Source organism: Pedococcus sp. P1_H8, assembly GCF_056405175.1.
In genome coordinates this window covers 112290-168727 of sequence record NZ_JBFUCP010000009.1, presented here as the reverse complement: position 1 = coordinate 168727, position 56438 = coordinate 112290, and the positions used below count along the sequence as shown (strand labels likewise).

Annotated in this window: 56 protein-coding genes and 2 pseudogenes (1 of these 58 only partly in view); 8 read left to right on the top strand and 50 right to left on the bottom strand. The window is 70.9% G+C overall.

Annotated elements, in window-relative coordinates:
• Positions 1 to 85: the beginning of a UMP kinase gene (gene pyrH, locus AC1DYG_RS14890; protein WP_477640638.1), read on the bottom strand. It extends 683 nt beyond the left edge of the window; the window shows 85 of its 768 coding nt (coding positions 1–85); its start codon is at positions 83 to 85; its stop codon lies beyond the left edge, outside the window.
• A 186-nt stretch (positions 86 to 271) separates the two neighbouring features.
• Here pyrH and AC1DYG_RS14885 point away from each other — a divergent pair, with 186 nt between their 5' ends.
• Positions 272 to 2233 (top strand): M13 family metallopeptidase, encoded by a 1962-nt coding sequence (locus AC1DYG_RS14885; RefSeq protein WP_477640637.1) that lies wholly within the window; start codon positions 272 to 274, stop codon positions 2231 to 2233.
• 38 nt (positions 2234 to 2271) lie between these two features.
• On the opposite strand, the gene AC1DYG_RS14880 is transcribed toward AC1DYG_RS14885, so the two are convergent.
• Positions 2272 to 2460 carry a heme biosynthesis protein HemY gene (locus AC1DYG_RS14880; RefSeq protein WP_477640636.1) on the bottom strand — a complete coding sequence of 63 codons (189 nt, stop codon included), beginning with the start codon at positions 2458 to 2460 and terminating at the stop codon, positions 2272 to 2274.
• Between the two features lie 102 nt (positions 2461 to 2562).
• On the opposite strand from AC1DYG_RS14880, the gene AC1DYG_RS14875 reads away from it, so the two are divergent.
• Positions 2563 to 3045 carry an iron chaperone gene (locus AC1DYG_RS14875; RefSeq protein WP_477640635.1) on the top strand — a complete coding sequence of 161 codons (483 nt, stop codon included), beginning with the start codon at positions 2563 to 2565 and terminating at the stop codon, positions 3043 to 3045.
• Here the strand turns inward: AC1DYG_RS14875 and tsf are convergent.
• Both tsf and rpsB read right to left on the bottom strand, forming a co-directional pair.
• On the bottom strand, positions 3011 to 3841 hold the full coding sequence (tsf, locus tag AC1DYG_RS14870) for a translation elongation factor Ts (protein ID WP_477640634.1): 831 nt from the start codon (positions 3839 to 3841) through the stop codon (positions 3011 to 3013). The two genes, AC1DYG_RS14875 and tsf, sit on opposite strands and share 35 nt — an antisense overlap.
• Positions 3842 to 3907: 66 nt before the next feature.
• Positions 3908 to 4921 (bottom strand): 30S ribosomal protein S2, encoded by a 1014-nt coding sequence (rpsB, locus tag AC1DYG_RS14865; protein WP_477640633.1) that lies wholly within the window; start codon positions 4919 to 4921, stop codon positions 3908 to 3910.
• Positions 4922 to 5190: 269 nt separating this feature from the next.
• Here rpsB and AC1DYG_RS14860 point away from each other — a divergent pair, with 269 nt between their 5' ends.
• From AC1DYG_RS14860 to AC1DYG_RS14850, 3 genes are all read left to right on the top strand, one after another.
• On the top strand, positions 5191 to 6474 hold the full coding sequence (locus tag AC1DYG_RS14860; RefSeq protein WP_477640632.1) for an MFS transporter: 1284 nt from the start codon (positions 5191 to 5193) through the stop codon (positions 6472 to 6474).
• A gap of 39 nt (positions 6475 to 6513) precedes the next feature.
• Entirely contained in the window at positions 6514 to 7671 is a 1158-nt protein-coding gene (locus tag AC1DYG_RS14855; RefSeq protein WP_477640631.1) for a pyridoxal phosphate-dependent aminotransferase, read from the top strand.
• A 113-nt stretch (positions 7672 to 7784) separates the two neighbouring features.
• A complete protein-coding gene (locus AC1DYG_RS14850; protein ID WP_477640630.1) occupies positions 7785 to 8462 on the top strand; it encodes a M23 family metallopeptidase in 678 nt (225 codons plus the stop codon).
• Here AC1DYG_RS14850 and AC1DYG_RS14845 read toward each other — a convergent pair.
• The 10 genes from AC1DYG_RS14845 to rplS form a co-directional block, all read right to left on the bottom strand.
• On the bottom strand, positions 8444 to 9271 hold the full coding sequence (locus AC1DYG_RS14845; protein ID WP_477640629.1) for a DUF3152 domain-containing protein: 828 nt from the start codon (positions 9269 to 9271) through the stop codon (positions 8444 to 8446). The genes AC1DYG_RS14850 and AC1DYG_RS14845 overlap by 19 nt on opposite strands.
• 136 nt (positions 9272 to 9407) lie before the next feature.
• Positions 9408 to 10322, bottom strand: a complete 915-nt coding sequence (locus tag AC1DYG_RS14840; protein ID WP_477640628.1) for a tyrosine recombinase XerC — start codon at positions 10320 to 10322, stop codon at positions 9408 to 9410.
• 51 nt (positions 10323 to 10373) lie between these two features.
• Positions 10374 to 11477, bottom strand: a complete 1104-nt coding sequence (gene dprA, locus AC1DYG_RS14835; RefSeq protein ID WP_477640627.1) for a DNA-processing protein DprA — start codon at positions 11475 to 11477, stop codon at positions 10374 to 10376.
• Complete coding sequence (locus tag AC1DYG_RS14830; RefSeq protein WP_477640626.1) at positions 11474 to 13012, bottom strand: YifB family Mg chelatase-like AAA ATPase; 1539 nt, start codon at positions 13010 to 13012, stop codon at positions 11474 to 11476. The genes dprA and AC1DYG_RS14830 overlap by 4 nt, the downstream gene beginning before the upstream one ends.
• Positions 13009 to 13380, bottom strand: a complete 372-nt coding sequence (locus AC1DYG_RS14825) for a YraN family protein (protein ID WP_477640625.1) — start codon at positions 13378 to 13380, stop codon at positions 13009 to 13011. The genes AC1DYG_RS14830 and AC1DYG_RS14825 overlap by 4 nt, the downstream gene beginning before the upstream one ends.
• 168 nt (positions 13381 to 13548) lie before the next feature.
• Positions 13549 to 13866 (bottom strand): DUF2469 domain-containing protein, encoded by a 318-nt coding sequence (locus tag AC1DYG_RS14820; RefSeq protein WP_140741572.1) that lies wholly within the window; start codon positions 13864 to 13866, stop codon positions 13549 to 13551.
• Positions 13863 to 14639 carry a ribonuclease HII gene (locus AC1DYG_RS14815; protein WP_477640624.1) on the bottom strand — a complete coding sequence of 259 codons (777 nt, stop codon included), beginning with the start codon at positions 14637 to 14639 and terminating at the stop codon, positions 13863 to 13865. The genes AC1DYG_RS14820 and AC1DYG_RS14815 overlap by 4 nt, the downstream gene beginning before the upstream one ends.
• Positions 14640 to 14642: 3 nt before the next feature.
• Complete coding sequence (gene lepB, locus AC1DYG_RS14810; protein ID WP_477640623.1) at positions 14643 to 15617, bottom strand: signal peptidase I; 975 nt, start codon at positions 15615 to 15617, stop codon at positions 14643 to 14645.
• Positions 15618 to 15739: 122 nt separating this feature from the next.
• The gene (lepB, locus tag AC1DYG_RS14805; protein WP_477640622.1) at positions 15740 to 16483 is read right to left on the bottom strand and encodes a signal peptidase I; all 744 of its coding nucleotides are present in this window, start codon (positions 16481 to 16483) and stop codon (positions 15740 to 15742) included.
• A gap of 71 nt (positions 16484 to 16554) precedes the next feature.
• Positions 16555 to 16914 carry a 50S ribosomal protein L19 gene (rplS, locus tag AC1DYG_RS14800; RefSeq protein WP_477640621.1) on the bottom strand — a complete coding sequence of 120 codons (360 nt, stop codon included), beginning with the start codon at positions 16912 to 16914 and terminating at the stop codon, positions 16555 to 16557.
• A 300-nt stretch (positions 16915 to 17214) separates the two neighbouring features.
• On the opposite strand from rplS, the gene AC1DYG_RS14795 reads away from it, so the two are divergent.
• Positions 17215 to 17973, top strand: a complete 759-nt coding sequence (locus tag AC1DYG_RS14795; RefSeq protein ID WP_477640620.1) for an ABC transporter permease — start codon at positions 17215 to 17217, stop codon at positions 17971 to 17973.
• Positions 17974 to 18018: 45 nt separating this feature from the next.
• On the top strand, positions 18019 to 18819 hold the full coding sequence (locus tag AC1DYG_RS14790; protein WP_477640619.1) for a ceramidase domain-containing protein: 801 nt from the start codon (positions 18019 to 18021) through the stop codon (positions 18817 to 18819).
• Here AC1DYG_RS14790 and trmD read toward each other — a convergent pair.
• From trmD to AC1DYG_RS14610, 36 genes and pseudogenes are all read right to left on the bottom strand, one after another.
• Positions 18803 to 20023, bottom strand: a complete 1221-nt coding sequence (trmD, locus tag AC1DYG_RS14785) for a tRNA (guanosine(37)-N1)-methyltransferase TrmD (protein ID WP_477640618.1) — start codon at positions 20021 to 20023, stop codon at positions 18803 to 18805. The two genes, AC1DYG_RS14790 and trmD, sit on opposite strands and share 17 nt — an antisense overlap.
• 15 nt (positions 20024 to 20038) lie before the next feature.
• The gene (rimM, locus tag AC1DYG_RS14780; RefSeq protein ID WP_477640617.1) at positions 20039 to 20581 is read right to left on the bottom strand and encodes a ribosome maturation factor RimM; all 543 of its coding nucleotides are present in this window, start codon (positions 20579 to 20581) and stop codon (positions 20039 to 20041) included.
• Positions 20582 to 20737: 156 nt separating this feature from the next.
• Entirely contained in the window at positions 20738 to 20980 is a 243-nt protein-coding gene (locus AC1DYG_RS14775; RefSeq protein ID WP_140741550.1) for an RNA-binding protein, read from the bottom strand.
• 122 nt (positions 20981 to 21102) lie between these two features.
• Positions 21103 to 21621 (bottom strand): annotated as a pseudogene (rpsP, locus tag AC1DYG_RS14770) (30S ribosomal protein S16); the annotation flags it as partial.
• A 354-nt stretch (positions 21622 to 21975) separates the two neighbouring features.
• Positions 21976 to 23547 (bottom strand): SDR family NAD(P)-dependent oxidoreductase, encoded by a 1572-nt coding sequence (locus AC1DYG_RS14765; protein ID WP_477640616.1) that lies wholly within the window; start codon positions 23545 to 23547, stop codon positions 21976 to 21978.
• Positions 23547 to 24011 (bottom strand): RrF2 family transcriptional regulator, encoded by a 465-nt coding sequence (locus AC1DYG_RS14760; RefSeq protein WP_477640615.1) that lies wholly within the window; start codon positions 24009 to 24011, stop codon positions 23547 to 23549. The genes AC1DYG_RS14765 and AC1DYG_RS14760 overlap by 1 nt, the downstream gene beginning before the upstream one ends.
• Positions 24012 to 24108: 97 nt before the next feature.
• Positions 24109 to 24435: a TOBE-like domain-containing protein gene (locus AC1DYG_RS14755; RefSeq protein ID WP_477640682.1), complete on the bottom strand. Its 327-nt coding sequence runs from the start codon at positions 24433 to 24435 to the stop codon at positions 24109 to 24111.
• 30 nt (positions 24436 to 24465) lie between these two features.
• Positions 24466 to 25119: pseudogene (locus AC1DYG_RS14750) on the bottom strand (sulfate/molybdate ABC transporter ATP-binding protein); the annotation flags it as partial.
• Positions 25116 to 25922, bottom strand: a complete 807-nt coding sequence (gene cysW, locus AC1DYG_RS14745) for a sulfate ABC transporter permease subunit CysW (protein ID WP_477640614.1) — start codon at positions 25920 to 25922, stop codon at positions 25116 to 25118. The pseudogene AC1DYG_RS14750 and the gene cysW, both read right to left, overlap by 4 nt.
• Positions 25919 to 26812 (bottom strand): sulfate ABC transporter permease subunit CysT, encoded by an 894-nt coding sequence (gene cysT / locus AC1DYG_RS14740; protein ID WP_477640613.1) that lies wholly within the window; start codon positions 26810 to 26812, stop codon positions 25919 to 25921. Before cysT ends, cysW begins: the two co-directional genes overlap by 4 nt.
• A 3-nt stretch (positions 26813 to 26815) precedes the next feature.
• On the bottom strand, positions 26816 to 27913 hold the full coding sequence (locus AC1DYG_RS14735) for a sulfate ABC transporter substrate-binding protein (RefSeq protein WP_477640612.1): 1098 nt from the start codon (positions 27911 to 27913) through the stop codon (positions 26816 to 26818).
• Positions 27914 to 28135: 222 nt separating this feature from the next.
• Positions 28136 to 29224: an amidohydrolase family protein gene (locus AC1DYG_RS14730; RefSeq protein WP_477640611.1), complete on the bottom strand. Its 1089-nt coding sequence runs from the start codon at positions 29222 to 29224 to the stop codon at positions 28136 to 28138.
• 41 nt (positions 29225 to 29265) lie between these two features.
• Positions 29266 to 30096, bottom strand: a complete 831-nt coding sequence (locus tag AC1DYG_RS14725; RefSeq protein WP_477640610.1) for an alpha/beta fold hydrolase — start codon at positions 30094 to 30096, stop codon at positions 29266 to 29268.
• Positions 30093 to 31703 (bottom strand): signal recognition particle protein, encoded by a 1611-nt coding sequence (ffh, locus tag AC1DYG_RS14720; RefSeq protein WP_477640609.1) that lies wholly within the window; start codon positions 31701 to 31703, stop codon positions 30093 to 30095. The genes AC1DYG_RS14725 and ffh overlap by 4 nt, the downstream gene beginning before the upstream one ends.
• A 78-nt stretch (positions 31704 to 31781) precedes the next feature.
• Positions 31782 to 34157 (bottom strand): [protein-PII] uridylyltransferase, encoded by a 2376-nt coding sequence (locus AC1DYG_RS14715; RefSeq protein WP_477640608.1) that lies wholly within the window; start codon positions 34155 to 34157, stop codon positions 31782 to 31784.
• 261 nt (positions 34158 to 34418) lie between these two features.
• Positions 34419 to 34757 carry a P-II family nitrogen regulator gene (locus tag AC1DYG_RS14710; RefSeq protein ID WP_344131170.1) on the bottom strand — a complete coding sequence of 113 codons (339 nt, stop codon included), beginning with the start codon at positions 34755 to 34757 and terminating at the stop codon, positions 34419 to 34421.
• Positions 34754 to 36172: an ammonium transporter gene (locus tag AC1DYG_RS14705; RefSeq protein WP_477640607.1), complete on the bottom strand. Its 1419-nt coding sequence runs from the start codon at positions 36170 to 36172 to the stop codon at positions 34754 to 34756. Before AC1DYG_RS14705 ends, AC1DYG_RS14710 begins: the two co-directional genes overlap by 4 nt.
• 107 nt (positions 36173 to 36279) lie before the next feature.
• A complete protein-coding gene (locus AC1DYG_RS14700) occupies positions 36280 to 37230 on the bottom strand; it encodes a hypothetical protein (RefSeq protein ID WP_477640606.1) in 951 nt (316 codons plus the stop codon).
• Positions 37231 to 37270: 40 nt separating this feature from the next.
• Positions 37271 to 37927 (bottom strand): maleylpyruvate isomerase N-terminal domain-containing protein, encoded by a 657-nt coding sequence (locus AC1DYG_RS14695; RefSeq protein ID WP_477640605.1) that lies wholly within the window; start codon positions 37925 to 37927, stop codon positions 37271 to 37273.
• A 104-nt stretch (positions 37928 to 38031) separates the two neighbouring features.
• Positions 38032 to 38991: a hypothetical protein gene (locus AC1DYG_RS14690; RefSeq protein WP_477640604.1), complete on the bottom strand. Its 960-nt coding sequence runs from the start codon at positions 38989 to 38991 to the stop codon at positions 38032 to 38034.
• Complete coding sequence (locus AC1DYG_RS14685; RefSeq protein WP_477640603.1) at positions 38988 to 39449, bottom strand: hypothetical protein; 462 nt, start codon at positions 39447 to 39449, stop codon at positions 38988 to 38990. Before AC1DYG_RS14685 ends, AC1DYG_RS14690 begins: the two co-directional genes overlap by 4 nt.
• Before the next feature lie 58 nt (positions 39450 to 39507).
• Positions 39508 to 40311: a phosphotransferase gene (locus AC1DYG_RS14680; RefSeq protein WP_477640602.1), complete on the bottom strand. Its 804-nt coding sequence runs from the start codon at positions 40309 to 40311 to the stop codon at positions 39508 to 39510.
• Positions 40304 to 41527 (bottom strand): signal recognition particle-docking protein FtsY, encoded by a 1224-nt coding sequence (ftsY, locus tag AC1DYG_RS14675; RefSeq protein ID WP_477640601.1) that lies wholly within the window; start codon positions 41525 to 41527, stop codon positions 40304 to 40306. The genes AC1DYG_RS14680 and ftsY overlap by 8 nt, the downstream gene beginning before the upstream one ends.
• A 66-nt stretch (positions 41528 to 41593) precedes the next feature.
• Positions 41594 to 44290, bottom strand: coding sequence for a WD40/YVTN/BNR-like repeat-containing protein (locus AC1DYG_RS14670; RefSeq protein WP_477640600.1), 2697 nt, complete (start codon positions 44288 to 44290; stop codon positions 41594 to 41596).
• Positions 44291 to 44464: 174 nt separating this feature from the next.
• On the bottom strand, positions 44465 to 44734 hold the full coding sequence (locus AC1DYG_RS14665) for a hypothetical protein (RefSeq protein ID WP_477640599.1): 270 nt from the start codon (positions 44732 to 44734) through the stop codon (positions 44465 to 44467).
• Between the two features lie 107 nt (positions 44735 to 44841).
• On the bottom strand, positions 44842 to 48414 hold the full coding sequence (smc, locus tag AC1DYG_RS14660; RefSeq protein WP_477640681.1) for a chromosome segregation protein SMC: 3573 nt from the start codon (positions 48412 to 48414) through the stop codon (positions 44842 to 44844).
• A 299-nt stretch (positions 48415 to 48713) separates the two neighbouring features.
• Complete coding sequence (locus AC1DYG_RS14655; protein WP_477640680.1) at positions 48714 to 49010, bottom strand: chorismate mutase; 297 nt, start codon at positions 49008 to 49010, stop codon at positions 48714 to 48716.
• 41 nt (positions 49011 to 49051) lie between these two features.
• Positions 49052 to 49243: a hypothetical protein gene (locus AC1DYG_RS14650; RefSeq protein ID WP_179420502.1), complete on the bottom strand. Its 192-nt coding sequence runs from the start codon at positions 49241 to 49243 to the stop codon at positions 49052 to 49054.
• A 197-nt stretch (positions 49244 to 49440) separates the two neighbouring features.
• On the bottom strand, positions 49441 to 49737 hold the full coding sequence (locus AC1DYG_RS14645) for an acylphosphatase (RefSeq protein ID WP_477640598.1): 297 nt from the start codon (positions 49735 to 49737) through the stop codon (positions 49441 to 49443).
• Between the two features lie 69 nt (positions 49738 to 49806).
• A complete protein-coding gene (gene mutM, locus AC1DYG_RS14640; RefSeq protein WP_477640597.1) occupies positions 49807 to 50676 on the bottom strand; it encodes a bifunctional DNA-formamidopyrimidine glycosylase/DNA-(apurinic or apyrimidinic site) lyase in 870 nt (289 codons plus the stop codon).
• 74 nt (positions 50677 to 50750) lie between these two features.
• Entirely contained in the window at positions 50751 to 51557 is an 807-nt protein-coding gene (gene rnc, locus AC1DYG_RS14635) for a ribonuclease III (RefSeq protein WP_477640679.1), read from the bottom strand.
• A 53-nt stretch (positions 51558 to 51610) separates the two neighbouring features.
• Positions 51611 to 51805: a 50S ribosomal protein L32 gene (gene rpmF, locus AC1DYG_RS14630; RefSeq protein ID WP_056922518.1), complete on the bottom strand. Its 195-nt coding sequence runs from the start codon at positions 51803 to 51805 to the stop codon at positions 51611 to 51613.
• 1 nt (position 51806) lies between these two features.
• Entirely contained in the window at positions 51807 to 52424 is a 618-nt protein-coding gene (locus AC1DYG_RS14625; protein ID WP_477616926.1) for a YceD family protein, read from the bottom strand.
• A gap of 195 nt (positions 52425 to 52619) precedes the next feature.
• Entirely contained in the window at positions 52620 to 54680 is a 2061-nt protein-coding gene (locus tag AC1DYG_RS14620) for an acyltransferase family protein (protein WP_477640678.1), read from the bottom strand.
• A gap of 52 nt (positions 54681 to 54732) precedes the next feature.
• The gene (coaD, locus tag AC1DYG_RS14615; RefSeq protein ID WP_477640596.1) at positions 54733 to 55230 is read right to left on the bottom strand and encodes a pantetheine-phosphate adenylyltransferase; all 498 of its coding nucleotides are present in this window, start codon (positions 55228 to 55230) and stop codon (positions 54733 to 54735) included.
• Positions 55231 to 55255: 25 nt separating this feature from the next.
• Positions 55256 to 55834, bottom strand: coding sequence for a hemerythrin domain-containing protein (locus tag AC1DYG_RS14610; protein ID WP_477640595.1), 579 nt, complete (start codon positions 55832 to 55834; stop codon positions 55256 to 55258).
• 184 nt (positions 55835 to 56018) lie between these two features.
• On the opposite strand from AC1DYG_RS14610, the gene AC1DYG_RS14605 reads away from it, so the two are divergent.
• Positions 56019 to 56312: a hypothetical protein gene (locus AC1DYG_RS14605; RefSeq protein ID WP_477640594.1), complete on the top strand. Its 294-nt coding sequence runs from the start codon at positions 56019 to 56021 to the stop codon at positions 56310 to 56312.
• Positions 56313 to 56438: the final 126 nt, after the last annotated feature.

Genomic DNA, 56438 nt, shown 5'->3' with positions numbered 1-56438 from the left:
GCTTGAGCAGGACCCGGCGATGCGGGGTCGGCGAGCCAGGGGCGGACGATCCGGCTGGGGCGGTCTGCTCGGGGGCAGCAGTCACGAGGGATCCTCCTGGAGATGTGCGGGCGGTCACCGAATACTTCCACACTCCCGGGGGCGGCATGGTGTCGGTTGCACCAGCGTCCGCCCTGCGTGGCAGGGTGTCACCATCCACGCAGTCGGCACTTCGCAGACCACGGTCGGCAGCCCACGGCGGGTCCATCGACGCACCAAGGGAGACAAGCGCATGAGGTCAGGCATCCTTCCGGGGCACCGCGACGAGACGGTTCGCCCGCAGGACGACCTGTTCGGGCACGCGAACGGCAGCTGGGTCGCCACGACGGAGATCCCCAGCGACCGGGGCCGCTACGGGACCTTCGACCTGCTCCGTGAGCAGTCCGACGAGCGGGTGCGCACGATCATCGAGCGGGCCGCGGCCGACCACAGTGCCGCTCCCGGCTCGCCCACCCGCAAGGTCGGCGACCTCTACCGGTCGTTCATGGACGAGGCGCGTGCCGAGACGCTCGGGCTGACCCCGATCGAGAAGGACCTCGCCGACATCGCGGCGATCAGCGGGACCGACGACCTGTTCCTCGCGCTCGGGCGGCTGCAGCGCCAGGGTGGACCGGGCCTGTTCGACTTCGGCGTCGCCCCTGACGCCAAGAACCCCGAGGAGTACGTCCTCTACCTCGGTCAGGGCGGCCTGGGCCTCCCCGACGAGTCCTACTACCGCGAGGAGCGGCACGCAGCCATCCTCGCGGCATACCTGCCGCACGTGGCCCGGATGCTCGGCTTCGCCGGCATCGGCGACGGGTCGACCGACGACGACTCGCCGGCTGCCCGCGTGGTGGCCCTGGAGGCGCGGCTGGCCGGCCACCACTGGGACAACGTCGCCACCCGCGACGCGGTCAAGAGCTACAACCCCTACGCCTACGACGCCCTCGAGGGCCTCGCCCCGAACGTGCTGTGGGGTGACTTCGTCGGCGGGCTCGAGGCCCGCGACGCGTTCGAGCACGTGGTCGTGGGTCAACCGTCCTACCTCGAGGGCCTGTCCGTCGCGCTCGACGAGGTCGCCATCGACGACTTCAAGCACTGGCTCGCCTTCCACGTCGTCGCGTCGGCGGCACCACTGCTGGGCAAGGAGCTGGTCAACGCCGAGTTCGACTTCACCGGTCGGGTCATCTCGGGCCTTCCGGAGAACCGCGAGCGCTGGAAGCGCGGGGTCTCGCTCGTCGAGGGTTCGATCGGCGAGGCCGTGGGCCAGCTGTATGCCGCGGAGTTCTTTCCGCCGGAGGCCAAGGAGCGGATGCTCGAGCTCGTCGGCAACCTCGTCGAGGCGTTCCGCCGGTCCTTCGAGGGGCTCGACTGGATGGGCCCGCAGACCCGTGAGCAGGCGCTGGCCAAGCTCGCGTCGTTCACGCCCAAGGTCGGCTACCCCGACCGCTGGCGGGACTACTCCTCGCTGACCATCGATGACGACCTCGTGGGCAACGTGCGCCGCGCCAACGAGTTCGAGCTCCAGCGCCAGCTCGACAAGCTCGGCGGTCCGATCGACCGCGACGAGTGGCTGATGCTGCCGCAGACGGTGAACGCCTACTACCACCCGTTGATGAACGAGATCGTCTTCCCGGCCGGCATCCTGCAGCCGCCGTTCTTCGACCTGGAGGCCGACGACGCCGTCAACTACGGCGGGATCGGTGCCGTCATCGGCCACGAGATCGGCCACGGCTTCGACGACCAGGGGTCGCGGTACGACGCCACCGGCGCCCTGCGCGACTGGTGGACCGAGGAGGACCGGTCCCGCTTCGACGAGCGCACCCAGGCCCTCATCGCCCAGTTCAGCACCCTCTCCCCGCTTGCCGCCCCCGATGAGCTGGTCAACGGCGCGCTCACGGTGGGCGAGAACATCGGCGACCTCGGCGGGCTGGCCATCGGCTACTCCGCCTACCGGATCGCCACCCAGGGCCAGGACGCCCCCGAGCTCGACGGCTACACCGGTCCCCAGCGGTTCTTCCTCGGCTGGGCGCAGGTCTGGTCCGGCAAGGCGCGCACCGAGGAGGCAAGGCGGCTGCTCGCCATCGACCCGCACTCCCCCACCGAGGTGCGGGCGAACGCCGTCCGCAACTGCGACGAGTTCCACGAGGCGTTCGGGGTGACCGAGGGCGACGGCATGTGGCTGGCCCCGGAGGAGCGCGTTCACATCTTCTGAGCGACCTGGTGAGCAGTCCGGGTCAGGGTTTGCTCGGGTCAGAAACCCGCGTTCCGCAGCATGAACTCGGTGTCCGTGTCGCGTCCACCGCGCGGATCGGGACCGGGGTCGACATCATGAGTCGTCGTCATGTCCTCGGGCGCGACCCGCTCGGGCAGGTGACTGAAGTCCGGCTGCACCCGAGCACGCTCGGGCGCGGGTGGCGTGTGCTTCGTTCGTCTCCCCATGGGGTGAGTATGCGCCAGAAGTGATCAGTTTTCGAGAAGCGCCCGGGGTGCCCGCGCTCCGAGAATGGTCTCGACAGCCCACCACGACCCGGGAGGACCCCGATGCCAACCACGACGAAGACCACCGCGAAGACGACAGCGAAGAAGGCGACGACGACGGCTGCGACGAGGACCGCCGGCAGCAAGAGCGGGTTCACCGCCGACGAGCGCGCCGCCATGAAGGAACGCGCCAAGGAGGCCAAGGGCGCCGGTGGCGAGCAGGACCTGCTCGAGAAGATCGCCGAGATGCCCCCGGAGGACCGCGAGCTGGCCGAGCGCCTCCACGCGATCATCACCAAGGCGGCTCCGCACCTCGAGGCCTCGACCTGGTACGGCATGCCCGCCTACAAGCGCGACGGCAAGGCGGTCGCGTTCTTCAAGCCCGCCAGCAAGTTCAAGGCGCGGTACGCCACGTTCGAGTTCAACGACAGCGCGAAGCTGGACGACGGCGACATGTGGCGCCCCTCACCAACCGGTGAGGGGCCTCGTCGTGGACGTGCGTGGAGCGTGGTCAGCCGCCGACGCGGTAGCGGACGAAGGAGGTGACCTTCGTGCCGGCCTCGGCGAGGACCTTCTCGACGGTCTTCTTGGCGTCCTTGGCGAACGGCTGCTCGACCAGGACGTTCTCCTTGAAGAAGCCGTTCACGCGACCCTCGACGATCTTGGGCAGGGCAGCCTCGGGCTTGCCCTCCTCCTTGGCCGTGGCCTCGGCAACGCGACGCTCCTGCTCGACGGTGGCCGGGTCGACCTCGTCACGGGTCAGCACGGTCGGGCTGAACGCCGCGATGTGCATGGCCACGTCACGAGCGAGCTGCTCGTCGCCACCCTCGGCGCCGACCAGCACACCGATCTGGGCGGGCAGGTCGGGGCTGGTCTTGTGCAGGTAGGACACGACGACCGGGGCCTCGACGCGGGACACGCGCTTGACCTCGATCTTCTCGCCGATGGTCGCGTTCGCGTTGTCGAGCAGCTCCTGGACGGTGGAACCGTCCTCGAGCGAGCTCTTGAGCAGCGCGTCCGCGTCGGCCGCACCGGAGGCGACGCTCTGGGCGAGGACCTCGGCGGCCAGGGCGATGAACTTCTCGCTCTTGGCCACGAAGTCGGTCTCGCACAGGACCTCGACGAGGGTGCCCACGCCGTCACCGGCCTGGGCAGCGACCAGTCCGTTGGACGTGGTGCGGCCCTCACGCTTGGTGACGCCCTTGAGGCCCTTCACGCGAAGGATCTCGGTGGCCTTGTCACGGTCGCCGTCGGCTTCGTCGAGCGCCTTCTTGACGTCGAGCATGCCGGCGCCCGTGGACCCACGCAGGGCCTTGATGTCAGCGGCGGTGTAGTTCGCCATAGATGTTTCTCAGCTCTTTTCTAGCAAGGTGGCCATGCCGTCAGGCAAGGATGCGGACAGGTGGGCTCAGGCCTTGGCCGGGGCCTCGGCAGCGGCCTCGGGAGCAGCGGTCTCCTCGGCGGCCGGTGCCTCGGGGGCAGCGGTCTCCTCGGTGGCGGCAACAGCCTCGGGGGCCGTGGTCTCCTCGGCGGCAGGCGCCTCGGTGGCCTCGGCGACGGGCGCCTCGACGGGAGCAGCCTCAGTCGCGTCGGCGGCAGCGGTCGCGCCGGCCTCCGGTGCGGCAGCCGCGGCGGTCTCGGCGGCGTCGCCACCGAGCAGCTCGCGCTCCCACTCGGCCATCGGCTCGTCACCGGCGACGACACCCTCGGCCTGCTCGCCGGACTTGCCGGAGCTGCGGGCGATGAGGCCCTCGGCCACGGCGTCGGCGATGACGCGGGTCAGCAGGGTGACGGAGCGGATCGCGTCGTCGTTGCCGGGGATCTTGTAGTCGACCTCGTCGGGGTCACAGTTGGTGTCGAGGATGGCAATGACCGGCAGGCCGAGCTTGCGCGCCTCGAACACCGCGAGGTGCTCCTTCTTGGTGTCCACGATCCACACGGCCGAGGGGACCTTGGCCATGTTGCGGATGCCGCCGAGGGTCTTCTCGAGCTTGTCCTTCTCCCGCTTGAAGATCAGGAGTTCCTTCTTGGTGTAGCCCGACCCTGCGACGTTGTCGTAGTCGAGCTCCTCGAGCTCCTTGAGGCGCGTGAGGCGCTTGGAGATCGTGTTGAAGTTGGTGAGCATGCCACCAAGCCAGCGGTGGTTGACGTAGGGCATCCCGACCCGGGTCGCCTGCTCGGCGATGGGCTCCTGGGCCTGCTTCTTCGTGCCGACGAAGAGGATGGAACCGCCGTGGGCGACCGTCTCCTTGACGAACTCGAAGGCGTTGTTGATGTAGGTCAACGACTGCTGCAGGTCGATGATGTAGATGCCGTTGCGCTCGGTCATGATGAAGCGCTTCATCTTGGGGTTCCAGCGACGGGTCTGGTGCCCGAAGTGGACGCCGCTCTCGAGGAGCTGGCGCATGGTAACGACGGCCATGCCGTGTCTCCTTGGTTCGTTGTCAGTTGCGTCGGTATGCCGCATGGGTGCGACTACCTGCCTGGCGCCTGCAACGCACCCCACCGGCATACTCACCGGACTGCTGTGGTGCGCCCCCGTTTCGTCGGCGAGCCGAGTCAGCGGGCGGAAGACGCGCGAAGTAGGTCTGCGTGTGCGAACACACGTGGACCGCCGACCATCGTACGTGCTGACGGGCCCGGCAGCGAAATCCGCCGGGGTCCCCTCCCGTGGCCCTAGGTTGGTCGGTCGTGAGCAGGCTCAGCCCGATCGTCGACGTCGTCGCCCCACCGCGGCTCGGCCGCAGCTTCCGCTGGCTGCTCGCGTCCTCGTGGGTGAGCAACATCGGCGACGGGATCGCCCTGGCCGCGGGGCCGCTGCTGGTGGCCTCGCAGACCCGCAACGCGGTGCTGGTGGCCCTCGCCGCCGTGCTGCAGCGACTGCCCTGGCTCCTGTTCGGCCTCTGGGCCGGAGCCGTCGCCGACCGGCTCGACCGGCGTCGCGTGGTCATCGTCGCCGACCTGCTGCGCACCCTCGTCGTCGCAGGCCTCAGCGTGACCATCGTGACCGGACAGGTCTCGATCGGGCTCGTGCTGGCCACGATGTTCGTCTACGGCGTGGCCGAGGTGTTCGCGGACACCACGACGGGCACGCTGCTGCCGATGCTGGTGGACAAGCCCGACCTCGGCATCGGGAACGCCCGCATCCAGGCGGGGTTCCTCACGGCCAACCAGCTCGTCGGGCCGCCCCTGGGCGCGTTCCTCTTCGCCGCGGGCATGGCCTGGCCCTTCGTGGCCCAGGTGCTCTGCGTGGCCCTCAGCGTCGTCCTGGTGGCCAGGATCGCCACTCCCGCCGGCGGGGTCCGGGGCGTTCCGGACACCCATGTCCGTCGCGACATCGCGGACGGCCTGCGCTGGATCCGGGGGCACGCGCCAGTGCGCACCCTCGCACTGGTGATCTTCGCGTTCAACATCACGTGGGGGGCGGCCTGGTCCGTCCTGGTGCTGTACTCCCTGGACCGCCTCCACCTGGGCGAGGTCGGGTTCGGCCTGCTGACCACCGCCGCGGCCGCGGGTGGGCTGGTGAGCACCGGCGCGTACGGCTGGCTCGAGCGCCGCATCTCCCTCGCGACGCTCATGCGCGGCTGCCTGCTGCTGGAGGTCCTGACCCACCTGGCCCTCGCCCTAACCACGGTCGGGTGGCTCGCCATCGCGATCATGGTGGTCTTCGGTGGCTACGCCTTCGTCTGGGGCACGGTGTCCCAGACGGTTCGCATGCGAGCCGTGCCGCAGGACTTCCAGGGCCGCGTCGGCAGCGTCTACGTCGTGGGCCTGTTCCTCGGGCTGGTCGTCGGACAGGGCTTGGGCGGCGTCATCGCCGAGCAGTGGGGGCTCGCGGCGCCGTTCTGGTTCGCCTTCGCGGGGTCCGGGGTCACGCTCGCCCTCGTCTGGCGCCAGCTGGGCCACATCGCCCACGCCGACGAGTCGCACGATGCCTCGCCCACCGACGACGACCACGCCGAAGGTCACGGCTAGGTCCGCCGCCCACCCGGCCACGCGGCATACCCTCGGGCCATGGCCCGACCGCCCGGCAAACCCTCGCTTGCGCCCTTCGGCACCACGATCTTCGCCGAGATGACGGCTCTGGCCACCGAGCACGGCGCCGTCAACCTCGGTCAGGGCTTCCCCGACACCGACGGGCCGCGGGCGATGCTCGACGCGGCCAAGGCGGCCATCGACGGCGGCCGCAACCAGTACCCGCCTGGCCCCGGCGTCCCCGAGCTGCTCGACGCCGTCGCCGCCCACCAGACGCGCTTCTACGGCCTCACTCTCGACCCGCGCTCCGAGGTGCTGGTCACCGTCGGCGCCACCGAAGCCATCGCCGCGACCATCCTCGCCCTGTGCGAACCAGGGGACGAGGTGGTCACCTTCGAGCCCTACTACGACTCGTATGCCGCGTCGATCGCCTTGGCGGGCGCAGTGCGGCGCACGTCGGTGCTGCGGTTCCCCGACTTCGCGGTCGACGAGGAGTCGCTGCGTGCGGCCTTCTCGTCGCGCACCCGACTCGTGCTTCTGAACACTCCACACAACCCGACGGGCAAGGTCTTCAGTCGGGCCGAGCTCGAGCTGATCTGTTCTCTCGCAAGGGAGTTCGACGCCTGGGTGGTCACCGACGAGGTCTACGAGCATTTGGTCTTCGGCGACGCGGTCCATGTGCCCGTCGCGACCCTGCCGGAGATGTGGGAGCGCACCCTGACCATCTCGTCGGCCGGCAAGACCTTCTCCGCGACCGGGTGGAAGGTCGGTTGGGTGTCCGGCCCCGCGGCTGCAGTGGCAGCGGTACGCGCGGTCAAGCAGTTCCTCACCTTCGTGGGGTCCGGGCCCTTCCAGCCCGCCGTCGCGGTCGCCCTCGGTCTCGACGACGAGGTGTATGCCGGGCTGTCGCGCTCGCTGGAGGGCAAGCGAGACCTGCTCGTCGCCGGACTGCGGTCGGCGGGGTTGGAGGTGTCGGTGCCCGGCGGGACGTACTTCGTGGTGGCCGACGCCGCTCCTCTGGGGGCCAAGGACGCCCTCGCCTTCTGCCGTGAGCTGCCACGGCGCGCGGGGGTGGTGGGTGTGCCCGTGTCGGTCTTCCACGACGACGTGGAGGCCGCGAGGACGCTGGTGCGGTTCGCGTTCTGCAAGCGGGACGAGGTGCTCCACGAGGCCGTGGAGCGGCTGACCCGGCTGTAGCCGAAGGCCGAGTATCGGCACCCTTCGTCCACGTGGCCGGCCGCGGCCCGACCTTGTCCACAGTCGTCCGGGCATCACCAGCGCCCCTGGGATTCTGCGGTGATGGTGGGTGGATGAATCCCCTCGCCGTTCTCCTCCCCGCCTCGGCCCTGGTCCTCCCGCTCTCGGCCCTGGTCCTCGCCGGCACCACGGTCTCGACGCCTCCTCCCGACCGCCCGGAGTCGACCGTCCAGGCAGCGCCGCCGTTCGAGACGCCGCCCTCGACGTCTGCCGCCCCGGACCAAGGGGCGCCGTCCGCGGCCCCGACCCTGCCTGCCGCCAGGGCGCCGGGCTCCCCCGGGCTGCTCGGCCGGTGGACCTGGCCGCTCCAGCCGCGGCCGGCCCTCGTCCGGCCGTTCCTGCGACCAGCCACGACGTACGGCGCCGGGCACCGCGGCGTGGATCTCGCAGGGGCGTCAGGGCAGGAGGTCCGCGCGGTGGAGGCAGGAGTGGTGACCCATGTTGGCAGCATCGCGGGTCGCGGCACCGTGAGCGTGCTCCACGCGTCGGGCATCCGTTCCACCTACGAGCCGCTGGCACCCGAGGTGGTGACAGGCTCGGCGGTGGCGCGCGGAGGCGTCCTGGGGCGACTGCAGGAGACCGGCTCACACTGCGTCCCCGCGCTGTGCCTGCACCTCGGCGCGATCCGAGGCGACACCTACCTCGACCCCATGGTGTTCCTGCAGGGCGGCCAGCGAGTGCGCCTGCTGCCAATGCGTCAGTTGCCGCTCGGTCAGGCGCCCGAGGGGTAGGGCCAGGGTTTGCAGCCACCGAGGTCGAGGGTCTGCTGCACCATCACGGGGGCGCGTTTGCCCTTGCCGGGGCACGTCCGGTGCTGGTGACCCAGGCCGTGGCCGACTTCGTGGTTGACCTGGTAGACACGGTAGAGCGCCACATCGGAGCCGTAGCTGTCGTCACCGAGAGCCCACCGGCGGAAGTTGAGCACCGACCGCTCGCCGTTCCAGCACGAGACCTGTGACAGGGTCCGCATCGGAGCGCACAGCCTGTCGGTCAGGCCCGGGCTCGCCAGCGTGACCCGCACGTCCACGTGGGCGCCCGCGGCCGCCTGCTGAGGTGTGACGTTGACGAAGCGGACACCGTCGACCTTCTGCCACCCCTGGGGATCGAGCAGCACGGACTGGATCGTCGAACCCACCTGAGCCGGGTCGACACCCAACCCGCCCTCGATCTCCACCGTGTACTTGACGGTCCGCCCGGAGGTCGCCACGGGAGTCTGGGGCACCGAGACGACCGTGATCTTGCCCGTGCCGTTCTGCGGAACCTCGACAGCACCCGCCGCAGCTGTCTCGGTCGTCGCCGAGCCGTCCTCGTTGTTGGTCGTCCGGGACGCTGCCGGGGAAGGTTTCGCGGAAGCGGTGATGCGAGAGGCAGAGCCTGCACTGACCGGGGTCGGGTCGACCCGAGTGGTCAGCCGCACGGTCATCACGACCACGAGAAGGAGGATGACGGTGCCGGCGATGGTACGACGGAGCCGCACCTGCCGACTCGGGCGGCGGCGGTGCCGAGGTTGCTTGCGGGTCCCCCGCGAGTCCTCACTCACGCGCTGGCACTGCTCCTCTCGGGGCTGCAGACCACCTCGGTCCGACGGACGACTCTCGCGCCCATCTTCCCCCCTCGGGGTGGCTCGAGGACCGCGGCACGCCCGGCTGTCGACCGCCGTGAACTCGACACCGTCGTCACGCACGCGGATGCGCCTGCCGGTAGGACTGCTTGAGCCGGTCGACGGAGACGTGCGTGTAGATCTGGGTGGTGGCCAGCGACGCGTGGCCGAGCAGCTCTTGGACGAGCCGCAGGTCAGCTCCCCCTTCGAGCAGGTGGGTGGCCGCACTGTGGCGCAGCCCGTGCGGGCCGAGGTCCGGCGCGTTCGGCACGTGTTCGAGCAGGGAGTGCACTGCGGCCCTGATCTGTCGTGGGTCGGCCCGACGACCCCGACGCCCCAGAAGCAGGGCCGGACCGCTGCCTTCCGCTGCCACCTGTGGTCGTCCGAGCGCGAGCCAGGCCTGAACTGCCTCCCGCGCCGGGCCTCCGAAGGGCACCGTCCGCTCCTTGCCACCCTTGCCCATCACGCGCACGACTCCGCGGTCGAGATCGAGGTCGTCGATATCGAGGGCAGTGAGCTCGCCGACGCGGATCCCGCTGGCGTACAGGAGCTCCAACGCGGCTCGATCGCGCAGGTGCATCGAGTCCTGGTCGTCGCTGGCCACCGCGGCCACGTCCATGAGGGCGGTCGCGTCGGACTGCCGCAGCACCTCGGGGAGGTGCCCGGCGCGCTTGGGTGCGGCCAGCCGCAATGAGGGATCGTGCTCTATCCGCCCGGTGCGCGCGGCCCAGCCAAGGAAGGTCCGGGCTGCGGCAGACCGCCGCGCGATCGTGGAGCGCGCGGCCCCGGACTCAGCCTGGGCCGCCAGCCAACCACGCAGGTCACGCAACCCCACCTCGGCGAGGTCGGTCATCTCGCACTCGGTCGCGAGGAACTCGACCAGACCGCGCAGGTCGCCGAGATAGGCCCGAGTGGTGTGCTCCGACCGACCTCGCTCGCTGCGCAGGTGGCGCTCGAACGCGGCAAGCGTCTGCGCCGTGGACTGACTCACGCCGTCACCGTCGCAAACGCAGCGACGCGGCACAAGCCGCCACCCCGCAGCTCACCGGGGCACTGCGGGTTTACGCCAGCCACCTCCGGCGCGGAGCGCAAGTCCGGCGACGTCGAGGACACCCAACGCGCTACGGACCTCGTGGGAGGCGAGCCCGCACCGGCGGGCCAGATCCTCGGCGCTGACGGCGTTGCGCGTCGGGAGCGCGGCCAGGACGGCCTGGTGGCTGGGCGACAGGTCGTCGGCCCGCTCCGAAGGCCCCCGCTTGCGGGGGGCCAGCTCCCCGATGGGACCCACCTCCTCAGCCACCTCGGCCGCATCGGTGACCAGGGTGGCGCCGTCACGGATCAGCTCGTGGCACCCCGCCGACACCGCGGAGGACACCGGTCCCGGCACTGCGCAGACGACCCTCAGGTGCTCCCCCGCCAGCCGCGCCGTGTTGCGGGAGCCGCTGCGCAGACCCGCCTCGGCGACGACCGTGCCCTGGGTGAGCGTGGCAATGAGCCGGTTGCGGCTGAGGAAGCGCCATTTGGTGGGAGCGGATCCCGGCGGCACCTCGCTGACCACGAGACCAGTCGCACGGATGCGGTCCAGGAGCCCGGCGTGGCCGCTCGGATAGGGCCGTTCGATGCCACCAGCCACGAAGGCGATGGTCACCCCGTCCACGGCGAGGGCGCCCTCGTGCGCAGCACCGTCGATGCCGTACGCCGCACCGGACACGACCGTGAAGTCGCGTTCGGCCAGGCCCGCGGCGAGGTCCTTGGCCACATGGACGCCGTAGCCCGTGGCGGCGCGCGCGCCGACGATCGAGACGCTGCGGACCGCCGCCTCCGCGAGGTCTGCCGGTCCGTGGAGCCACAGGCACAGCGGTGGCGCGGCCAGGTCCTCGAAGCCCCGTGGCCACTCGTCGTCGCCCGGGATGATGATGCGGGCGCCCAACCGCTGAGCGATCTCGAAGTCGCGGTCGACGTCGAGCCCGGGGAGCCGCCCCGCCATCCTCGCGCCGACGGGCGTGTCGGGGCCCATGGTGTGCAACGCCTCCTCCGCACCGGCCGCCGCGATCCGGGCCGCAACGTCAGCGTCGCCGGGTTCGACCAGTCGCGCCCAGGCCACCCGTGCCGCGCGTTCACCTCGGCGGGTCAGTGGTGCCGTCACGCCGCCACCGGCCCCTGGTTGCGCAAGGCCAGGGCGGTGCCCAGGTCGTCGCGCACCGGCGTGCTGCGCCCGCCGAGGTCGGCGAGGGTCCACCCGACTCGCAGCACCCTGTCGTAGCCCCGCAAGGTGAGCTGCGCGCGATCCAGCGCTCGGTCGATGTCGACGGTGGCCGACTTGGGCAGCCGCCACCGCCCACGCCGCAGCTGGGAGCCGGGGACCTCGCTGTTGACGCGCCACGACGTCGAGCTCCATCGCTGCGCCTGCGCGCCCCGCGCCTCCCGCACCCGGGCGGCCACCACCGCGCTGCTCTCGCCGGTCAGACCTGCGAGCGAGGCCCGGGTCACCGCAGGCACGTGCACCTGCAGGTCGACCCGGTCGAGCAGGGGCCCTGACAGGCGGCCTATGTAGCCGCGCTTGGCCATGGGGGTGCAGGCACAGCCGATCCCCTTGCCGAAGCCCATCCCACAGGGACACGGGTTCGCGGCCATGACCAGCTGGAACCGTGCCGGGAAACGCACGGTGGCCCGGGCCCTCGAGACGACGACGTGGCCGGACTCCAACGGTTGGCGCAGTGCCTGGAGGGCCTGGGTCTTGAACTCCGGAGCCTCGTCGAGGAACAGCACCCCGTGGTGGGCCTGCGAGATCGCTCCGGGTCGCACGGCACTGCTGCCGCCGCCGATGATGGCTGCCTGGGTGGCGCTGTGGTGCGGGGCGACGAAGGGGGGCAGCCCCTCGACGTCGAGCTCGGCTGCCGTCACGCCCAGCAGGGAGCGCACCGCCAGCACGTCGATTGACTGCTCGCGGCTGAGCCGGGGCAGGATCGAGACCAGGCGTTCGGCGAGCATCGTCTTGCCCGAGCCGGGTGGCCCCAGCAGGAACAGGTGGTGACCGCCCGCGGCGGCCAGCTCGAGCGCTGTCCTGGCCTCGCCCTGACCGACGACGTCGGCGAGGTCCGGCGGATCCGCTCGAGCCACGGCTGGCGCGATCGCCGAGTCCGGAACACCCAGGCCCAGGGTTTCGGACCCCCCGGAGTAGGCCGAAATGAGATCGGCGAGGTGGCTGACGGCATGCACTCGGATGTCGGGCACCAGCCGTGCCTCGGCTGCGTTGGCCACGGGCACCACGACGTCCCGGCACCCGGCCCGGGCTGCGGACAGGACCGCCGGCAGCACTCCGCGGACCGGGCGGACCGAACCGTCGAGCCCGAGCTCACCGAGGTGCACGACATCTCGCACCCGCTCGGGAGGCACCATCGCGAGCGCTGCCACGACGGCCACGGCGATCGGCAGGTCGAACCCGCTGCCGTTCTTGGGGATCGACGCCGGAGACAGGTTGACCGTGAGGCGGTCCTGGGCCAGCGACCTGCCGATGCTCGCCGCCGCGGCCTTCACCCGGTTGGGTGACTGCGCGCAGGCCGTGTCGGGCAGCCCACCCAGCATGAACGCCGGCAGGCCCCCCGACAGGTGGGCCTCGACCTCCACCATGGCCCCCGCCAGCCCCTCCAAGGTCACGGACCGGGTCCGCCCGAAGGTCATCCGCCGACCCCCTTGACGTGCCTGAGCCGGGCCGGGCCGGCCACCGGGCGCAGGATGCCGATCACGTCGATCCGGATCCGGCCGGGGTGCTCGTCGTGGGCCTGCAGCCACGCGGACGCGAGCCGTCGCAGCCGGGAGGCCTTGCGCCAGTCCACGGCCTCGACAGGGGCGCCGAACCGCTGGGTCCGGCGTGTCTTGACCTCACAGAAGACGAGGCAGTCGCCGTCCCTGGCCACCAGGTCGATCTCGCCGCGGGCGCATCGCCAGTTGCGGTCGATGACCGCCACCCCGCGCTCCCTCAGGTAGCGCTCGGCCAGTCGCTCGCCATACTCCCCCAGCGCCCTCCGCGGATCTGTCTGGTGTGCCATGCCCCAAGCCAAGCCGCGTGCCCATCCCGCTGACAGCAGCATCGCGTCGGACTGTGGACCGGGCCGACCCACCCGGCCGCCCTGTGGGTGCTGACTCCCGATACGGCGCCGCTCCTGCCGCTGTCGCGCGCTCAGCCACCGTGGCTGGCCGCCCCGCCCGTCTGGGACCTAGAAGCCCTGCCCCTTGGGCAGCTCGAGGTCGGACTTGGCCAGCTCCTCGACGTTCACGTCCTTGAACGTCACGACCCGCACCTGCTTGGCGAACCGCGCCGGCCGGTAGATGTCCCACACCCAGGCGTCGGCCATCGTCACGTCGAAGTACACCTCGCCACCGTCGGAACGCACCTTCACGTCCACGGAGTTGCACAGGTAGAAGCGACGTTCGGTCTCCACCACGTGGGAGAACAGCCCCACGACATCGCGGTACTCCCGATAGAGCTGCAGCTCCATCTCGCTCTCGTACTTCTCCAGGTCCTCTGAACTCATCGCGCACTCATCTCCACCTGCGTCACGTCGGGTGCACCCTTCGCACCCTGCCCTGCCCGATCGCCGAGACCAGTCCCATCATCTCCCGAGATGCCGGGGAGCCGCCATGACCTGCGGTGCAGGTCGGTGGCGCCGAAGGCCTCCAGCGCCGCGAGGTGCTCCGGCGCGGCATACCCCTTGTTCTCGTCCCAGCCATAGGCCGGGTGGTCGGGGGCGGCGGCCACCATCATCGCGTCGCGCTCCACCTTGGCCAGGACCGACGCGGCGGCCACGGACGAGCACTTGAGGTCGGCCTTGATCATCGTCGTGACCGGCGGGGCGAGTGGCGCGGACTCGGACGCGAAGGCGAACAGCCCCACCTCGTCGGGCGCCGTGAGCCAGTCGTGGTTGCCGTCGAGGATGACGAGGTCGGGTACGACGTCCACGGCGGCGAGCGCGCGGCACCCCGCCAGGCGCAGCGCGGCGATGATCCCCAGCTCGTCGATCTCGTCGGGAGAGGCGTGGCCGACGGCATACGTCAGGGCCCACCGCCGGATCCGAGGCACCATCGCGACCCGCGCCGCGGGCGTGAGCAGCTTGGAGTCCTTCACGCCGGCAGGCGCGCTGCGACAGGTCTCATCGATGAGGACCACGCCGACGCTCACGGGGCCCGCGAGGGCGCCACGGCCCACCTCGTCCATGCCGGCGAGGATGCGGTGCCCGTCTCGCTGGAGCTGACGTTCGACCCGCAGGTTGGGTTTGCGACTGCGTCGCGCCTCTGGTGCCTGGGCCACTGGTCAGCCCGATCCGTCCGGGGCGTCGGTGCCGCCCACCTCGCCGCCGCCCTGACCGTCTGCGCCCCCGTCGGACCCGCCTGTCGGGGAACCGCCCTCGCCCGKCGGCGCATCGGCGCCGCCGGCGTCGGGAGCGGGCACGGTCGCGAAGGTGGCCTTGGGGTTGGACAGCCAGGTCAGGTGGTCCAACGGCCAGACCAGGGCCACCGCACGGCCCACGATGAGGCGCTCGTCGACCGAACCCTGACTGCCGTCGTTCTCCGGACCGTCGTGGGCGCGTGAGTCGGCGGAGTTGGAGCGGTGGTCGCCCATCACCCAGACGCGGCCGCTCGGCACCGTGATGTCGAAGTCCTGCTCACTCGCCGCGTCGCCCGGCTTGAGGTAGGGCTCCTTGATGGCGGTGCCGTTGATGGTGATCCGGCCACCCTCGTCACAGCAGACGACGTGGTCGCCCGGCAGCCCGATGACGCGCTTGATGAGGTGGTTCTCGGCGTTGTCGGGCAACAGCCCGACGAAGGTCAGGGTGTCGCTGACGATCTGCCCCAGCGCTCCGTGCTTGACCGGGGTGGTGGCGTCGAGCCACTGGCCGGGGTCGGCGAACACGATGATGTCGCCGCGTTGGAGGTCGATCGGGCCCGGGGTCAGCTTGCTGACGATGACGCGGTCGTTGAGGACGAGGGTGTCCTCCATGGACCCCGACGGGATGTAGAACGCCTGGAGCAGCCACGTCTTGACGATGAAGGACAGCACCAGCGCCATCCCCACGACGATCGCGAACTCCCTGATGGCGGCACCGAGCACCGCCAGGCCGCCCACCGGCGCCTCGTCGGCATGGCGTTCCTTGCGGGATTCCGTGGATGCCGTGGACGCTGAGGACGCTGAGGACGCCGTGGACGCGCTTGACGCCTCCGGCTCGACGAACTCGTCGGTTTCGGCCTCGGGGTCGTGGCGCAGCCACGCCGGGTCAGTGGATCCCACCTGCTGTTCCTTTTTCCTCGCATCGACCGCATCGACCTGATCGACATGATCGACCTCAGCGGCCCGCGGGGGCTCCGCGTCGTAGCCCAGCCATCCAGCGTCGCCGTCGCGCGTGTTGCCACTCACGGGGCACCGACACGGGGGATGTCGGCCAACGCCTCCGGAGTGTCGAAGCCACCGAGGCGCGACAGCGGCCAGTAGGTCGCGCTGGCGCGGCCGATCACGTCGGACAGCCGCACGGTGCCACCGCCGGCGTCGCCGAGGTGGGAGCGGGAGTCCGCGCTGTCGCTGCGGTGGTCGCCCATCACCCAGAGCCGGCCAGCAGGCACGGTGACGTCGAAGGTGAGCTCGCTCGGCTGGTCCCCCGAGAAGAGGTAGGGCTCGGCCAGCGGCGCGCCGTTGACGGTGAGGCGGTGCTGGGCGTCACAACAGACGACGTGGTCGCCGGGCAGGCCGATGACCCTCTTGACGAAGTCCTGCTCACCGAGGTCGAGACCGACCAGGGAGGCCGCGCCGCCCAGTGTCCGTCCGATCAGCCCGTCGTCCTTGTGCGGCTCGCGCTCGGCGGCCGCGAAGCTCGTGGTGCCGTCGAAGACGACGACATCCCCTCGCCGCAGTGAGTCGCCGGAGACCAGCTTGTTGACCAGGATGCGGTCGCCCGGCTCGATCGTCGGCTCCATCGATCCCGAAGGCACGTAGAACGACTGCACGAGAAAACCCCGGACCAGCATCATCACCAGCAGGGCGACACCCGCCAGCAGCAGCCACGAAGGGCCGCCACGTGGGCGTTCCGACGCGACCGCCGCATCAGTCTGGACTGGAGCGGCGGCCGGGTCGTGCTGGGGTGATTCCGGTCCGGGGTTCATCGCATCCGGAGCCTAACCCTCAGGGCTGTGCCGGCGTGTGCCGGGACACCTGAGGGAGAGATGGGTCCGCCCTACTTGGCGGTAACCGTGTCGCGCTTCTCCTTGATCTTGGCAGCCTTGCCGCGCAGGTCGCGCAGGTAGTAGAGCTTGGCGCGACGGACGTCACCACGGGTGACCAGCTCGATGTGGTCGATGATCGGGGTGTGCAGCGGGAAGGTGCGCTCCACGCCGACGCCGAAGGAGACCTTGCGGACGGTGAACGTCTCGCCGATTCCACCACCGTGGCGACGGATCACGACGCCCTTGAAGACCTGGACGCGCGAGCGGGTGCCCTCGACGACCTTGACGTGCACGTTGATCGTGTCACCGGCGCGGAAGGCCGGGATGTCGTCGCGGAGGGAGGCCTTGTCGATCGCATCGAAACGCTGCATGGCGGATTCGCTTTCTTCTCGGCGCCACAGGTCGCCCAGGGTGTTGGTGGTGCGTGATGAATGTGATGGCGTGCATGAGACGTGCTGTGCGCCGTGTGCGTCACTGGCCGCGTGGCCGGAACACTGCCCGGTCACTCCCCCTGTGGCAGGGGCCGCTGGTCACGCAGGCGCAAGGAGTCATTCTGCCACGAGCAGACGCCCCTGCAGAAATCGTCTCGCTGCGCTCGTCCCCAGCACGGCGCGTGGGTATGCCGCGTGGCTGGGCCACGCGCCCGGGACACGCGGCATACGGTGACGCTTGTGAGCATCGACCCCGGGTGGCCCGTCGCGATCGCCCTGACGCTCCTGCTGGCCCTCGCGCTGGCAGCACACCGGGTGGCGGGGTACGACCTCGAGCGCCCGGTCCTGGTCGCGGCGGTGCGGGCCATCGCCCAGCTCGGGGTCGCGGCCCTGCTCATCGCCGCCGTCGTGGACAGCCTGCCGCTGTCGGTCGCCCTGATCGGGGTCATGTTCGCGATGGGTGTGCTGACCACCTCGCGGCGGGTCGAGGCGCCGCGTGCCTGGCGGTGGGCGGCGCTGGCCATGGCCGCCGGCGTCCTGCCCGTGGTCGCAGTCGTCCTCGGCACGGGGACCATCCCGCCCGAGGGCATCGCGCTCATCCCTGTGGTCGGCATCATCGTCGGCAACGCCATGACGGCTCACACCCTCGTGGGCCGCCGCGCCTTCGCGGCGCTGCGCGAGGAGCACAGCCAGTACGAAGCATGTCTGTCCCTCGGCCTGCTCCCCCGCCAGGCCGTCCTCGAGATCGTCCACCGCCGCGCGCCCGAGGCGCTACTGCCGGGGCTCGACCAGGTGAAGACGACCGGTGTCGTGACACTGCCCGGCGCCTTCATCGGCGTGATGCTCGGCGGCGGGACCCCGGTGCAGGCCGCCACTGCCCAGGTGCTGGTGCTGTTCGGGATCATGGCCGCCCAGACGGTGACCGTCCTGGTCGCGGAGCGACTCGTCGCCAGCCGGCGACTCGTCCCCACCGACCTCGCAACCGCCCTCGTCGACTGAGCCGACGGACCTCCCCGGCCGGCCACGCGGCGGCATACTCACGGCATGCCACCGGACGAACTGCGGGATCTGCGGGCATTCGCGCTGGCCTGCACGGTGGCGGTCGTCTCGGTCACGCTGCTCGGGCTCGCCACGGTCAACGGCTGGCTCGGCCCGGACGTCGGCCGCGGCGACCGGTTCTGCGAGGCCGCCCGCGACGGGGTCGTGCTGCAGCCCGCCAACACGCTCAGCAACGTCGGGTTCGTCATCGCGGGTCTCGCCATCGCGTGGCGGGCCGGGGCTCCCCGCACCACGATCCTGGCCAAACCGCGCCTCGCGGCGGCCTTCGGCGTGGTCGTCGTGCTGCTCGGGCCGGGCAGTGCGGCGATGCACGCCACCCAGAGCGCCCTCGGCGGCCACCTGGACCTGCTGAGCATGTACCTCGTCGCGGCGTTCGCCTCGTCCTACGCCGTGACCCGCTGCCTGCACCGCGGTGACGGCTTCTTCGCGGGTCTGTTCGTCGCCGTGGTGGGCGTCTGCGAGCTCGTCGAACGCCTCCCGGGGCACGTGCCTGTCGTCGACATCGCCGCCAACCTCGCGTTCGGGGCGTTCCTGCTCGTGGCCCTGGCCGGCGAGGTGGTCCTGTGGCGCCGAGGCGCCTCTCACCGGGACATCCGCTGGGGTTTCGCGTCGGCCGGCGCACTGGCCCTGGCCTTCGGGATCTGGAATGTCGCCAAGGACGGGACGCCCTTCTGCCACCCGGACTCGCTCCTGCAGGGGCATGCCGCGTGGCACCTGCTGTGCGCGGTGGCGGCCTACGCGGTGTACCGGCTCTACGCCAGCGAGCGGGTCAGCGGCGCGGCTTGACCAGGTCGACGGTGCCCGGGAAGGCGCCCTCGCCCGGCTGCACGCGGTAGCCCGCCTTGCGGTAGATCCGCAGGTTGCGTTCGCTGCGGGTGCCGGTGTTGAGCCAGTATGCCGCCGTGCCCGTCGGCGCCTGCGCCTCCGCGAACGCGAGCAGGGCACGACCCAGTCCGCGCCCCTGCAGGTCTGGGGCCACCATGAGCCGGCCCACCTGCCACAGCGTGCTTTCGGTCGGGGCGCGGCGACCCCGCACCGACCCGACCAGACGTCCGCCGGCGCGGACGGTCCAGGTCTGCCACTCGGCGATGCCGGCCACGACCTCGGGCAGGGTCTCGACGAGCGGCGGGATCGTGAGCGAGTCGTTGGCCTGCGCCTCACTGAGCCAGCAGGCGCGGCCCAGGGTCATCAGCTCGGGGGCATCTGCCGCAGTGGCGACAGCGACGTCCAGTCCGTCCAGCCCGTCTGCGCCGGCCGATGCGTGCACGGCCTGGGACGCGTGCAGCAGGTCGGGACGGCGGGCCGCCGTGCGGTCGAGCCGCTGCTGGTGCCGCCACGCGGCGATGGCGCCGTGGTCACCGGACAGCAGGACCGCAGGCACCTCGCGGGTGACGCCCGGAGCGGACTCCCAGGACGCCGGCTTGGTGTAGACGGGGTACTCGAGCAGACCGTCCTCGTGGGACTCCTCGACCAGCGACTCGGCGTTGCCGATGACGCCCGGCAGCAGCCGCGCCACGGCCTCGACCATGGCCAGCACCGCTACCTCTCCGCCGTTGAGCACGTAGTCCCCCAGCGAGATCACCGACACCTCGAGGCCGAGGTCCTGTGCGGCGTACTCGTAGACGCGTTCGTCGATACCCTCGTATCGGCCGCAGGCGAATGCCAGCCACGGCTCCTCGGCGAGCTCGCGCGCCAACGCCTGCGTGAACGGCATACCTCCCGGACCGGGGACGACCACGCGCGGGCGCGCGCCGTCCTCGGCCGAGTCGACCACGTGGTCGAGCGCCTCGGCCCAGGGCTGTGGCTTCATCACCATGCCGGCGCCGCCGCCGTAGGGCGTGTCGTCGACGCTGCGGTGCCGGTCGTGGGCGAACTCGCGCAGGTCGTGCACCCGCAGGTCGAGCAGCCCGTCGCGGCGCGCCTTCCCGATGAGCGAGAGGTCGAGCGGTGCGAGGTACTCCGGGAAGATGGAGACGACATCGATGATCACGAGTTCACGCTGCCGTCATTCGGCGTTGAGCTCGAGCAGTCCGGGCGGGGCATCGACGACGACGCGGCCGCCCTCGACGTCCACCTCGGGCACGATGGCCTCGACGAACGGGACGAGCGCCTCGGACCCATCGGTCAGTCGCAGCACGAGCTGGTCCTGGACCGCACCGGTGCGCAGTCCGCTGACCTCCCCCAGGACGGCGCCGTGGGGGTCGACTGCCGCGAGACCCACGAGCTCGTCCTCGTACCACGCGTCGTCCTCGTCCTCCGCCACCGCCGCCTCGGCGTCGATGAACAGCCGGGTGCCGCGCAGGGACTCGGCTCCCGTGCGGTCCGGGATCTCCTCGAAGCCGAGCAGCCAGGTCTGCTGGTGCAGCCGGGCCGAGCGCAGGGTCAGCGACTTCGGCACCCCCGAACCGGCGACTGCCTCGGTCTCGTACGCCACGCCGGGGACGTACCTCGCCTCGGGGTCATCGGTGTGGGTCTGGACGGTCACCTCACCGTGCAGGCCGTGCGGCTTGCCGATGCGGGCGACGAGGAGTCTGGAGTCGGCAGGCATGGGTTGATCCTCTCAGGGGTTGCGAGGCTGGCACGACGAAGGGGCAGCGGGAGGCACCCCGGGCTGGTGGGAAGTACCACGGGCTGGTGGGGACGCACGAAGGGCCACCGGGTAGCCCGGTGGCCCTTCGTGACTGCGTCAGCTGTCGACGGAGCGTCAGCGCACGCGGTCGGTGTCGACGATGTCGACCCGGACGTTCTGGCCGCCTGCCAGCGCACCCATGACGGTGCGCAGGGCGCTTGCGGTGCGACCGGAGCGACCGATCACGCGACCGAGGTCTTCGGGGTGGACCCGGACCTCGAGCACCTCACCACGGCGGAGCTCCTTGCGTCGCACGGCCACCTCGTCCTTGTGGTCGACGATGCCCTTGACGAGGTGCTCGAGCGCCTCTTCCAGCACGGTCAGGCCTTGTCCGCGGCGTCGGCGTCGGCCTCGGCGGCCACGGGGGCCTCCTCGGTCTCAGCCTTCGCGTCGTCAGCCTTGGGGGCCTCGTCAGCAGCCTTGGGCTCCTCGACGGCGACCTCTGCGGCCTCGGCCGGGGCCTCGACCTTGGCCTCGTCGGCCTTGTCAGCGTTGTCGGCCTTGTCGGCCTTGGCGGGCTTGTCCTCGACCTTGGCGGTCTCGGCCGGGGCCTCGTCAGCCTTCTTGGCGGCCTTTTTCTTCGGGGTGGTGGCCCCGTCGGCGCCGGCCTCGGACTTGCCCGCCGCGGCGATGGCCGCGTCGTACAGCTCCTTCTTGGACGGCTTGGCAGCCTTGACGCGCAGGGTGCCCTCGGTGCCGGGCTCGCCCTTGTACTTCTGCCAGTCACCGGTGATCTTGAGCAGAGCGGCGACGGCCTCGGTCGGCTGCGCGCCCTGGCCCAGCCAGTACTGCGCCCGGTCGGAGCTGATGTCGATGACCGAGGGCTCCTCGGTGGGGTGGTACTTGCCGATCTCCTCGATGGCCCGGCCATCGCGCTTGGCGCGCGAGTCCATGACGACGACGCGGTAGAACGGAGCATGGATCTTGCCCATGCGCTTCAGACGAATCTTGACGGCCACGGTGGTGGTGTCTCCTGTTTCTGGTTGTGAGCACGGCGAGACCGCGCAGGATTCACGCGGGGTACCGGAACTCGGTGTAGGCGTTCCAGCCAGGAGGCTCCGGTGCGGGACCGAGCCCGTGCCTGGACGGGTACAGCCCACCATTCTGCCAGACCCTCGGCGTGCTCCCGACCACGGCGACCTCGCCGGCCAAACGGGCCTGAGCACCACGCGACGGTATGCCGCGCACTCACCCGCCTGCGCGGCTCCCCCCGACTTGTTGCTCTCCGCTGGTCACCAGACCCCCGATCCGGGTGGTTCGTGACGACCAGCCGGCAACACGTCGCCGCTCCCCTGCTTGGTGGTCTCCCGCCGTCACCAGGGGCTGGGTTCGAAGTCCTTGACGAAGCAGCCGTAGACGTCCTCGCCGGCTTCGCCCCGGACGATCGGGTCGTAGACGCGGGCGGCCCCGTCGACGAGGTCCAGCGGGGCGTGCCAGCCCTCGGCGGCGATGCGCAGCTTCTCGTGGTGCGGGCGCTCGTCGGTGATCCAGCCCGTGTCCACGGCGGTCATCAGGATCCGGTCGGTCTCGAACATCTCCCCCGCGCTCGTGCGGGTCAGCATGTTCAACGCCGCCTTGGCCATGTTGGTGTGTGGGTGGCCGGCGCCCTTGTAGCGGCGCGAGAACTGGCCCTCCATGGCCGACACGTTCACGACGTAGGCCCGCCTGGCACCAGCCGCCACCGCCGCCCGCATCGACGGCCGGAGCCGCGAGACGAGGATGAACGGGGCCGTCGCGTTGCACAGCTGCACCTCGAGCAGCTCGAGCGGGTCGACCTCCTCGACCTTCTGCGTCCACGAGTTGTTGACCTGGGTGTCGGGCAGCAAACCCCCGGCGTCGACCGCCGTCCCGGCGAGATGGGCCTCGAGGCTGGCGTGGCCGGCGGACAGTGCCATCGACGTCATCGACGCGGCCGAGCGCTGGGCGAGCGCCTGCGCCGCCTCGCGCTCGGACTCGCCCTCGTGGTGCGCCACCTTGTGCTCGCGCAACGTGCCCAGCAGGTTGGCGGGGTGGGCCTCGCTGATCCGGTCGAAGGTGACCAGCTCGGGCAGCGCGATGTCTCCCGGGAGCGGGACCGACTCCCCCTCGACGAGGTGGGAGTAGGCGCCTGGGGTGCGGCGCACCGTCTGGGCGGCGTTGTTGATGAGGATGTCGAGCGGGCCGGCGGCGGCGACCTCGTCGGCCAGGGCGACGACCTGGGTGGGGTCGCGCAGGTCGATGCCGACGACCTTGAGCCGGTGGATCCAGGAGTGTGAATCCTCCTGTGCTGCAAAGCGTCTCGCCGCATCGTGCGGGAACCGCGTGGTGATGGTGAGGTGGGCGCCGTCCCGCAGCAGCAGGAGCGCGATGTACATGCCGATCTTCGCGCGCCCGCCGGTGAGCAGGGCTCGCTTGCCCGTCAGGTCGGTGCGCTGCTCACGCTTGGTGTGGCTCAGCGCCGCGCAGTCGGGGCACAGCCAGTGGTAGAAGGCGTCGACGAGGGTGTACTCCGCCTTGCAGATGTAGCAGTTGCGCGCCTTGAGGAGCTCGCCGGCGTGCGCGCCTCGCGTCGTCGACACGAGCGGGATGCCCTTGGTCTCGTCGTCGATCCGCATCGGGGACCCGGTGGCGGTCTGAGCCAGGATCGCCTCGTCGTGGTCGACCTGGGGTTGCTTCGCCTCGCGACGCCGGGCCTTGCGCACCCGCTTGTACATCCGGCCGGTGGCCCGCTTGACGGTCTGGATGTCGGGGTGGTCACCGTCGAGCTCGGCGAGCTCCTCGAGCACCCGCAGCGCGGTCGCGAGGTCGTCCGGATCGATCCCCGGTCCGACGTCACGCGACGGGTCGGCGAGCGAGCGGTGCGCGGCGTGCTTCCCGGCCGGGTGGTCCGAGTGGTCGTGCGCCATCAGCGGCTGCGCCAGGCGTCGGGGTCGGCGGCGAGGGCCGCGACCCGCTCGGGGAGGTTGCCGGAGAGGACCGCCGCGAGGCTGGTCTCGTCGAGCACCGAGCGCAGGCTGGCCCGCACGGCCACCCAGACGGTGGGCAGGTGCTCGGCAACCCCCTGGTATGCCGTCTCGTGCGGCCGCAGCCCCCTCACCTCTGCGAGTGGCCCGTCCACCGCACGGAACACGTCGCCGAGGGAGATGTCCCGCGGCTCGCGGGCGAGGGAGTAGCCGCCGCGAGCGCCCCTCGTGCTCCTGACCAGATCGGCGGTCTTGAGGTCGGCGACGATGGCCTCGAGGAACTTGCGCGGCAGGGTCTGCCGGTAGGACAGCGTCTCGACGCTCACCGGGCCGGCTGACATCGTCGCCGCCTCGGCGAGGATGAGCATGGCTCGGACCGCGTACTCAGTGCGTGCCGAGATGTCCACCCGGGCATTGTGTCGCACCCCCCGCCACTGGAGGCACTGGGACCTGCGCGGCAGCGTGAGGCCGTGCACGGCATACCAAGGTTGGGGGGGCGCCCGCTCAGATGGCGAGGGCCGGCTCGACCTCCGCCGCGTCGGGCCGCGTCGTCGCTCGGGCGAAGACGGTCTCGCCCTCGACGAGGCCGAGGGCATCGGCCTCGGCGCGGGTCACCTGCGCCGCGAAGCGCACGCCCGCATCTGTGCGCAGGTCGATCCGCACCTCGAAGCCGAGGCGCACGACGCGTTCGACGACCGCTTCGACGACGCCGGGCGAGCCGCCGACCCGGGCGTCCTGGGCCTGCGCACGTTCCCGGCTCCGGTCGAGCGCGATGTCGTGGGGACGGACCAGCTGGCCGCCGAGGCGGGCCACCGAGCCGAGGAAGGACATGACGAAGTCGTTGGCAGGGCGGTCGTAGAGGGTCACGGGGTCGCCCACCTGCTCGATGCGGCCCTTGTTGAGCACCGCGATGCGGTCGGCGACGTCGAGCGCCTCCTCCTGGTCGTGCGTGACGAGGACTGTCGTGACGTGGACCTCGTCGTGCAGCCTCCGCAGCCACTGGCGCAGGTCCGCGCGCACCTTGGCGTCGAGGGCACCGAAGGGTTCGTCGAGCAGGAGCACCTCCGGGTCGACCGCGAGGGCTCGGGCGAGCGCCATCCGCTGGCGCTGCCCACCCGACAGCTGCGCGGGGTAGCGGTGCTGGAAGCCGTCGAGCCCGACGATCTCGAGCAGGTCGTCGACCTTGCGCGCGATCTCGGCCTTGGGCCGCTTGCGGATGGTCAGGCCGAAGGCGACGTTGTCGCGGACCGTCATGTGCTTGAACGCGGCGTAGTGCTGGAACACGAACCCGATGCCGCGCTTCTGCGGGGACACCCCGGTCACGTCCCGCCCGCCGATGACGATGCGTCCGCCGTCGAGCTGCTCCAGCCCTGCGATCGAGCGCAGCAGCGTCGACTTGCCGGAGCCACTCGGCCCGAGCAGGGCGGTGAGCGAGCCCGCCGGGATGTCCAGGGTCACGTCGTCGAGGGCGGCGAAGTCGCCGTAGTGCTTGCGGGCGTCGATGACGGTGATCATGTGGTTCTCCTCTTGCGGTCGAGCGCGGTCATGCCGAGCAGCGTCAGCACGGCCAGGCCCATGAGCAGGGTGGCCGCGGCGTAGGCGCCGTAGGTGTTGTGGTCGTCGATGTAGCGGGAGTGGACCAGCAGGGTGAGCGTCTGGGAGACCCCCGGGAAGCCGGAGCTGACCATGATCACGGCGCCGAACTCCCCCAGCGCCCGGGCGATCGTGAGGACGACGCCGTACGTGAGTCCCCAGCGGATCGCCGGCAGCGTGATCCGCCAGAACGTCTGCCACGAGCTGGCACCGAGGGTGGACGCGGCCTGCTCCTGCTCGGTGCCGATCTCGTGGAGCACCGGCTCCACCTCGCGCACGACGAACGGCAGGGTGACGAACAGTGTGGCGATGACCATGCCCGGCAGCCCGAAGATGACCTTGAAGCCGAGCCGTTCGAGACCGCCGAACCAGCCGTCAGCTCCCCAGAGCAGGATGAGCGACACCCCGATGACGATCGGCGACACCGCGAACGGCAGGTCCACGACCGCCTGGACCAGGCCCCGTCCGCGGAACCGTCCACGCACCAGGGCCAGCGCCGTGCCCACCCCGAACACCACGTTGAGCGGCACCACGATCGCCACGATCAGCAGCGACAGGTTGAGCGCCGAGATCGCCGCGGGTGTCCTGATCGACTCGAGGAACGCCCCCACGCCCTCCCCGAACGTGCGCACGAGGATGAGCACGATGGGGACGGCGAGCAGGAGCACGAGGTAGCCGAGCGCAACCGTGCGCAGGCCGATCCGGGCGGCAGTGGAGGTCTTCACTGGGCCTCCTCCTCGCGGCGCAGGCTGCGCCCGGCGAACAGGCGCAGCACGAACAAGGTGGCGAACGCGATCACCAGCAGCGCGACGGACACCGCGGCGGCGTTCAGTGGTCGGTCGATCTCGATCTGCTGCTGGATGTACTGCGAGGCGACCTGGGTCTCGCGTGGGATGTTCCCGCCGATGAGCACGACCGAGCCGTACTCCCCGATCGCGCGCGCGAACGCCAGTCCGGTGCCGCTGATCAGGGCGGGGGCCAGGGTCGGCAGGACGACCCTGCGGAAGGTCGTCCAGTTCGACGCTCCGAGGGAGGCCGCTGCCTCCTCGACCTCGCGGTCGGCCTCGATGAGGACCGGCTGCACCGACCGGACGACGAACGGCAGCGTCACGAAGGCCAGTGCGACGATGAGTCCGGGCTGGGTGGCGTTGAGGTGGATGTGGAGCGGGCTGTTCGGCCCGTAGAGCGAGAGCAGCACGATGCTGGCGACGATGGTGGGCAGGGCGAAGGGTAGGTCGATCAGGGCGTTGACGACGCGCTTGCCCCGGAAGTCGTCGCGCACCAGCACCCAGGCGATGAGCGTGCCCATCACGGCGTTGACGACCGCGACGACGGCAGCGACGAGGACGGTCACGCGCAGCGAGGCGAGGGCGACCGGCGCGGTGACGGCCTCCCAGAAGCCGCCCACCCCCTCGCCGAGGGAGGTGACGGTGAGCGCCGCGAGCGGGAGCAGGACCAGAACGCTCAGCCACAGGCCCACCAGGCCGATGCCGAGAGGTCGCGCGAGGGGTCGGGCGAGCGAGAGTCGGTCACGAGGGGTGTCTGCGCGCGGCGGCAGGGACGCCACCCCGGAGGAGGTGTCGTCCCTGCGCGCGCGCTGCGTGGTCGCGGTCATGGCCTACGACGTGGCCTTGTCGTAGATGACGGCGATGGAGCCGGTCTCCTTCTTGAAGAGCGTGCCGTCGATCGTCTTCCAGCCACCCAGGTCGTCGATGGTCCAGAGCTTCTGGGGCGCCGGGAAGTCGGCCGCGAACTCCTTGGCCACCGTCGGGTCGACCGGGCGGAAACCTGCCTGGGCCCAGAGCTTCTGGGCCTCCGGCGTGAAGAGGTAGTCGTTGAAGGCCGTGGCCTTCGCGAGGTTCGGGCTCTTGCTCAGGACAGCGGTGGGGTTCTCGATCTTGAAGGTGGTCGGCGGCGTGACGTGCTCCACCGGGTCACCGCTGCGCTCGGCGAACAACGCCTCGTTCTCATAGCTGAGCAGCACGTCGCCGGTGCCCTGCAGGAACGTCTCGGTCGCCTCGCGTCCCGACTTCGGCTGCACCTTGACGTGGCCCGTCACGAGCTGCTCGATGAAGGCGAGGCCCGCCTTGGGGTCCTTCCCGCCGTCGCTCTTCGCGGCATACGGCGCCAGCAGGTTCCACTTGGCGCTGCCCGAGCTGAACGGGTTGGGGGTGACCACCTCGACACCCGGCTTGAGCAGGTCGTCCCAGTCCTTGATCCCCTTGGGGTTGCCCTTGCGGACGATGATCGTGACGACCGAGCCGAACGGGATCCCCTTGTACTGGTTGGCGTTCCAGTCCTTGGCGACCAGCCCCGCGTCGACGAGGCGGGTGATGTCCGGCTCGACCGAGAAGTTCACGAAGTCGGCCGTGGCTCCTGCCGCCACCTTGCGCGACTGGTCACCCGACGCGCCGTAGGACTGCTGGAACTGCACGCCCTTGCCGGCCGCGGTCTTGGTGAACGCGGGGATCACCTTGTCGTAGCCGACCTTCGGCACGGCATACGCGAAGAGGTTGATCGTTCCCGTCTTGGCGGCGGCATTCTCGGCGTCCGCGGCGGCACCCACGGTGTCGCTGGCTCCGCCACCGGCACAGGCCGTCATCACCATCGCGCCGACGGTCGCGGCGGCGGCCAGGGCGAGGCGGGGGTGACGACGGGTCGACTTCATCGGGAGCTCCTTGGTTGCCGTGTGGCGGTGGATGCGCACCGTGCGCATCTCCTATGTGACAACTAGGAGTTTGGATAGCAATTAGTTATCGGTCAAATAACGTAGCCTTATGTCTCGCATCGTGGAAAGCCGCTCCGGTATGCCGCGACGCACCACCCCATGCCCCCGTCACCTTTATCGGGTTTAGGGACTTTGTTGCGCTTGACCCGAGAACGCAACTCGGGCGAAGCGCAACTTTCCCCCTAAACCCGATAAAGGGGAGGCGGGGGGTCAGGAGAAGTCGCGGCCTCGCAGGACGACGTGCTCGGGGGCCGCGAGCGCACGGATCTCGAGCCGCGGGTCTGCCGCGTAGACCACGAGGTCGGCGTCGGCGCCCTCTTCCAGCCCCGGACGGCCGAGCCAGGCGCGTGCACCCCAGGTCGCGGCATACAGGGCCTCGTCGGTGGACAGCCCCGCCTTGGTCAGCTCGTGGGCCTCGTCCGCCACGAGGCCGTGCCGCAGCGAGCCGCCCGCGTCGGTGCCCAGATAGATGGGGATGCCGGCGTCACGGGCCGCGCCGATCGTGGCGTACCGGCGTTCGTGGAGCGCGAGCATCCGGCGGTGGTAGTCGGGGAACCTCTCCTTCGCGGGTGCGGCGACCGACGGGAAGGTCGCGATGTTGACCAGGGTCGGCACGATCGCGATCTGCTGCTCCGCGAACTGCGCGATGGTCTCGGCCTCCAACCCGGTCGCGTGCTCGATGCAGTCAGTGCCCGCCGCCGCGAAGTCGTAGAGCGAGGCCTCGCCGAAGCAGTGGGCGGTCACCCTGGCGCCCTCCTCGTGGGCGGCGGCGATCGCATCGGTGAGCACGTCGACCGGCCAGCAGGGCGTGAGGTCGCCGGCGTCGCGGTCGATCCAGTCCCCCACCAGCTTGACCCAGCCGTCACCCGCGCGGGCCTCGATCCGGACCCGCTCGACGAGCTGGTCAGGCTCGATCTCGTGGGCGTAGTTGCGGATGTAGCGACGGGTGCGCGCGATGTGGCGGCCGGCGCGGATGACCTTGGGCAGGTCGTCGCGCTCGTCGATCCACCGGGTGTCGGCAGGCGAGCCGGCGTCGCGGATGAGCAACGTCCCGGCCTCGCGGTCGGCCAGCGCCTGGGCCTCTGCGGTCGCATCGTCCACGGCGCCGTGGGCATCGAGCCCGACGTGGCAGTGGGCGTCGACGAGGCCGGGGAGGACATAGCCGCGCAGCGTCTGCACGTCGGATCCGCTCCCGCTCGGCCGGTCGAAGGTCAGCCGCCCGCCGACCACCCATGCCTCGGGGCGCACGTCCTCGGGTCCGACGAGGACCTCACCCTGCAGGTGCAGCACCGTTGCCATGAACCGACCCTATCCAGCGCCGCTCCGGTCTGGGTCAGGTGTCAGTGGGTCCCGGTGAGCGGCTGGACGAAGCGGCGGATCGCCTCGACGACGACCTCCGGCGCATCCGTGTGCACCCAGTGCGTCGCACCCTTGACGGTCAGCTGACGCACCTTGGGGAACATGGCCCGCATCGTCGGGAGGTCCTGGTCGGTGATGTAGGTCGAGTCCGAGCCGGCGATCCACAGGACCGGCCCGGCGAACGGCGGGAGCGCGGCGGCAGACTCGGGCCACGCCGCGATCGTCGAACCCGTTCCCGTGGCGGCATCGGCCGCGAACAGCTCGAGGTTGGCCTGCCAGCGCCACGACTCTCCGTGGCGCCGCAGGTTCTGCAGCAGGAACGCCTTCACGCCAGGGTCGGGTTCCTCGAAGCGTGCCTCGGCGTCACGCCTGCTGGTCAGCTCCCCCAGCGGCAGCCGTTGCATCTCCTCGATGTAGCCGCTGAACCGCTCCAGGCTGCCGTAGCTCTTGGGCGCGATGTCGACGACGACCAGCCTCGACACCAGCTCGGGGTGCTCGAGGGCGAGCAGCATCGCGGTCTTGCCGCCCAGGGAGTGCCCCACGACCACCCACGACGCGTCAGCGTCGATGCCGCGCAGGGTGTCGGCGACGGCCGCGGCATACCCCTCGAAGGAGAACTCCTGCGACCACGGGGACCGGCCGTGGTCCGGGAGGTCGACCAGGGTGCTGCGGGCGCCGCTGCCGTCGGGGCCGGCGAGCGCCTTGGCGATCTGCGACCAGTTGCGGCCTTGCCCGAAAAGCCCGTGGAGAAAGGCGATTCGCGGTCCCGCGGTGCCGACCGACAGGGTGTGCAGCGGTGCTGCGTGGCTCACCTGCCGAGGAACTTCTCGAAGCCTGCGGGCAGCTGGTTGGGGTCGAGGTCAGCAGGTATGCCGCCGTCCCCGGCGCCTCCCCCGAACGCGGCCCCGCCGCCGCTCGCCTTGACAGCCGCGCCCTTCTCGAGGGCTGCCCGCTCCTCGGCGGCCCGCTTGGCCGGGTTGCCGGACTTGGACTTCTTGCGCTGGGGCGGCTGCTGGCGGCCCTTCTTGCCGCCACCCATGCCCGGGATGCCGGGCATCCCCGGGATGCCGCCACCACGCGCGAGCTGCTTCATCATCTTCTGTGCCTCGGTGAACCGCTCGAGCAGCCCGTTCACCTCGGACACCTGCACACCCGAGCCCTTCGCGATGCGCAGTCGGCGCGACCCGTTGATCTGCTTGGAGTGGGTGCGTTCGAACGGTGTCATCGACCGGACCATCGCCTCGATGCGGTCGAACTCGCGCGGGTCGAGGTTGTCGAGCTGGGCCTTCATCTGGCCCATGCCCGGCATCATGCCGAGCATCGCCTTCATGCCGCCCATCTTCTTGAGCGCCGACATCTGCTGCAGGAAGTCGTCGAAGGTGAAGTCCTCCTCGGCGAGGAACTTGCGCTGCATCTCCTCGGCCTGGCTGCGGTCGAACGCCTTCTCCGCCTGCTCGATGAGGGTGAGGACGTCACCCATGTCGAGGATGCGCGAGGCCATCCGGTCGGGGTGGAAGACCTCGAAGTCCTTCACGCCCTCACCGGTGCTGGCGAACATGATCGGGCGACCGGTCACCGACGCGACGGACAGGGCGGCACCACCACGGGCGTCACCGTCGAGCTTGGAGAGCACGACGCCGGTGAAGTCGACGCCCGCCTGGAACGCCAGGGCCGTGTCGACAGCGGCTTGGCCGATCATCGCGTCGATGACGAACAGGACCTCGTCGGGCTCGATCGCCGTGCGGATGTCGGCAGCCTGCTGCATGAGGTTGGCGTCGACGGCCAGCCGCCCGGCGGTGTCGACGATGACCACGTCGTGCTGGGCGCGGCGGGCCTGCTCGATCCCGGCTCGGCTGACCGAGACCGGGTCGCCGAACGATCGCGTGCCCTCACCCGTCGGGCCGACGGCGTCGTGGCCCCCGATGTTGCCGCGCTCGGGAGCGAAGACAGGCACGCCCGCGCGCTCACCGACGACCTCGAGCTGGGTGACGGCGTTGGGACGCTGCAGGTCGGCGGCCACGAGGAGGGGGGTGTGGCCCTGCTCCTTGAGCCAGCGGGCGAGCTTGCCGGCGAGGGTGGTCTTGCCGGCACCCTGCAGACCGGCGAGCATGATCACGGTCGGCGGGTTCTTGGCGAACGCGATGGTGCGCGTCTGGCCACCGAGGATGCCGACGAGCTCCTCGTTGACGATCTTGACGACCTGCTGTCCGGGGTTGAGCGCCCCCGACACCTCTGCACCGAGGGCCCGCTCGCGCACGGCGTGGGTGAAGGCCTTGACGACAGGCAGCGACACGTCGGCGTCGAGCAGGGCGAGCCGGATGTCGCGGACCGTCGCGTTGACGTCGGACTCGGACAGCCGCCCCTTGCCCCGCAGGTTCTTGAAGGTGGCTGTCAGGCGGTCGGAGAGTGAGGTGAACACGGGCCCAAGGTTAATCGACCCGGGGTTGGGTGCCTGACACGCAGCCCTGGGTCCGCGTCAGGCACACCACCTCGTGGTCTAGGACGGCGCGGCCCCGTCGCAGGTGTCGATCACCATTGCCACCGTCTGCGCCACCTTGGCCGGCGACAGGAGCCGGCCACCGAACTCGGTGAGGTAGAACGTGTCCAGGGTCTGACCGGCATACGTGGCGATGTGCGCGGAACGCACCGACAGTCCGGCCTTCGCGAACCCGATCCCCAGCTCGTGCAGCAGGCCGGGACGGTCCTGGGCGCGCACCTCGATGACCGTCGCCTCCTCGGAGGCGTGGGGCACGACGAGGGCCCGCGCCTGGCCCGGCGACCCCGTCCCGGACTCGCCGCTGGGTCGGGCCGCGAACGCCCGGCGCCGCTCGAGGAGGCCCAGCGGGCCGCGGTCACCTTGCGCGAGCCGCTCGAGGCCACGCACGATCCGCTCCTCCTGGGGCGGCTCGCCGCTCGGGTTCTCCACGTGCCACTCGTTGGCGGCGACGCCGTCGATCGTGCGCAGGATGGCGGTGCGGACGACCAGCCCGTATGCCGCGAGCAGACCAGCCGTGTCGGCGAACAGCCCCAGCCGGTCACGGTCGAAGACGTCGATGCGGTAGGACCCGCCCTGCGGTCGGATGACGACCCGCGGCTCGCCTGCCGCCACCGACTCGAGGTCGGCCTGGTCGACGGTGGTGGTCTCGGCCTGCGGTGGCACGCTGCCTTCCTCCCAGCCCTTGCGGGCTCCTTCGGCGAGCTGGGCCAGGAGGGTCGCCCGCCAGTCGGTCCAGGCCTGCGGGCCGGCGGCGCTCGCGTCGGCCTCGGTCAGGGCGACGAGCAGGTCGAACACGTCGCGCGACCCGCCCACCGCGGCCCGGGCCGCGGTGACCGTGCCGGCGTCCTGGTGGTCGCGGCGGGTCGCGAGGTCGATGAGCGTGAGGTGCTCACGGACCAGCGTGGTGAGGACCTCGACGTCCGCAGCCGGGTAGCCCAGCCTCGTCGCGATGGTCCTGGCGAGGGGGGCTCCCGTGGCCGAGTGGTCGTGGGCGCCGCGGATCTTGCCGATGTCGTGCAGCAGCGCGGCCAGCAACAGCAGGTCGGCGCGGGTGACCCCGCGCACCAGTCCCCCCGCGAGGACGACGGTCTCGATGAGGTGCCGGTCGACGGTGTGGCGGTGCACGGCGCTGCGCTGCGGGCGGGAGCGCACGGCCGCCCACTCCGGCAGCCAGCGGTCGATGATGCCGGCCTGGTCGAGCCCTTCCCAGACGGCGATGAGGCCGGGACCGGTGGCCAACAGGTCGGCGAACAGGTCGCGGGCGATCTCCGGCCACGGCTCGGGCAACGTCGGCGCCTGACCGGCGAGGTTGGCCAGCGTGGTCGGGGCGATGGGCAGGTGGCTGCGGGCTGCGACGACTGCCGCGCGCAGGGGCAGGAGCGGGTCGGTCGACAGGGTGCTGCGCGGGCCGAGGACCACCTCACCGTCGTGCTCGAACATGCCGAACCCGAGGGGGTTGAGCTGCGGCCGCCGCGGCCCGACCCGCAGGGTGCGGGCCCTCTGGGACTGCCCGGCGCGGCGCACCGTGCCGTCGAGGGCGTAGGCGATGGTCCGGCCGGCGTCGGCGACCGACGTCATCATCTCGTCGGGGTCGCTGTGGCCGAGCAGCGCTGACACGGCGTCGTGGTCCTCACGGGTGAGCCGGTCGCGGCCGCGGCCGGTGACCACGTGGACGGCGTCACGCGCGTCGAGCAGGGTCTGGTGCGCCTCGTCCACCCCGACGTGGGGGCGGTCGGTGAGCCAGGCGGCCACGAGGGCACCGAGCACCGTCATGTCGCGCAGGCCGCCGTGGGCCTCCTTGAGGTCGGGTTCGAGGCTCTGGGCGAGCTCGCCGTGCCGGGCGTGCCTGGCCTTGAGGCTCTCGACGAGCTGCGGCAGCCGGCGACGGGCGTTCGCGCGCCAGTCGTGCGCGACGGTCGAGCGGGCGGCGGCGACCACCTCGGCGTCGCCTGCCACGCACTGCAGGTCGAGCAGGCCGACGGCCGCCGCGAGGTCGCCGGACGCGACGGTCCGGCACTGGTTGACGGTGCGCACGGCGTGGTCGAGCTTCACCCCGGCGTCCCAGACGGGGTACCAGACCCGGTCGGCCAGGCCGCGCAGGTCGTCACCGCTGAGCGAGCGTCCGTAGTGCAGCAGGACCAGGTCGACGTCGCTGAGCGGCCCGGCGTCACCCCGCGCGAGGCTACCGACCGCGGCCAGGGCGATCCCTTCGGTCGACCTGCCGTCGAGGGCCACCTTCCAGACCTCGCCGAGCCAGCCTCGGGTCAGGGTCGCGATGGCGTCGCGGCGGACCTGGCCCGCGCCGGGGGCGTCGAAGCCCCTGGCCCCCGCCAGGTCGAGGCGGCGGGCCGCCAGGTCGGTCTGCTCGATCGTCACGTGCTCCACCGTGCCCCTTCGACGTTTCCGAACGTGAGCCGTCGTGTTACGCCCGTGTTAGACGTATGCCGCGCACGGCCGCATCATCCTCGTGCCCTCCCCGCCCCGACTTCTGGCCGCCTGTGCTGGGTGCGGGCGCCGATCCCGCCCCTTCCTGCGGCACCCGTGGCCAGAAGTCCGGGTTGGGGCGCGTGAAGGCGCCCGGCCCCGCGAACGGGACCGGGCGCCATACCCAGTGGTTGTGTTGCTTGTTGGATCGGGTTAGAGGGCGTCGACGCCGCGTTCTCCGGTGCGGACCCGGACCACGTCCTCGACGGGGATGGTCCAGATCTTGCCGTCGCCGATCCGGCCGGTCTGAGCCGCCTTGAGGATGACGTCGGCCACCGAGGTGGCGTCGATGTCGTCGACGAGGACCTCCACCCGCACCTTCGGCACGAAGTCGACGGTGTACTCGGCACCGCGGTAGACCTCGCTGTGTCCGCGCTGCCGACCGTAGCCGGACGCCTCGCTGACGGTCATGCCGGAGATGCCGTAGGCCTCCAGGGCCTCCTTCACCTCGTCGAGCTGGTGGGGCTTGATGATCGCGGTCACGAGCTTCATGCGGACGCTCCCTCAGGGGTCTTGGCAGGCTTGGCGGACGAGGTCGAGACTGCACCGGAGGAGCCGAACCGGCCGCCGGTGAACCCGCTGAGCTCGTAGGCCGACTCGCCGTGCTCGCTCTGGTCGATGCCGTCGGACTCGACGTCCTCGGTGACCCTCCAGCCCAGGGTGTACTTCAGGGCCAGCGCGATCACCGCAGTCAGGATGCCACTGATGAGCAGCGACGCGAACGCGATGATGATCTGCACGACCAGCTGCTTGGCGCCGCCGCCGTAGAACAGACCCGCCCCGGTGGCGAGCAGACCCGCACCGATGGTGCCCCAGAGACCGGCGACCAGGTGGACACCGACCACGTCGAGGCTGTCGTCGTAGCCGAAGCGGTACTTCAGGCCGACCGCGAGGGCGGACAGGCCACCGGCGACCACACCGAGGATGAGCGAACCCAGCGGCGACAGCGCGCCGCAGGCCGGGGTGATGGCGACCAGGCCGGCGACGACGCCCGAGGCGCCACCGATCGACGTGGCGTGGCCGTCGCGGATCTTCTCCACGAGGAGCCACCCGAGCATCGCGGCACAGGTGGCGGCGGTGGTGTTGAGCCACACCGTCGAGGCGAGGCCGTCCGCCGCGAGCTCGGAGCCCGCGTTGAACCCGAACCAGCCGAACCACAGCAGACCCGCGCCGAGCATCACGACCGGCACGTTGTGCGGGCGCATCGCCTGGCTGCCGAAGCCGAGCCGCTTGCCGACGATGAGTGCGAGCACCAGACCCGCGATACCGGCGTTGATGTGCACGACCGTGCCACCGGCGAAGTCGATCGGCAGCACGTTGGCCACGCCGTCGGTCGCGCCGAAGATCTTGGCCGACAGGCCGCCCTCCGCGCCGGACAGGACTCCGCCGCCCCACACCATGTGCGAGATCGGGAAGTAGACGATGGTCGCCCAGATGCCGGAGAAGACCAGCCAGGTGCTGAACTTGACGCGGTCAGCGACGGCGCCGCTGATCAGCGCGACGGTGATGACGGCGAAGGTGAGCTGGAAGCCGACGAAGACGGTCTCGGGGATGAACACGTCGACGCCGAACACGTCGATCAGTCGCGAGCCGTCCTCACCGATGACGTTCTTGAGGCCGAACAGGTGGAAGGGGTTGGTGAACAGGCCGGCGATGTCGGACGAGCCGTCCTGCAGGTTGCCGAAGGACATGGAGTAGCCCCACAACACGTAGATGACGCCGACGACGCCGAGGGCCCCGAACGACATCATGATCATGTTGAGGACGGACTTGGCTCGCGTCATGCCGCCGTAGAACAGCGCGAGACCTGGGGTCATGAGCAGGACCATCGAGGCGGCGACGAGCATGAAGGCGGTCGCGGCCTCGTTGATCGTGGGGTCTGCCACTGGCAGCAGTGCTGGAGTCATGGCCAGAACTGTGACGGGGCGGCGTTTCGGGGCGTGCCGGAGTTTGTTACAGCCGTGTTAGCGGAACCGCGTGCGGGTAAGCATCAGGTTTCGGACCGCGCCACGTCTCACATCGTGGGAGCGTCCGCCCTGGCGAGGTAGCGCTCCCCCATCGAGGTGAGCTCGTCGTCGTCCACCAGCCGCCCGAACTGCACCAACGCCTGCGCAGGCGCGCGCAAGGCCTCCCACTGCTCGCCCTCGACGAGGATGTCGCAGAGCATCAGGCGCAGGTCGGGAGCCACGGGGCGGCCGGTCCGTTCGCAGGCGTCGATGGCCTCACCGAGCAGGGTCGCCGCGGTCTGCGGGTCGCCGCCCTGCCACAGCACCATCGACTCGACCTCCGCGAGGGCGACTCGCAGCTCGACGGTGACGTGGAGGTCCACCAAGCGCCGGGCCCGCTCGAGGACGTCTGCCGCGCGCGGGTCGTCGGTGGCGGCCATCGCCCGCGCTGCCATCACGGCGGCTTCGGCCGCCCAACCGCCGTCGCCCGCCTGCTCGTAGAGGTGGGAGGCCCGCAGGACCATCACCGGCGCCTCGTCGGCCGGCGCGACCTGGGCCAGACCCATGAGGCCGCTCGCGGCGTGGGCGGGCTCCCCCAACGACTGCAGCTGCTCGACGTAGCCGCGTCCCGACGCCAGCGCGTCAGGATCTCCGACCAGGACCTCGACCGGAACCAGCGCCACCCGGCAGCGCAGGGTCTCGACCTCGTCGCCGGAGTCCGTGGCCGCCGCGAGCGCCTCAGCGAGCACGTGGCCAGCCGCAGGGTGGCCGGCCCCCAACAGCACCTGTCCGAGCCGCCGGTCGAGCACCGCCTGCAGCTGCAGCTCGGCTTCGCCCCGCGCCGGGAGCAGTTCCCCCCGCGCCTGCGCCCAGCCGTGCACGAGGTGGTCCATCCGGATGGGTTCGTGCCCGTCGGCGGCCCGCAGGAGCGCCTCGTGGAATCCCGCGATGTCGGCGGGCAAGGGCGTCTGCGCCTCGGCGAGCACGGCTGCCGGCAGGTGGTCTTGGTCGGGCTCCACGCCGGCGACTCTAGCGGGGTATGCCGCGGGCGCGCCGAGGTCAGAACGCCGAGATCGAGGCGGGTGCCCGCTGCGGGCGGCTCAGCCCGCGGACCACCGCGGTCTGGCCGTGGCGGCGGACCGCGACACCGGTGAGCAACCCCAGGACGGGCGTGAGGACACCCTCGGGGTAGGTCGGGGTGTCGAGCCCGACGCTGTCGGCCAGGTCGTCGCCGTGCACGACGAACTCCATCATCCGCGTCGTCAGGAAGTCCTCGGTCGTCAGCGACCAGCCCTGCCACGGGATGAAGATCGTGTCGGGGTCGCGCGATGCCCCGAGCAGGGCCGGAAGGTCGTCGGCCCACTCCCCAGCGAGCTCGAGAACGACGTCGGGACCGACCTGGGCGCCGTCGTTCTCACCGTCCCGGATGGACACGTTCACCTCGTCCTCCGGACCCGCCTCGACCCAGGCAGCCCGGGCGTAGTGCTCCAGCAGCGCGATCACCGGGGCACCGGCAGGGGCCTGGTCGGGCGTGGCTCGCAGGCCCCGCACGGTGTTGCCTGCCTGCTTGAGCAGGTGGTGGGCGAGACCTCCCACCGTCATGCCCGCGCAGGCGCTCTCGCGGCCCCAGGCGTCGCGCACCTCGGGGCGAGCAGCCAGGTCGAGGGACAGGTCCACGGCCGACAGGAACGCGGCCACGTGCTCAGCTCTGCTCACCTGACCGACCCTAACCGGCGGTGCCGACGGGGTCACGGCTCGCGATCCGAGCTTTGACGGTCGCGAGTTTGAAGCATCCTCCGGACCAGGACCCGCGGGATCCTTCAAACTCGCGACGCTGGAGCGGCTGGCCGTGGCGACCCGGGCTCAGGCTCAGGTGCGAGCGGGCTCGGTCGCGGACCCCCACGAAGGCGGCCCACCCGCGAACGCAGCCACGCGGCATACCTCTCGAGGGGGAGGAAGGCGAGCATCATCACGAGGTGCGGCCAGAAGGCGATGGTGATCGCGGCGTACGTCATGGCGTGGAAGACGAACCACCCGCCCACCACCCGCCGGCGCCACTTCTCGGACAGCAAGAAGATGATCGGCGAGGTGAGCTCGGCGCCCATGAGCACCCATTGGAACCAGTGCAGCGTCCACGGCACCTCGAGCAGCCACTGGGCCATCGGCGTCCCGCGACGCACGACCGCCCGCACCATGGTCGCCGAGTTGACCCAGTCCCAGCCGCCGAACCGGACCTTGGCCCAGGACGACAGGAAGTAGGTGGCGATGGCTGCCAGCTGGACGGCACGCAGGGCGAAGCCGGCCGCCTCGCTGCGGCGCTGGACGGACAGGTGGGCCATCCCCACTGTGGGCAGGAGCGCGAGCGCGACCACGAAGTCTGCCCGGTCGTGGTCGACCTTGCCGTAGGAGAAGGCGATGTACTGGTACCAGACCCAGCCGACGGCGACCGTCCACCCCAGCAACCGCGGCGCCCGGCCGGTCATTGCGGCCAGAGCAGCGAGCACGCAGCCCCACTTGAGGACCTGGACGAGCAGGACCGAGGCGGCGGGCAGGTGCAGGACCCTGCCCATGACGAGCGGTTCGTACCAGACGGGGTCTGCGTAGCCGTGGTACCAGCCGGACGTGTGCAGCAGCACCACGTCGACGATGACGAACGCGAAGACGAGCACGCGGAGCGCGGCCACCCGCGACACCGGCATCGGGGCGAACAGCCAGCCCGACAACCCCTGCGTCACGCGCTGGTCGGCCCCGGCCCCGCTCGCGCGGCGTCCGGTGCTCATGGCGCCTCCCACTGGGCGAGCACCTCGGTGCGGACCTCGCCGGTGGGCTTGCGGTCGACCACCACGATCAGGCGGCGTACGACACGCAGCGCGGTCCACTCGGCCGCCGTCGGGCGCAGCTCGGCGTGGCTGCGGGCCAGGGTGCCAAGGCGGGAGGGGTCGGCCTCGATCTGCGGGATCCGGCCCTCGACCTCGGCGCGGTTCAGGCCGACGTTCTCAGGCGTGAGTGGCGCGCGCACCCACTGCCCTGGCGCGTCGGCGGTCTGGACCTCGATGCCGGTCGACCACACCGAGCCGGTCGCGGCCTGGGACGTCGAGAACATCCGCCAGGGTCCGAACGGCCACCAGTGGTCGTTGCCCACGAGCGAGCCGGCGCAGAACACGACGGTGAAGGCGAGGACGACAGCCACGCGCCACGCCTTCGCCACTCGACCGAGTCGGTCCACCCCCGTTTCCACGCGCACAGGCTAAGCCATGACGGGTCTGCCGGTTGGTGTGCCGGCGCGACGGAGTTGGTCAGGCGATGGCCGCCGCGAACAGCTCGCGCCTGGACTCGAACCACGCCGCGTCGAGCAGTGGGCGCGCGGCATGACCTTCGGACACCATGCGCACGAACGCCGGATCTCCTTGCGCTGCAAGGTCTTCCACCGTGCGGGACTGCTCGACCATGCGGCGCAGCACCGCGTCGGGGACCTCGGCGCGCAAGTCCGTATCCGCGGCATACCCGTCCAGGACCGCCGCGAACTTGTGCAGCCGATCGGCCAGGGTGACCACTCCCATCTCCCTGCGGACGGCGGACTGGTCGTGCCACAACGGCGTCCACGACCACAGGGCGTAGGCGAGGTCCTCGACCGGTCGTCCCGGAGAGGCGAAGTCGAAGTCGATGACCGCGAACGAGCCGTCGGGGCGCAGCACGGTGTTGTAGGTGCCGACGTCGTGGTGGACGACCACCTCGCCGGCCCGCAGCCTCCGACCCGGCACGACCCGCCAGGGCAGCGCGGGGTCGGGTTCGAAACCCGCCTGCGCATCGTGGAAGGCCCGCAACCACGCCCCGATCGCGCGGCACGCCTCCACCGTCTGGAACTCGGTCCCGAGCGGCTCCGGTCCCAGCGTCCCCGCGACACCGTCAAGGTATGACGCGACCTCGCGTCCCAGCGCATCGGTGCCCATCGCGCGGGGTGCGGCCTCGAAGCCGGCCGACTCGAGGTGGTCGAGCAGGGCGTGGACGGCGGGGGTCCAGTGACCGGCCTGACGCCGGACCGTGTCGCCGACGCGGACGACCAGTCCGGTGTTGCCGCCAGTCAGCCGCTCCTCAGGCAAGAAGGGCGTCGACGAAGGCCTCGGGGTCGAACGGTGCGAGGTCGTCCGGACCTTCCCCCAGCCCCACGAGCTTGACGGGGACGCCGAGCTTGCGCTGCACCGAGACCACGATGCCGCCCTTGGCGGTGCCGTCGAGCTTGGTGAGCACGATGCCGGTCACATTGACGACCTGGGCGAACACCTCGGCCTGGCGCAGGCCGTTCTGGCCTGTGGTGGCGTCGAGGACGAGCAGCACCTCGTCGATCGGGCTCTGCTTCTCGATGACCCGCTTGACCTTGCCCAGCTCGTCCATCAGGCCGACCTTGTTGTGGAGCCGTCCGGCGGTGTCGATGAGCACGACGTCGGCCTCCATCTCGGCCCCTGCCTTGACGGCGTCGAAGGCCACGGCCGCAGGGTCGGCGCCGTCACGGTCGGAGCGGACGGTCGGCACGCCGACGCGGGCTCCCCACGTCTCCAGCTGGTCGGCGGCAGCAGCGCGGAAGGTGTCGGCGGCGCCGAGCACGACGTCCTTGTCCTCGGCGACCAGCACGCGGGCCAGCTTGCCGACCGTGGTGGTCTTGCCCGTGCCGTTGACGCCGACGACCAGCACCACCGCAGGGCGGCCGTCCACCCGCGAGCTGACGACCGTGCGGTCGAGCGTCGGGTCGACCAGCCGCAGCAGGTCCTCGCGGAGCCAGCCGCGCACCGTGGCCTCGTCGGTCGTGCCCTCGATCTTGACCCGGGCACGCAGCGTCTCGACGAGCTCGGTGCTGGCCTCGACCCCCAGGTCGGAGGCGATGAGGGTGTCCTCGACCTCCTCCCACGCGGCTTCGTCGAGCTTGCCGCGGGACAGCAGGGCGAGCAGCCCGTGCCCGAGGGCGGTGTTGGAGCGCGCCAGTCGCGCGCGGAGCCGCTGAAGGCGTCCCGCCGGCGCGTCCGGGCGGTCGAGCGTCGGCGTCGGCTCGGCTGAGGGCAGGGACTCCGCCGGCGGGGCCGGCAGCGTGTCGACCGAGCCGGCGTCCTCGATGGAGCGCTTCGGGGCGTCGCGTGGTGGTTCGGCGTCGTCACCGACTCCGGGCAGGACGTCAGTGGAGCCTGTGCCGCGGGTCGGCTCGGGTGCCGACTTCCCCCGGCCCCCGCGTCCGCGCAGAAGTCCCAGCAACACCGCGCCCAGGACCACGAGGAGCCCGACGGCGACGGCAATCCATTCCCACAGCTGATCGATCACGCGCGCCATCCTCTCATCCGGGGAGCGCCACGCAGACCGGGCGACCACCTTCGGCACCGGATGATGCGGTTACTCCTACTGGGGAACGGCCACGCTCCAGATGCCACGGCCGTGGGTGGCGGCGTAGACGTTGCCGTCAGGACCAGCCTCCAGGTCCATGACCACCGTGCTCGGCAGTCCGGAACCCAGCACCTGCCAGGAGGTCGCCCCCGGCGCCCGGTAGAAGGCACCAAGGTCGGTGCCCACCACCAGCGCGCCGTTGGACAGGCGCTTGACGGTGCTCGACGGGACATCCGGCAGGTTGGTGCTCACGTCAGTCCACGTGGCACCTCCGTCGGTCGTCTCGTACACGTGACCGACACCCGCGCCGGGGCCTTCGGTGAACCGGCGCGAGAAGCCGTTGATCGCGGCATACGCGTGGTTTCCACTGGCGGGGTCGATGGCAAGGCCCTGGACGAACCGCAGCGGGAAGCTGGCGGCCAACGTGAGCTGGTGCCAGGTGCCTCCCGCGTTGGTCGCGATGCCCCGCGCGAACCCGGCGTTGTTGCACGGTCCGCACCACGACACGTAGGCCGTGCCGCCCTGCATCGCCACCGCAGTCGCCGAGTGCCCGGCTCCGAGGTCGAACGCCTTGGTCAGGTCGGCCGCGCTGCGCGTGGCCGTCCAGCCCTTGGTGCCGACGTAGACGTAGCGACCGCCGAAGATGAAGTGGTCGGAGGCTGCGCCGTCGAGCGCGATCGGGGCGATGAAGCGAGGCGACGGGTCACCCGGGTCGAGTGACCACGAGCTCGCGTCGGCCTCGCTCAGCGCACCGGGGTTGAGGGCGCAGTTGTTGGTGATCTTCACCGCGAGGTTGACGTATTCCTGCAGCTGGTTGCACCCGTTGGCCGGATCAGCGGCGCCGTCCCCACCGTCACCACCGAAGTTCGAGCCCATCCCGGTGTCGGCGTTGGTGCCGTTCGGGGCGACCTTGAACAGGTTGGACACCCCGTTGTCCTGCAGGCCACCCGAGACCACGACACCACTGCCGTTCTTGGTGTCACGACCCACGGAGACCGAGTAGTACTGCAGGGCGTCCATGGTGCCGTCCGTCGTCGTCGACACCAGGTCGGTGGCATTGCCGTTGGCGTTCACCGCGCCGTTGACCGGGCGTCGGTAGACACCGCCGTCGTTGCCGAAGAAGACGACCGGAGCGCCGCCTGCGGTCCCCACCGTCACGGAGTGCTGGTCGGGGTGACCCGCCAGCGGGCAGGTGTTCTTGCTGTCGGCGATGTTCCAGCACGGGAAGTAGAAGTTCCAGTACGGCGAGACGGCCGACCAGTGCGAACCGGCGTCCTTGGTCTCGAACACCTCTTCCAGACCCGCCCAGACGTGGTCGCGGTTGGCCGGGTCGACGGTGAGGAACTGGTTGTACCAGGCCTGCACGCCCACGCCGTAGCCCTTGCGGTCCAGGGCCGAGCCGCTGTTGTGCAGCTGGGCCTGGTCGGCGATCTTGTTCCACGGCCCGTTGGGCGAGCCGGTCTTGGAGACGAAAATGCCTGCCAGAGAAGAGGATGCGGCGATCTTGCTCGGCTGCTGCACCAGCGCGTAGAGCCGGTCACCGGTCTTGCTGAACGCGAACGTCGTGTAGCCCACGTCGCTCGTGTTCGTGATGCTGCCGAGGGTCACCGACAGCTTGTGCCAGCCCGACGGGCCGGTGGTGAAGTCGTTGGTCTCGTAGAACCCGTTGTAGGTGTCGCCCGAGCGCCAGCCGAGGGCGGCGATCACGTGCTTGGGGTTCTTGGGGTCCACCGCGATGTCGTTGACGATGTTCTTGTATGCCGCGTTGGTGGGTCCCGAGGCCGTGTTGCCTCCCCAGTCGCTGCCCGCCGGCACGAGCACGTTCCCCGCGTCGTCCTTGATCTCGGGCATCCAGCTCATGTTGGGCGCGAAACCGAAGGTCCAGGCGCCGGCCTTGGTGCCGGCGGCGTGGTACCAGATGCCGCGGTTGGTCGCGGCGAAGACGGTCGAGCCGCCGCCCCAGCGGACCCGGCCGATCGTGGTCGACTCGAGCTCCTTGCCGCCGACCCGGTCGGTCGGTGCAAAGGAACCGGACGTCGGGTTGGCCAGGCGGAAGACACCGGCGCCCACGTAGGAGGTCGCACCGGTGTTGGACTCTCCGGTGGCGAACCACAGGGAGCCGTCACCCGCCAGCTGCAGGTCGCCCGAGCTGAGCGAGGGCAGCGAGTCGGCGATGGGCGTCCAACCGCCACCACCCTGGGAGGAACGCCAGACCCCGCCGTCGGCCCCGGCGGCATACACGTGGTTGGCGGCGTCAGCCGCGAGGCCCGTGATGCGTCCGGTGACGTGGCCGGCTCCGCCGGAGGAGTTGGAGTACCAGTCCCGGTAGCGCGGGTCGTCCGCGTCGTAGGGCACCTTGGTGACCTCGTTCCAGGTGCCGGGGCTGTGCTGCATGGCCTGCATCTGGGCGAACGCTGAGCCATAGGCGCCGGGCGCCACGATCCCCGAGGGAGCGGTGCGGGCCTGGTCGAACTGCTCGGCGATCGTGACCGCTTCCTTGGACTCGTTCTGTGCCTCGGCGGGGTTGCCGCCGGCGATCATCAGCGCCTTCTCCATGACGGCGGCGTTGTAGTGCCGGTCCCGCCACTGGTACTTCAGCCATGCCTCGTTGAGCTCGTGCCGGCCGAGGAAGCCGGCGGCTCCGCCGACAACCAGTGCCAGTCCGGCGCCGCCGGCGATCAGCCTGCGGGCTCGGGGTGTGAACGATGCCATGCGCGCATCTCCTCCTGGAGGGATAGGACCCGATCGGGTCCGCCCCAGCATCCAGCCACCGCACAGAAAGCACCCATGACAAATGTCATGGGTGCCGACGGTCAGTTGCCTGCTGACCTGCGCAAACGCGTCAGGTGTCAGGTGTCAGGTTCAGGTGTCAGACAGCCTCAGGTGTCAGACGGCGCGGTGACGGCCAGCGTCGTCGATGCCGTCGCCCGAGCCGCCGCTGGTCACGGTGTCACTGACCTTTTCCTTGGCGGACGTGATCGCGTCGCCGGTCTTCTCCAGCGTCGACTCGGTCTTCTCCTTGACCACGGCGATGAGCTCCTCGCCCTGCGGCGTCAGGAGCTCGCGGCCCTCACGACGCGCTGGAATGGCGACCAGGGCCACCACGGCAACCGCCAGTCCGACGCAGATGAGCATGCCGATGATGAGGGGGACCATGCTTCAAGGGTGCCCCGCGCGACGGGAATGCTCAAATCCGGCGCGCCGACGACGACTCCGCTGCGGCGCGACGAAGGAGCGACGCAGGGAGGAGGCGCGCCCAAAAATCAGGCGCTCTGCGCCGCCACGTCGCGGATTCGCTGCGAAACCACAGTGGTCACACCGTCACCACGCATCGACACACCGTAGAGCGCGTCGGCGACCTCCATGGTGCGCTTCTGGTGGGTGATGACGATGAGCTGGCTCGAGTCGCGCAGCTCCTCGAACAGCGTGATCAGGCGGCCGAGGTTGGCGTCGTCGAGGGCGGCCTCCACCTCGTCCATGATGTAGAACGGGCTGGGCCGGGCCTTGAAGATCGACACCAGCAGGGCGACCGCGACCAGCGACCGCTCACCACCGGAGAGCAGTGAGAGCCGCTTGATCTTCTTGCCCGGTGGGCGCGCCTCCACCTCGATGCCGGTCGTGAGCATGTTGGCCGGGTCGGTGAGGGTCAGCTTGCCCTCGCCGCCGGGGAAGAGTCGGCTGAAGACACCCTCGAACTGGGCTGCGGTGTCGTGGAAGGCCTCGGTGAAGACGCGCTCCACGCGCTCGTCGACCTCGCGGACGATGTCGAGCAGGTCGCGCTTGGACTTCTTGAGGTCCTCGAGCTGTTCGGTGAGGAACTTGTGCCGCTCCTCCAGTGCCGCGAACTCCTCGAGCGCCAGCGGGTTGACGCGGCCCAGGGCGTTCAGTGCGCGCTCGGCCTTGCGCAGCCGCTTCTCCTGGGTCTCGCGGACGTACGGCCCGGGCTCGGGGATCTCGTCGGGGTTGTCGTCCGGGCCGACGACGAACGGCACGAGCTGGTGGGGACCGAAGTCCTCCATCAGTGCCTCGGGGGAGATGCCGAGCTCCTCGACGGCTTTGGCCTGCATGGCCTCGATGCGCAGCCGTTGCTGGGTGCGGGCCACCTCGTCGCGGTGCACCGTGTCGGTGAGCTCGCGCAGGTCGTCCTGGAGGGCGGAGACCTCGCGCCGCACGACGGTGAGCGCCTGGTCGCGTTCGGTGCGCTCCTGCTCGGCGACGGCGCGCTGGCGGGCCGCGGTGTCCAGGGCGCCGGCGATCAGCGTGCTGGCGTAGGACGCGCCGCGCCGGACGGCCTCGGCCACCGTGGCCTCGCGCTTGCGACGTTCCTGGCGGGCGGCAAGTCGCTGGCGGGCGGCCAGCTCGTTGCGCGCGGCCCCCTCGAGGGAGTCGGCGCGGCCCTTGAGGGCCCGAGCCCGCTCCTCCTTGGTGCGCAGGGTCAGCCGCAGCTCGGTCTCGGCCGTACGTCCACGACTGGCCTCGAGCTCGAGGCGATCACGCTCGTCGGTGCTGGGGTCCTGCGACTCGGTCGGCTCGGCGCTGGCCTCGTCGAGGCGATCGGTCAGCTCGGCGAGCTCGCGGCGGTCGTTCTCGAGGCCGGCCGTCGCGTCGGCGATGGAGCGTTCGGTGCGCTCGGCCTCGGCCTTGGCCGACCGGACGGTGGCGCCGAGGTGGCCGAGCCGCTCGGCCACGGCAGCCATCTTGGCGTCGGAGTCGTGCAACCGCTCGAGGGCGGCCTCGACGTCGTCGGTGGCCACGCGGTGCCGCTCCTGCGCGGAGGTCAGCGCGAACCGCGCCTGCTCCCCACGGCGGGTGGCATCGGCGACCCGGTCGCGCGTCTCGTCGACGGCCGACTGGATCTCGATGAGGCTCGGCGCGTGGCTGCTGCCGCCGCGGACGAACCCCGGGGCGAACACGTCGCCATCGGTGGTCACGGCCGTGATGCCCTCACCCCGGGCGACGAGCGCTGCCGCGAGGGCGGGATCGGAGACGAGGGCGACCCGGTCGAGGAGCTGCTCGACGGCCGGGCGGACCGTGGCCGGGGCCTCGACGACCTCGCGGGCCCAGACAGCGGATCCCTCGAGTTGCGGCCAGCTTGACGGATCGCTCGACGAGGCCGTCTGGCCGACGAGGAAGGCGGCCCGACCGGCGTCGTCGGCACGCAAGGTGGTGAGCGCGCGAGCGGCGTGCTCGACCGACTCGACCGCGAGGGCGTCGCCCGCCCAACCCAAGGCCGCGGCGATGGCCGCCTCGTGACCACCCTTGACCTGGAGCAGCGATGCGACGGATCCGACGATGCCGTGCCGCGAGTCGGCGGCCGCGAGCAGGGTGGCGGCTCCGTCCTTGCGCGACAGGCTGAGCTCGAGGGCCTCGAGCCGGGCGGTGCCGCTGGTGCGGTCGCGTTCGGCGAGGCGCTCGGCCTCGCGGTGCTGCTCGACCTCGGCCTCGACCTGCTCGAGGACGGCGGCGGCCTTCTCGTAGGCCGAGTCCAGCCCCTCCTCACCCTCCTCGTCGACAGCGACGGAGGCCTCGAGGGTGTTGAACTCCTGCTCCGCGGCAGCGGCTCGTTGCAGGGACTGCTCGATCACGCCGCGCAGGCGACCGATCTCCGCCTCACCGGCTTCGAGACGACTCTTGCGGGCACCGACCTGGCCGGCCAGCTTGGCCAGCCCCTCGCGACGGTCAGCGGCTGCGCGGGCGAGCCGCTGCAGGCGCTGCTGCTCCGCGGCATACGCCTGCTCGGCAGCCTCGCGAGCGGCGACGGCGCCCTCGAGCTCGGTCCTTGCCTCGCGCACCTCGGCGAGGAGGGCTTCCTCCTGCTTGCGCGCCTCGACGGCCTGCGCGCGCAGCTCCTCCGGGTCGCGACCCGACGTCTGCTCGTCCTGGGTGTCCTGCGAGAGAAGGCGGACGCGCTCGGCGGCGAGCGACTCGGTGGAGGTGAGCTTGTCGCGCAGCTGCTGCAGGCTGAACCAGCGCTCCTGGGCCCTGGCGAGCTCGGGCGCCGCGTCCTGGGCCTGCTGCTCGAGCGTGGCCAGACGGCTCCGCAGCGTGGTCAGGCCCTCCTCGATCTCGGTGCGCTTGGCGATCAGGGCGGTCTCGTCAGCGACCTCCTGTTCAAGCGTGGAGGTGAGCTGGACCAGGTCGTCGGCGAGCAGCCGCAGGCGGGCGTCGCGGGCGTCGGCCTGGATGACGGCAGCCTTGCGGGCGGCTTCGGCCTGACGGCCGAGCGGGCCGAGCTGGCGGCGGATCTCACCGGTCAGGTCGTTGACCCGGGTGAGGTTGGCCTCCATCGACTCGAGCTTGCGGAGCGCCTTCTCCTTGCGCTTGCGGTGCTTGAGGACCCCGGCAGCCTCCTCGATGAAACCGCGTCGCTCCTCCGGGGTGGCGCGCAGCACGGCGTCGAGCTGGCCCTGGCCGACGATGACGTGCATCTCGCGACCGATACCGGAGTCGGACAGCAGCTCCTGCACGTCGAGCAGTCGGCAGGAGGTGCCGTTGATGGCGTACTCCGAGCCGCCGTTGCGGAACATCGTCCGCGCGATCGTGACCTCGGTGTAGTCGATCGGCAGCGCGCCGTCGGTGTTGTCGATCGTGAGCGCCACCTCGGCGCGACCCAGCGGAGCGCGTCCCGCGGTGCCGGCGAAGATGACGTCCTCCATCTTGCCGCCGCGCAGGCTCTTGGCGCCCTGCTCCCCCATCACCCAGGCCAGTGCGTCGACGACGTTCGACTTGCCGGAGCCGTTGGGGCCCACGATGCAGGTGATGCCGGGTTCGAGGCGCATCGTGGTCGCCGAGGCGAAGGACTTGAAGCCCTTCAGGGTCAGGCTCTTGACGTACACGAGCGGGTCGGCTCCTGGTTCGTGGCTGGCGGGGTCCGCCTGGGCTGGCTGTGCGTGGGCCACCTTACCTGCGGGAGGGACGCGGTCCCGGCACCTTTCGCCGTCCTGCGTTGCCTGTGCACCGTGAGACTGGAGTGACGCCAGAGGTATGCCGCGCCGCCCCCACCCAGCGCCACGTCGGCACCCAGCCACCCCACCCCTCTGCGACTTGTTGCCCGGAGATCGTCACCGGACCCCCGTTTCGGCCCGTCTGTGACCACCAGGCGGCACCAAGTCGGGGGACGGAGGCGCTGGGAGAGTCAGGAGCCGGCGATGGCCTCGTGGTGGTGGATGACCTCGGCGATCACGAAGTTGAGGAACTTCTCGGCGAACGTCGGGTCGAGCCCGGCCTGGTCGGCGAGGTCGCGCAACCGCGCGATCTGGGCCTCTTCGCGCGCGGGGTCAGCAGGCGGCATACCCTCGCGGGCCTTGAGCTCACCCACCTGCTGGGTGCACTTGAACCGCTCGGCGAGCAGGTGGACCAGGGCCGCGTCGATGTTGTCGATGCTCGCACGGAGGCGCAAGAGATCATCGGGTGTCGAACTGGACGAACGCAGCCCAGGTCCTGGTGCGGAACCGGGTGTCTGTGCGGGCGAACTCACCCGGCAATCGTAGGCATGCCCGCCGCCACGACGTCGGGCTGTCTCAGATCCTCACGAAGCTGGTCGTTGTCTCGCTGCAGACGTTCGACGAGGAACTCGAGGTCACGCACGCGGCGGCGCAGTTCGACGGTCTCGAGCATCAGTCGCGGGTCGGACGCCACGCGATAGCCCACCAGGGCCTTGGCCATGTCGACTCCTTCTCCGCAGACGTCGGGGGTCGCGTCCTGCGGGTGCCCGAACCGGGCATCTCTCAGGGTGGCATCCGGATTCCGTAGGGTCAATGGCGCTTCGGTGAGCTCACGTCCGTTCCCGTGGTTTCACCTGCGGGAGCGCCGCGCTCGGCAGCTCGCCTCGACGCTCACGTCTCGTGCTCACTTCTCGACGTTCACTTCTCCACAAACCCTGCGAGCCCATCGCGCGGTGAACCCCAGGTCGTCACGCAGGTGTGCACGTCGCCCGGCCGCAGGTGCTGCGACGGTCGCTCCTCGATGAGTGCCACCAGCTCGCGGATCCGCTCCTCGTCACCTTGCGCCACCACCTCGACCCGACCGTCGCCGGCGTTGCGGGCATGCCCGACCAGACCGAGCTCCAGGGCCCGCGCACGGGTCCACCAGCGAAAACCCACGCCCTGCACCCGGCCGTGCACCCAGATGACCGCGCGGGCGGGACCGTTGTGATCCATCTGCACCACCTCTCGGTTCAGTTGTACCGCCGCAGGACCCGTCCTGTCAGCCGCGGCGCAGTCGAGTCGTCAGCCGTGCCGCGGCCGAGGGCGGGGCTGGCATCGGGGGCAGGAGAACGACGACCGGTTCATGAAGGCCTCCCGCCGGATCGGCGTGCCGCACCGGTCGCACGGCCGCCCCTCCTGTCCGTAGGCGTGCAGCGACCGGTCGAAGTAGCCCGACGCCCCGTTGACGTTGACGTACAACGCGTCGAAGCTCGTGCCACCCTCCCCCAGCGCCGCCAGCATCACCTCTCGGGCGTGGTCGAGGATGCGCGCCAGAGCCGGCTTGGTGAGCGAGGAGCAGAGCCGCTCTCCGTGCACCTGGGCGCGCCACAGCGCCTCGTCGGCATAGATGTTGCCCACCCCCGAGACGAGGGACTGGTCGAGCAGCGCCCGCTTGACCGCTGAGTCGCGGGTCTTCATCCGGCGAACCACCGCCGCCTGGTCGTAGGCCGCCTCGAGCGGGTCGGGCGCGATGTGCGCGATCGTCTCGGGCACCAGTGCCTCAGTCAGCTCCGCGAGCGCCATCCCGCCGAAGGTCCGCTGGTCGACGAACCGCAGCTCGGGGTCGCCGTCGGTGAACGTGAACCGCGCGTGCAGGTGCTTCTCCTCGGGCGCCCCAGCGGGTTCCACGAGCAGCTGGCCGCTCATCCCCAGGTGCGCGATCAGCCCCTGCTGGTGGCCGTCGGGGCCGCGGAGCACCAGCCAGAGGTACTTGCCCCGCCGTCGCACCTCTTCGACGTGGTTTCCCTCGAGCCGCGCGGCGAGGTCGAGCGGCCCGGGCAGGTGACGCCGCGCCACCCGCTGGCCGCGGAACTCGGCAGCCTCGATGGTGCGCCCCCTGACGTGGTCGGCCAGACCGCGGCGGACCACCTCGACCTCGGGCAGCTCAGGCATGGCGCAACTCAAGCATGCGGGACCGACACCCCTGCGGCTCGGCCCTCAGGCATCGGGGTATGCCGCGTGCTCGCCTAGGAGGGCGAGCCCGCCACGGCGTCCTCGTCGGCCAGGAGCACGGCGTCGTCTGACAGGACGGTGCCCGACGCAGCAGCCGCCACGCCGGCGGCGGCCACGCTGGCGGCGGCACGCGCGCTCAGCGCACGCCAGGCCAGCTCGGCAGCGCGCTGCTCGGCTTCCTTCTTGGACCGCCCGGTGCCGGTGCCCAGCACCTCGTCGCCCACGACCGCCTGGGCGTGGAACGTCTTCTCGTGGTCGGGGCCCTCTTCGTCGACGCGGTACTCCGGCACACCTTGGGCCGTGGACGCGCCCAGCTCCTGCAGGCTGGTCTTCCAGTCCAGGCCGGCGCCGAGAGTGGCGCTGGCCGCCATGAGGGGGTCGAGGAGGTGGTGCACGAGGTTGGCCGCGGCCGCCATGCCGCAGGACAGGTAGACCGTCCCGATGACGGCCTCCATGGTGTCGGCGAGGATCGAGGCCTTGTCGCGGCCCCCGGTGCTCTCCTCGCCGCGACCGAGCATCACGTGGTCACCCAGACCGAGGGTGCGGGCCACGTCGGCCAGCGCCCGCATGTTGACGACGGCGGCACGCAGCTTGGCGAGCTGCCCCTCGGGCAGGTCGGGGTGCGTGGCATACAACGTGTCGGTGACCACGAGCCCGAGGACCGAGTCGCCGAGGAACTCGAGGCGCTCGTTGTTGGGCAGACCACCGTTCTCGTACGCGTACGAGCGGTGCGTGAGGGCACGCTGGAGCAGCGACTCGTCGACCGGGCTGCCCACCACCTCGGTGAGGTGCTGGACGAAGCCGTCGACGGGCCGCTGCATCGCGCTGTCCCCCGGGAGGGACGGAGTGGGACTCACGCGCGGTTCAGACTGACTCAGCCCTGGTGTTCGGTGCGCTCGGCCGGCGTGTAGTGACGACCCTTGTAGGTGCCACAGGACGGGCAGGCGATGTGGGGCTGCATGGCAGCCTTGCACTGCGGGCACGTGGTGAGCGTGGTCGCCGTCGCCTTCCAGTTCGCACGACGCGAACGGGTGTTGGAGCGCGACGTCTTCCGCTTCGGGACAGCCACGTCAGTTCCTCTTCTCTTCGGTGTTGCTGTGGGTGGTGCCCTGGGCGCTGCCCAGGAGGTCGGTGTTCTCCGGGGACAGCGCGCTCAGCGCAGCCCACCGGGGGTCGAGCACATCGTGGTGGTGCTCCGGGTCGTCCGCCAGGCGCGCTCCACACTCGGAGCACAGTCCCGGACAGTCGTCCCGGCACACGGGCTTGAACGGCAGTGCAGGCACCACCGTGTCCAGGAGCACGGGTTCGAGGTCGAACAGGTCTCCCACGAGCGTGTGCTCCTCGGTCTCGTCGTCGTCCGCTCCCACCTCACGGTGGTGGGCGGCGCGATCGGCGTAGGCGAACAGCTCCTGGAAGTTCCCGTCGACCTCGCGGCTGACAGGGTCCAGGCACCGCACGCAGGCGCCGGTCGCCGTGGCGCGGACCGAGCCGGTGACCAGCACGCCCTCGACGACGGACTCGAGCCGGAGTTCCAGCTCGATCGTTGACCCCTGCGGGACCGCGATGACGTCCGTGCCGAAGTCGGCAGGTGCCTCGATCGTGCGCTGCAGGCGTTCCATCGAACCGGGTCGCCGACCGAGGTCCGTGGTGTCGAAGACCAGCGGCGATCGGGGATTCAGGTGTTCCATGGCTCCAGCAGACGTCGAGTGACTCGGACTTCGCCTCGGGCGAGGACAAGACCGACGCACGAGATTACCGGAGCACGGCCCAGTCCCCCAAATGCAAGGGTATGCCGGGTGGCCCAGGCCGCCCTGTTGGAAGCGAAACTGCCGGATTTCCGGAAGTTTCGCTTCCAACAGGGCGGGCAGGAGTCGGACAGGGCTTCAGCGTGTCGCAGGTGACGGGACGGCCCGCTCCAGCGCGGCTCCCAGGACCGGCGCCAGGGTGTTGACGTAGGTCGCAGTGAGGTGGTCGCCGGCCCGGTGGATGGCGACGTTGCCGATGGCGATGGGACAGCGTTGCACGGGGCAGATCCACTCCGTGAGGTCGACCAGCGGCGTGCCGGAGACGGTGCTCGCCTCGCGCTGGGCGGGCAGCCCGCTGCCGGCGACGGCTGCGTCCCGGCCGAACGCGCATCGGCTCAGCTCGTGCGGGTGTCTGGCCGTGCAGACGTCGAGGTCGTTGGGCGACACCGGGCTGTCCCCCAGCACGACGACGGGGATGCCGGCGTCGCGCAGCCCGGTCCAGCGGTCCGCCATACCCGCCACGAGCGCAGCAGTCGTGGCGTGGCCGCCGTCCCAAGCCGTCGAGGCGTACCCGGACGTCAGGACCAGGTCTGGAGGATCGGCCCGGAGCCGGTCCAGGACGCGGCGGTTCCACTCGTCGCACGCCGGGTAGGGCCTGCCCTCGTTCTGGGCACGGCCGGCGGCGAAGGCGCAGGCCGACTTGCCGTAGGTCACGATCCGCCAGCCGCGTTCGGGAGCCAGCCGTTCGAGCGCCGGCAGCCACTGCATCGCCTTGGAGTCCCCCACCAGGGCCACCGTGGTCGGTGCCCCCGACACCCCGAACTCACAGGTCACCGGCTCCTCGACCAACCGGTCCACCTGGCACCGGTCGACGTCAGCCTTGGGACGGTCCCTGCCGGCGAGCTGCGGGTCGGGGGTCAGCCACTCCCAGTCGTCGACGGCGTAGGTAGCCGGGTCCGTGCTCGGAGGCGAAGCCAGCGTGGCCGCGCCGAGGGTCTCGATCGCTGGGCGGGCGCCAGCGGCCGGCGTGGTCCGGAACGGCGACGACGCCTGGGTGAGCGGGACCGCGGCCAGGGCCCCCACCGCGGACAGCGCGAGTCCCATCGCGAGGACGGGGCGGGTGCGGGCGGCCAGGGCCCGGCTGTGGTGGATCGGGCTCTCCAGGAACCGGTGGCTAACCCAGGCCGGAACGACGGCGAGGGCGACGGCCAGCGCCCGCTGCGTCGCGCCGAGCCCGTCGAATGCCCACTCGCTGAGGACCAGGGTCGGCCAGTGCCAGAGGTAGAGCGAGTACGACAGGCCGCCGATCCAGACCATCGGTGCCGTGCCCAGGACGCGGACCGGGCCGGACGGTGTCCCGGTCCAGCCGGCATACAAGACCGCGGCGGCGCCCAGGGTGGGCACCAGGGTCCACGCGCCGGGTGTGACAGCCCCGGCCGGCAGCCAGCAGGCAGAGCCCAGGACCGCGGCGAGCCCCACCCAGCCGACGGCAGCGTCCACCAGCCCCGTGCCACGTGACGACGCAGCGGCCGAGCCCTCGTCGGTATGCCGCGTCGGCGCCACCCTGCCGGCGCACCAGACCGCGAGCGCCGCACCGACCGCGAGCTCCCACGCCCGCGTGGTGGTGACGAAGTAGACCCGTGCCGGGTCGACGGCACCCAGCCACACGGCATACCCGAAGGAGGGCACGGCGATGGCGGCCAGCAGGGCGCCCACCGCGCCCACCGTGGGAGGCCGACCCAGCCGGCGCAGGACGAGGGCCAGCGCGATCAGCGCGAGCGGCCAGATGACGTAGAACTGCTCCTCGACCGCCAGCGACCAGAAGTGCTGCACCGGTGAAGGGATGCTGTCCGAGGCGAGGTAGTCGACGGCCCGGTGCGAGAACACCCAGTTGACGACGTACAGGGCCGCACCGGCGACGTCGGTGCCGATCTCGCGGCGGCGCAGGCCCGGCACCACGGCCAGGGCGACGAGAGCAGTGACGACGAGGACGAGGATCGCGGCGGGCAGCAGGCGGCGGATCCGGCGACCCACGAAGCGGGCCCAGTCGATCGTGCTGGTGGTGACCAGCTCTCGGACCAGGAGGCTCGTGATGAGGAAGCCCGAGATGACGAAGAAGACGTCGACCCCGAGGAAGCCGTTCGGCAGCGGGACCCCGGCGTGGTAGGCCATCACGAGCAGGACGGCGATGGCTCGCAGCCCCTCGATGTCGGGCCGAAAGCGTTCCGGCCGTGGGGATTTCGAGGTCAGGTCACTGCTCCCGCAGGCGGGTCAGGAGGGCGTCCCGGACGCGGTCGCTGACCAGCCCGGAGACGTCGCCGCCATAGCGCGCGACCTCCTTGACCAGCGAGCTGGAGATGTGTTCGAGACTCGGGTCGCCCGGGAGGAAGACGGTCTCGATGCCGGTGAGGTGCCGGTTCATCAGGGCCATCGGCAGCTCGTAGGCGAAGTCGGTGCCGCCCCGCAGTCCCTTGACGATCGCCGTCGCGTCCAGCTCACGGCAGACGTCGACGAGCAGCCGGTCGGCGAACAGCTCGACCCGGACGTTGCCCAGGTCCGCACACCCGTCGAGGATGAGGTCGCGGCGCTCCTCGGGGCTGAAGGTCCCCCGCTTGGCCGGGTTGTGCAGCACCGCGACCACGACCTCGTCGTAGAGCGCCGCGGCGCGCCGGATGACGTCCGCATGGCCGAGCGTGACGGGGTCGTAGGAGCCGGGGCACACACACCGTCTCGTCACTGGGCTGGTCACACCGGCACGCTAGCAGCGCGCCCGGCTACTCCTTGTCGCCTTCGCCGTCCTCATCGCCTTCGTCGTCGGCCGGCAGGAGGCCCTCCTTGTGGGCCCGCGCCACGATCTCGCGGACGTTGGTGAGGGTTCCGACACCCTCCTCGAGGAGGCGGTTGCGCTCCGTCGCCCACTTCACCCCGAGGTCCTGGCGGACCTCCTCGGACACCTCGGTGCGGGCCGGGTTGAGGATGGTTTGCTCCTCCTCACCGATGTGGTGGTTCAAGGCGGTGGCCAGTTCCTCGACGGCGTCGTCGAACTTCTGGGTGTCAGTGCCCTTGCACTCCAGGAGCGCCAGCAGGGCCTCGTTGCCTTCGGCGTGCTCCTCCTCGCCGTGCTCGGCCTCGTGGGCCGTGATGGCGTCCTTGCGCTTGAGGCTCGCGTAGACCTTCGCCTCCTCCGCCTCGCCATGGGCGATGAGGACCGCGGCCAGGGTGGCGCGGGCCGCTTCGCGGTCCGCCGTGGCGTCCCGCAGGTCGCGCAGGAGTCCTTCGAAGAAGCGGTGGTCGTCGAGGATCAGCTCGACGACGTCGCCGTTGGTCGGTCGGGGAATCTCGTAGTCCGTCATGTGCATACCCTCTCCCACCTGCGGCGATGTCACACCTTGGGGCCTCGACGAGACGGCGTCCCACCCACCGGACGGCCGGTTTGAAGTCCGCCCACCGGTTGCGACACGGTGGAGGGGTGGAGGGGTCCTGACCTCCATCGCCTGACTCAATCGACTGACCTCAATCGAAGTGAAGGAGAGCCACATGCTCACCCTGACCGAGAACGCCAGCACGATCGTGAAGACCCTCGTGGACCAGAACCTCAGCACCGAGGACGCCGGTCTGCGCTTCAGCCAGGAAGGCGTCGACTCCGGCGGCCTGACGGTGACCACCGCCGAGCAGGCCCTGCCCGGCGACGCCGTCGTCGAGCAGGACGGCGCCAAGGTCTACCTCGACGAGACCGCAGCCGTGGCCCTGGGCGACCAGGTCCTCGACGCCGCGGTGGACGAGACCGGGGGCGTGCAGTTCAGCCTGCTGCCCTCGTCACCCGCGCTCTGACCGAGCGCAACAGACGGAGCCCGACCGCACTGCGGTCGGGCTCCGTTCTTTTTGGCGCGCCTCCTCCTTTTTGGCGCGCCTCCTCCCTGCATCGCTCCTTCGTCGCGCCGCAGCGGGAAGGTCGTC

What these genes read in the sequence shown, in the direction of transcription:
- AC1DYG_RS14790 (WP_477640619.1), top strand. Translation starts at nt 18,019, where the DNA reads ATGCCACCGGACGAACTGCGGGATCTGCGGGCATTCGCGCTGGCCTGC.
- AC1DYG_RS14885 (WP_477640637.1), top strand. Translation starts at nt 272, where the DNA reads ATGAGGTCAGGCATCCTTCCGGGGCACCGCGACGAGACGGTTCGCCCG.
- AC1DYG_RS14825 (WP_477640625.1), bottom strand. Translation starts at nt 13,380, where the DNA reads ATGGCACACCAGACAGATCCGCGGAGGGCGCTGGGGGAGTATGGCGAG.
- AC1DYG_RS14880 (WP_477640636.1), bottom strand. Translation starts at nt 2,460, where the DNA reads ATGGGGAGACGAACGAAGCACACGCCACCCGCGCCCGAGCGTGCTCGG.
- rimM (WP_477640617.1), bottom strand. Translation starts at nt 20,581, where the DNA reads ATGCCTGCCGACTCCAGACTCCTCGTCGCCCGCATCGGCAAGCCGCAC.
- AC1DYG_RS14705 (WP_477640607.1), bottom strand. Translation starts at nt 36,172, where the DNA reads ATGACTCCAGCACTGCTGCCAGTGGCAGACCCCACGATCAACGAGGCC.
- AC1DYG_RS14765 (WP_477640616.1), bottom strand. Translation starts at nt 23,547, where the DNA reads ATGGCGCACGACCACTCGGACCACCCGGCCGGGAAGCACGCCGCGCAC.
- AC1DYG_RS14830 (WP_477640626.1), bottom strand. Translation starts at nt 13,012, where the DNA reads ATGACCTTCGGGCGGACCCGGTCCGTGACCTTGGAGGGGCTGGCGGGG.
- rplS (WP_477640621.1), bottom strand. Translation starts at nt 16,914, where the DNA reads ATGCAGCGTTTCGATGCGATCGACAAGGCCTCCCTCCGCGACGACATC.
- ftsY (WP_477640601.1), bottom strand. Translation starts at nt 41,527, where the DNA reads ATGGCGCGCGTGATCGATCAGCTGTGGGAATGGATTGCCGTCGCCGTC.
- AC1DYG_RS14605 (WP_477640594.1), top strand. Translation starts at nt 56,019, where the DNA reads ATGCTCACCCTGACCGAGAACGCCAGCACGATCGTGAAGACCCTCGTG.
- AC1DYG_RS14730 (WP_477640611.1), bottom strand. Translation starts at nt 29,224, where the DNA reads ATGGCAACGGTGCTGCACCTGCAGGGTGAGGTCCTCGTCGGACCCGAG.
- rpsB (WP_477640633.1), bottom strand. Translation starts at nt 4,921, where the DNA reads ATGGCCGTCGTTACCATGCGCCAGCTCCTCGAGAGCGGCGTCCACTTC.
- AC1DYG_RS14755 (WP_477640682.1), bottom strand. Translation starts at nt 24,435, where the DNA reads ATGTCCTTCCTCGGCTCGGTGGCCCGCCTCGGCGGCCAGCTGGTCCGT.
- lepB (WP_477640622.1), bottom strand. Translation starts at nt 16,483, where the DNA reads ATGAACCCCGGACCGGAATCACCCCAGCACGACCCGGCCGCCGCTCCA.
- AC1DYG_RS14625 (WP_477616926.1), bottom strand. Translation starts at nt 52,424, where the DNA reads ATGGAACACCTGAATCCCCGATCGCCGCTGGTCTTCGACACCACGGAC.
- cysT (WP_477640613.1), bottom strand. Translation starts at nt 26,812, where the DNA reads ATGACCGCGACCACGCAGCGCGCGCGCAGGGACGACACCTCCTCCGGG.
- AC1DYG_RS14650 (WP_179420502.1), bottom strand. Translation starts at nt 49,243, where the DNA reads ATGGCCAAGGCCCTGGTGGGCTATCGCGTGGCGTCCGACCCGCGACTG.
- AC1DYG_RS14850 (WP_477640630.1), top strand. Translation starts at nt 7,785, where the DNA reads ATGAATCCCCTCGCCGTTCTCCTCCCCGCCTCGGCCCTGGTCCTCCCG.
- AC1DYG_RS14610 (WP_477640595.1), bottom strand. Translation starts at nt 55,834, where the DNA reads ATGACGGACTACGAGATTCCCCGACCGACCAACGGCGACGTCGTCGAG.
- AC1DYG_RS14735 (WP_477640612.1), bottom strand. Translation starts at nt 27,913, where the DNA reads ATGCGCACGGTGCGCATCCACCGCCACACGGCAACCAAGGAGCTCCCG.
- AC1DYG_RS14665 (WP_477640599.1), bottom strand. Translation starts at nt 44,734, where the DNA reads ATGGTCCCCCTCATCATCGGCATGCTCATCTGCGTCGGACTGGCGGTT.
- mutM (WP_477640597.1), bottom strand. Translation starts at nt 50,676, where the DNA reads ATGCCTGAGCTGCCCGAGGTCGAGGTGGTCCGCCGCGGTCTGGCCGAC.
- AC1DYG_RS14645 (WP_477640598.1), bottom strand. Translation starts at nt 49,737, where the DNA reads ATGGATCACAACGGTCCCGCCCGCGCGGTCATCTGGGTGCACGGCCGG.
- rnc (WP_477640679.1), bottom strand. Translation starts at nt 51,557, where the DNA reads ATGCAGCGGCCCGTCGACGGCTTCGTCCAGCACCTCACCGAGGTGGTG.
- AC1DYG_RS14820 (WP_140741572.1), bottom strand. Translation starts at nt 13,866, where the DNA reads ATGAGTTCAGAGGACCTGGAGAAGTACGAGAGCGAGATGGAGCTGCAG.
- AC1DYG_RS14855 (WP_477640631.1), top strand. Translation starts at nt 6,514, where the DNA reads ATGGCCCGACCGCCCGGCAAACCCTCGCTTGCGCCCTTCGGCACCACG.
- AC1DYG_RS14875 (WP_477640635.1), top strand. Translation starts at nt 2,563, where the DNA reads ATGCCAACCACGACGAAGACCACCGCGAAGACGACAGCGAAGAAGGCG.
- AC1DYG_RS14690 (WP_477640604.1), bottom strand. Translation starts at nt 38,991, where the DNA reads ATGAGCACCGGACGCCGCGCGAGCGGGGCCGGGGCCGACCAGCGCGTG.
- tsf (WP_477640634.1), bottom strand. Translation starts at nt 3,841, where the DNA reads ATGGCGAACTACACCGCCGCTGACATCAAGGCCCTGCGTGGGTCCACG.
- AC1DYG_RS14710 (WP_344131170.1), bottom strand. Translation starts at nt 34,757, where the DNA reads ATGAAGCTCGTGACCGCGATCATCAAGCCCCACCAGCTCGACGAGGTG.
- AC1DYG_RS14670 (WP_477640600.1), bottom strand. Translation starts at nt 44,290, where the DNA reads ATGGCATCGTTCACACCCCGAGCCCGCAGGCTGATCGCCGGCGGCGCC.